Origin of the sequence: Streptomyces sp. DT224 (assembly GCF_049844595.1) — a bacterium.
Taxonomy (GTDB): domain Bacteria; phylum Actinomycetota; class Actinomycetes; order Streptomycetales; family Streptomycetaceae; genus Streptomyces.
Window position 1 is genome coordinate 510929 of the sequence record NZ_JBNCLI010000003.1, and the last position, 47026, is coordinate 557954.

Annotated in this window: 43 protein-coding genes, 2 tRNA genes and 1 CRISPR repeat array (1 of these 46 only partly in view); of the genes, 18 read left to right on the forward strand and 27 right to left on the reverse strand. The window is 71.7% G+C overall.

Annotation, left to right across the window (positions count from 1 at the left end):
* Positions 1-23 carry the 5' end (the start) of a M6 family metalloprotease domain-containing protein gene (locus ACLQ2N_RS09560; protein WP_425811011.1) on the reverse strand. The gene continues 1192 nt to the left of window position 1, outside the view, so only the first 23 of its 1215 coding nucleotides appear in the window; the start codon lies at positions 21-23; the stop codon falls past the left edge of the window.
* 477 nt (positions 24-500) lie between these two features.
* Between ACLQ2N_RS09560 and ACLQ2N_RS09565 the strand changes: the two genes are divergently transcribed.
* Complete coding sequence (locus ACLQ2N_RS09565; RefSeq protein ID WP_425811013.1) at positions 501-2348, forward strand: putative bifunctional diguanylate cyclase/phosphodiesterase; 1848 nt, start codon at positions 501-503, stop codon at positions 2346-2348.
* A 3-nt stretch (positions 2349-2351) separates the two neighbouring features.
* Here ACLQ2N_RS09565 and ACLQ2N_RS09570 read toward each other — a convergent pair whose 3' ends face one another.
* Together ACLQ2N_RS09570 and ACLQ2N_RS09575 are read right to left on the reverse strand one after the other, a co-directional pair.
* Positions 2352-3464: an LLM class flavin-dependent oxidoreductase gene (locus ACLQ2N_RS09570; RefSeq protein ID WP_425811015.1), complete on the reverse strand. Its 1113-nt coding sequence runs from the start codon at positions 3462-3464 to the stop codon at positions 2352-2354.
* A 101-nt stretch (positions 3465-3565) separates the two neighbouring features.
* Positions 3566-4348, reverse strand: a complete 783-nt coding sequence (locus ACLQ2N_RS09575; RefSeq protein WP_425811017.1) for a maleate cis-trans isomerase family protein — start codon at positions 4346-4348, stop codon at positions 3566-3568.
* 338 nt (positions 4349-4686) lie between these two features.
* Here ACLQ2N_RS09575 and ehuB point away from each other — a divergent pair, with 338 nt between their 5' ends.
* The 7 genes from ehuB (at position 4687) to ACLQ2N_RS09610 (ending at position 10613) form a co-directional block, all read left to right on the forward strand.
* On the forward strand, positions 4687-5589 hold the full coding sequence (ehuB, locus tag ACLQ2N_RS09580) for an ectoine/hydroxyectoine ABC transporter substrate-binding protein EhuB (RefSeq protein ID WP_425811019.1): 903 nt from the start codon (positions 4687-4689) through the stop codon (positions 5587-5589).
* A gap of 19 nt (positions 5590-5608) precedes the next feature.
* Positions 5609-6343, forward strand: a complete 735-nt coding sequence (gene ehuC, locus ACLQ2N_RS09585) for an ectoine/hydroxyectoine ABC transporter permease subunit EhuC (protein WP_425811021.1) — start codon at positions 5609-5611, stop codon at positions 6341-6343.
* Positions 6340-6984, forward strand: a complete 645-nt coding sequence (gene ehuD, locus ACLQ2N_RS09590) for an ectoine/hydroxyectoine ABC transporter permease subunit EhuD (RefSeq protein ID WP_425811023.1) — start codon at positions 6340-6342, stop codon at positions 6982-6984. Before ehuC ends, ehuD begins: the two co-directional genes overlap by 4 nt.
* Positions 6974-7825 (forward strand): ectoine/hydroxyectoine ABC transporter ATP-binding protein EhuA, encoded by an 852-nt coding sequence (gene ehuA, locus ACLQ2N_RS09595; RefSeq protein ID WP_425811025.1) that lies wholly within the window; start codon positions 6974-6976, stop codon positions 7823-7825. Before ehuD ends, ehuA begins: the two co-directional genes overlap by 11 nt.
* A 184-nt stretch (positions 7826-8009) precedes the next feature.
* Complete coding sequence (locus ACLQ2N_RS09600; protein ID WP_425811027.1) at positions 8010-8768, forward strand: IclR family transcriptional regulator; 759 nt, start codon at positions 8010-8012, stop codon at positions 8766-8768.
* A gap of 73 nt (positions 8769-8841) precedes the next feature.
* Positions 8842-8915: transfer RNA gene (locus ACLQ2N_RS09605), tRNA-Lys, on the forward strand.
* Positions 8916-9059: 144 nt separating this feature from the next.
* The gene (locus ACLQ2N_RS09610; protein WP_425811029.1) at positions 9060-10613 is read left to right on the forward strand and encodes an MFS transporter; all 1554 of its coding nucleotides are present in this window, start codon (positions 9060-9062) and stop codon (positions 10611-10613) included.
* Between the two features lie 142 nt (positions 10614-10755).
* Here ACLQ2N_RS09610 and ACLQ2N_RS09615 read toward each other — a convergent pair whose 3' ends face one another.
* The 3 genes from ACLQ2N_RS09615 to ACLQ2N_RS09625 all read right to left on the reverse strand — a co-directional run bounded on the left by ACLQ2N_RS09615 (position 10756) and on the right by ACLQ2N_RS09625 (position 14624).
* Positions 10756-11346 (reverse strand): lytic polysaccharide monooxygenase auxiliary activity family 9 protein, encoded by a 591-nt coding sequence (locus tag ACLQ2N_RS09615; RefSeq protein ID WP_425811030.1) that lies wholly within the window; start codon positions 11344-11346, stop codon positions 10756-10758.
* Between the two features lie 162 nt (positions 11347-11508).
* The gene (locus ACLQ2N_RS09620; RefSeq protein WP_425811032.1) at positions 11509-13287 is read right to left on the reverse strand and encodes an SPFH domain-containing protein; all 1779 of its coding nucleotides are present in this window, start codon (positions 13285-13287) and stop codon (positions 11509-11511) included.
* 26 nt (positions 13288-13313) lie between these two features.
* Positions 13314-14624: a peptidoglycan-binding protein gene (locus ACLQ2N_RS09625; RefSeq protein WP_425811034.1), complete on the reverse strand. Its 1311-nt coding sequence runs from the start codon at positions 14622-14624 to the stop codon at positions 13314-13316.
* A gap of 197 nt (positions 14625-14821) precedes the next feature.
* Here ACLQ2N_RS09625 and ACLQ2N_RS09630 point away from each other — a divergent pair.
* Positions 14822-14895, forward strand: a tRNA-Lys gene (locus ACLQ2N_RS09630).
* Positions 14896-15193: 298 nt separating this feature from the next.
* Here ACLQ2N_RS09630 and ACLQ2N_RS09635 read toward each other — a convergent pair.
* From ACLQ2N_RS09635 to ACLQ2N_RS09655, 5 genes are all read right to left on the reverse strand, one after another.
* On the reverse strand, positions 15194-15886 hold the full coding sequence (locus ACLQ2N_RS09635; RefSeq protein WP_425811036.1) for a class F sortase: 693 nt from the start codon (positions 15884-15886) through the stop codon (positions 15194-15196).
* A 1-nt stretch (position 15887) separates the two neighbouring features.
* The gene (locus tag ACLQ2N_RS09640; protein WP_425811038.1) at positions 15888-16442 is read right to left on the reverse strand and encodes a hypothetical protein; all 555 of its coding nucleotides are present in this window, start codon (positions 16440-16442) and stop codon (positions 15888-15890) included.
* A gap of 113 nt (positions 16443-16555) precedes the next feature.
* On the reverse strand, positions 16556-17344 hold the full coding sequence (locus ACLQ2N_RS09645) for an HAD-IIA family hydrolase (RefSeq protein WP_425811040.1): 789 nt from the start codon (positions 17342-17344) through the stop codon (positions 16556-16558).
* A 321-nt stretch (positions 17345-17665) separates the two neighbouring features.
* A complete protein-coding gene (locus ACLQ2N_RS09650; RefSeq protein ID WP_425811042.1) occupies positions 17666-18721 on the reverse strand; it encodes a hypothetical protein in 1056 nt (351 codons plus the stop codon).
* Positions 18722-19090: 369 nt separating this feature from the next.
* Positions 19091-20215, reverse strand: coding sequence for an ROK family transcriptional regulator (locus ACLQ2N_RS09655; protein ID WP_425811044.1), 1125 nt, complete (start codon positions 20213-20215; stop codon positions 19091-19093).
* Between the two features lie 56 nt (positions 20216-20271).
* Here ACLQ2N_RS09655 and ACLQ2N_RS09660 point away from each other — a divergent pair, with 56 nt between their 5' ends.
* Positions 20272-21420: a Gfo/Idh/MocA family oxidoreductase gene (locus tag ACLQ2N_RS09660; protein WP_425811046.1), complete on the forward strand. Its 1149-nt coding sequence runs from the start codon at positions 20272-20274 to the stop codon at positions 21418-21420.
* Positions 21417-21896, forward strand: a complete 480-nt coding sequence (locus ACLQ2N_RS09665; RefSeq protein WP_073965042.1) for a heme-degrading domain-containing protein — start codon at positions 21417-21419, stop codon at positions 21894-21896. Before ACLQ2N_RS09660 ends, ACLQ2N_RS09665 begins: the two co-directional genes overlap by 4 nt.
* Positions 21897-21959: 63 nt before the next feature.
* On the opposite strand, the gene ACLQ2N_RS09670 is transcribed toward ACLQ2N_RS09665, so the two are convergent.
* The 5 genes from ACLQ2N_RS09670 to ACLQ2N_RS09690 form a co-directional block, all read right to left on the reverse strand.
* On the reverse strand, positions 21960-22820 hold the full coding sequence (locus tag ACLQ2N_RS09670; RefSeq protein WP_425811048.1) for a fumarylacetoacetate hydrolase family protein: 861 nt from the start codon (positions 22818-22820) through the stop codon (positions 21960-21962).
* A gap of 135 nt (positions 22821-22955) precedes the next feature.
* Entirely contained in the window at positions 22956-23726 is a 771-nt protein-coding gene (locus ACLQ2N_RS09675) for a YidC/Oxa1 family membrane protein insertase (protein WP_425811050.1), read from the reverse strand.
* An 86-nt stretch (positions 23727-23812) separates the two neighbouring features.
* Entirely contained in the window at positions 23813-24148 is a 336-nt protein-coding gene (locus tag ACLQ2N_RS09680) for a DUF6412 domain-containing protein (RefSeq protein ID WP_425811052.1), read from the reverse strand.
* A 66-nt stretch (positions 24149-24214) separates the two neighbouring features.
* The gene (locus ACLQ2N_RS09685) at positions 24215-25717 is read right to left on the reverse strand and encodes a sodium:solute symporter family protein (RefSeq protein ID WP_425811054.1); all 1503 of its coding nucleotides are present in this window, start codon (positions 25715-25717) and stop codon (positions 24215-24217) included.
* Positions 25714-25872, reverse strand: a complete 159-nt coding sequence (locus ACLQ2N_RS09690) for a DUF3311 domain-containing protein (RefSeq protein WP_018105675.1) — start codon at positions 25870-25872, stop codon at positions 25714-25716. The genes ACLQ2N_RS09685 and ACLQ2N_RS09690 overlap by 4 nt, the downstream gene beginning before the upstream one ends.
* A 117-nt stretch (positions 25873-25989) precedes the next feature.
* Between ACLQ2N_RS09690 and ACLQ2N_RS09695 the strand changes: the two genes are divergently transcribed.
* From ACLQ2N_RS09695 to ACLQ2N_RS09715, 5 genes are all read left to right on the forward strand, one after another.
* Positions 25990-26994 (forward strand): hypothetical protein, encoded by a 1005-nt coding sequence (locus ACLQ2N_RS09695; RefSeq protein ID WP_425811056.1) that lies wholly within the window; start codon positions 25990-25992, stop codon positions 26992-26994.
* A 189-nt stretch (positions 26995-27183) separates the two neighbouring features.
* Positions 27184-27684, forward strand: a complete 501-nt coding sequence (locus ACLQ2N_RS09700) for a GNAT family N-acetyltransferase (RefSeq protein WP_425811058.1) — start codon at positions 27184-27186, stop codon at positions 27682-27684.
* 125 nt (positions 27685-27809) lie between these two features.
* Positions 27810-29339 (forward strand): ATP-binding protein, encoded by a 1530-nt coding sequence (locus ACLQ2N_RS09705; RefSeq protein ID WP_425811060.1) that lies wholly within the window; start codon positions 27810-27812, stop codon positions 29337-29339.
* A 53-nt stretch (positions 29340-29392) separates the two neighbouring features.
* A complete protein-coding gene (locus ACLQ2N_RS09710; RefSeq protein ID WP_425811062.1) occupies positions 29393-32326 on the forward strand; it encodes a Z1 domain-containing protein in 2934 nt (977 codons plus the stop codon).
* A 22-nt stretch (positions 32327-32348) separates the two neighbouring features.
* Positions 32349-32807 carry a very short patch repair endonuclease gene (locus ACLQ2N_RS09715; protein ID WP_425811064.1) on the forward strand — a complete coding sequence of 153 codons (459 nt, stop codon included), beginning with the start codon at positions 32349-32351 and terminating at the stop codon, positions 32805-32807.
* Here ACLQ2N_RS09715 and ACLQ2N_RS09720 read toward each other — a convergent pair.
* The 5 genes from ACLQ2N_RS09720 to ACLQ2N_RS09740 form a co-directional block, all read right to left on the reverse strand.
* A complete protein-coding gene (locus ACLQ2N_RS09720; protein WP_425811066.1) occupies positions 32742-34037 on the reverse strand; it encodes a DNA cytosine methyltransferase in 1296 nt (431 codons plus the stop codon). The two genes, ACLQ2N_RS09715 and ACLQ2N_RS09720, sit on opposite strands and share 66 nt — an antisense overlap.
* 196 nt (positions 34038-34233) lie before the next feature.
* On the reverse strand, positions 34234-34812 hold the full coding sequence (locus tag ACLQ2N_RS09725; RefSeq protein ID WP_425811068.1) for a protein NO VEIN domain-containing protein: 579 nt from the start codon (positions 34810-34812) through the stop codon (positions 34234-34236).
* A gap of 178 nt (positions 34813-34990) precedes the next feature.
* A complete protein-coding gene (locus ACLQ2N_RS09730) occupies positions 34991-36817 on the reverse strand; it encodes a DEAD/DEAH box helicase (protein ID WP_425811070.1) in 1827 nt (608 codons plus the stop codon).
* A 2-nt stretch (positions 36818-36819) separates the two neighbouring features.
* Positions 36820-38244: a transcriptional regulator gene (locus tag ACLQ2N_RS09735; protein ID WP_425811072.1), complete on the reverse strand. Its 1425-nt coding sequence runs from the start codon at positions 38242-38244 to the stop codon at positions 36820-36822.
* A gap of 92 nt (positions 38245-38336) precedes the next feature.
* The gene (locus ACLQ2N_RS09740) at positions 38337-39020 is read right to left on the reverse strand and encodes a hypothetical protein (protein ID WP_425811074.1); all 684 of its coding nucleotides are present in this window, start codon (positions 39018-39020) and stop codon (positions 38337-38339) included.
* Between the two features lie 218 nt (positions 39021-39238).
* Between ACLQ2N_RS09740 and ACLQ2N_RS09745 the strand changes: the two genes are divergently transcribed.
* Positions 39239-40051, forward strand: a complete 813-nt coding sequence (locus ACLQ2N_RS09745) for a hypothetical protein (RefSeq protein WP_425811076.1) — start codon at positions 39239-39241, stop codon at positions 40049-40051.
* An 11-nt stretch (positions 40052-40062) separates the two neighbouring features.
* Here the strand turns inward: ACLQ2N_RS09745 and ACLQ2N_RS09750 are convergent, their stop codons facing one another.
* The 4 genes from ACLQ2N_RS09750 to ACLQ2N_RS09765 all read right to left on the reverse strand — a co-directional run bounded on the left by ACLQ2N_RS09750 (position 40063) and on the right by ACLQ2N_RS09765 (position 43132).
* Complete coding sequence (locus ACLQ2N_RS09750; protein WP_425811078.1) at positions 40063-40569, reverse strand: nuclear transport factor 2 family protein; 507 nt, start codon at positions 40567-40569, stop codon at positions 40063-40065.
* A gap of 252 nt (positions 40570-40821) precedes the next feature.
* Entirely contained in the window at positions 40822-41529 is a 708-nt protein-coding gene (locus ACLQ2N_RS09755; RefSeq protein WP_425811080.1) for a B3/B4 domain-containing protein, read from the reverse strand.
* Positions 41530-41571: 42 nt separating this feature from the next.
* Positions 41572-42219 carry an FMN-binding negative transcriptional regulator gene (locus tag ACLQ2N_RS09760; protein ID WP_425811082.1) on the reverse strand — a complete coding sequence of 216 codons (648 nt, stop codon included), beginning with the start codon at positions 42217-42219 and terminating at the stop codon, positions 41572-41574.
* Positions 42220-42295: 76 nt separating this feature from the next.
* Positions 42296-43132 carry an EamA family transporter gene (locus ACLQ2N_RS09765; RefSeq protein WP_425811084.1) on the reverse strand — a complete coding sequence of 279 codons (837 nt, stop codon included), beginning with the start codon at positions 43130-43132 and terminating at the stop codon, positions 42296-42298.
* A 119-nt stretch (positions 43133-43251) separates the two neighbouring features.
* On the opposite strand from ACLQ2N_RS09765, the gene ACLQ2N_RS09770 reads away from it, so the two are divergent.
* Positions 43252-43827 (forward strand): helix-turn-helix domain-containing protein, encoded by a 576-nt coding sequence (locus ACLQ2N_RS09770; RefSeq protein ID WP_425811086.1) that lies wholly within the window; start codon positions 43252-43254, stop codon positions 43825-43827.
* Between the two features lie 379 nt (positions 43828-44206).
* On the opposite strand, the gene ACLQ2N_RS09775 is transcribed toward ACLQ2N_RS09770, so the two are convergent.
* Both ACLQ2N_RS09775 and ACLQ2N_RS09780 read right to left on the reverse strand, forming a co-directional pair.
* Complete coding sequence (locus ACLQ2N_RS09775) at positions 44207-45124, reverse strand: phosphotransferase (RefSeq protein WP_425811088.1); 918 nt, start codon at positions 45122-45124, stop codon at positions 44207-44209.
* Positions 45125-45152: 28 nt separating this feature from the next.
* Entirely contained in the window at positions 45153-45650 is a 498-nt protein-coding gene (locus ACLQ2N_RS09780) for a hypothetical protein (protein WP_425811090.1), read from the reverse strand.
* 242 nt (positions 45651-45892) lie between these two features.
* A CRISPR array of direct repeats spans positions 45893-47019; the repeat unit is 29 nt; unit sequence GGGACCATCCCCGCGCGTGCGGGGAGCAG.
* Positions 47020-47026: the final 7 nt, after the last annotated feature.

Genomic DNA, 47026 nt, shown 5'->3' on the forward strand with positions numbered 1-47026 from the left:
CCGCGCGGACTCGGCCTTTCCACCCCTGAGGGCCCGGGCTGACGCGGCACATCTACCTCCGGTACGGGGGAGCGGACACCTGGGGCCTGTCCGGCGGACCATGACCGGGGCCGCGACGCCTAGCAGGGGCGCGGACCCAGGAACCCTTCCGTCCACCTTGTGCGGTTATGGCCGTTTCGTCACGTTGGACTCCCCCAGTCGTGTCGGCCGCTCCCCCACCCGCACCCTTCACGGAAAGTCACAATCGATCACCGGTGCAGGGCAAGTGAGCAGAGGTGCGCAGAAACAATCAGTCAGGGACAAACCGGATCGATGTCCGTGTGGGCCGTGCGAGTCGCGAACGGGGTGCCCGAGGGCCGGGGCGCTGGATCGGGCCCGGGCCCGCCCTCTATGCTTCACCTCGCTTTCCTGCGCGGTTTCCGCCTCTGACGACGGCACTCCACGCGGCGGGCCAGTCCGGTCAGAGGTGTCCGGGACAGAACTGCAGGGCGGAGCGAACGGTGAGCGCAACCCCCGGAGGGCCGGACCCCGAGGCGCCCTCCGCACAGCGACCCGGCATCACGCTGAGTCACGGAGCGTGCCCGCCCGCCGCGCCCGGCACCGAGGCGCACGACTACCGGGCCGCGTTCCGCGCCGCGACCCTGCCGATGGCCGTGGTCGACCACGAGGGCCTGATCGTCACCGCCAACGAGGCGCTCGGCGCGCTCGCGGGCACCGGGGCGGCGGCGCTCACCGCGCAGTCGGCGGCCGACCTGGTCGACCTCCCGGCGGACGCCCGCGCCTGGCACGCGTACCGCGAGGTGCTGCACGGCCGGCGCTCCCGCTTCCGCTGCACCCGCCGCCTCAAGCACCCCGACGGGCGCTCGCTGTGGGCCGAGATCACCGTCGTTCCGCTGCCCGACGCCCGGCCGGCACGCCGCGACGGCGCGCCCGGTCAGGTGCTGCTCTCCGTCGCGGACGTCAGCGACCGGCGCGAGCTCCAGAAACGGCTGCGCCACCTCCAGATGCACGACCCGGTGACCCGGCTGCCCAACCGGGCGCTGTTCTTCGAGCGGCTGTCGGCGGCCCTGCGCACCCCGCCGCACGAGGACGGCGCCGGTTCCCGCGTCGGGCTCTGCTACCTGGACCTGGACGGGTTCAAGGCGGTCAACGACACCCTGGGGCACCGCATCGGCGACCGGCTGCTCGCGGCCGTCGCCGCCCGGCTCACCGACTGCGCCGAGCAGGAAGGGGCCTATCCGGCCGGCGCCCCGCTGGTGGCCCGGCTCGGCGGCGACGAGTTCGCGGTCCTGGTCGAGGAGTCCACCGGCACCGAGCAGCTCACCGGCCTCGCGCGCACGGTGCTGGGCGCCCTCCAGCAGCCGTTCGACCTGGGCGGGCAGCGGCTCTCCGTGTCGGCGTCGATCGGCGTGGTGGAGCGGCCCGTCGCGGGCACGTCCGCCACCGGGCTCATGCAGGCCGCCGACACCACGCTGTACTGGGCGAAGGCGGACGGCAAGGCCCGCTGGACCCTGTTCGACCCGGAGCGCAACGCCCACCGGATGACCCGGCAGGCGCTCTCGTCCACGCTCCGCCCGGCCGTGGAGCGCGGCGAGTTCACCATCGAGTACCAGCCGCTGGTCGGCCTGGCCGACGGGGTGGTGCGCGGGGTCGAGGCGCTGGTGCGCTGGAACCACCCGCAGTTCGGCATGCTCTCGCCGAATCGGTTCGTCGCGATCGCCGAGGAGGACGGCTCGATCGTGCAGCTCGGCCGCTGGGTGCTGCGCTCGGCCTGCCGGCAGGCCCGGCGCTGGCAGCTGGACCATCCGGCGCGGCCGCCGCTGTTCATCAGCGTCAACGTCGCGGTCCGCCAGGTCTGGGACTCCGACCTGGTCACCGATGTCGCCGAGATCCTGGCGGAGACCGGACTCGACCCGGCGCTGCTCCAGCTGGAGCTGACCGAGTCCGCGGTGATGGGCTCGGCGGGCCGCCCGCTGCGGGCCCTCCAGGCGCTCAGCGACATGGGCGTGCGCATCGCCATCGACGACTTCGGCACCGGCTACTCGAACCTCGCCTACCTGAGCCGCCTCCCGGTGTCCGTGCTCAAGCTGGACGGCGCGTTCGTGCGCGGTTTCCGCTACGAGGACGGCACGCATCCCAGCCCCGCCGACGAGACGATCGTCGAGGCGATGGTGGAGCTGGCGCACCGGCTGGGCCTGTCCGTCACCGCGGAGTGCGTGGAGACCGCCGGCCAGGCCGAGCGGCTGCGCCGGATCGGCTGCGACACCGGACAGGGCTGGCTCTACTCGCGCGCGGTGGCCCCGGAGCGCATCGCCGAACTGATCGGAACCCGCGCCCCGGGGGTGTAGCGCTTACGCCTCGGGCATGCCGTACGCGTCGGCGATCAGGCCGTAGCTGCGCAGCCGGGCCTCGCCGCTGTGGGCGTTGGCGGTGATCATCAGCTCGTCGGCGCCGGTGCGCTTGGCCAGGTCGTCCAGGCCGGAGCGGACCTCGTCGGCGGTGCCGTGCACGATGTTGACCAGCCAGTTGTCCACGAACTCGCGCTCCATCGGGGAGAAGGCGTACGCCTCCGCCTCCTCGGGCGTGGGGACGAGACCGGGCCGCCCGGACCGCAGCCGGAGCATCGACAGCGCGCCGGTCAGCACCTGGCGCCGCGCCTCGCGCTCGTCGTCGGCGGCCAGTGCGGCCACACCGATCAGGGCGTACGGGGCATCGAGCACCGTGGACGGCTTGAAGGAGTCCCGGTACAGCTCAAGGGCCGGCACGGTGTTCTGGGCCGAGAAGTGGTGCGCGAAGGCGAACGGCAGCCCGAGCACCCCGGCGAGCCGGGCGCTGAAGCCGGAGGAGCCGAGCAGCCAGACGGGCGGGCGCGCCGGGGACTGGACGCCGCCCTCGGCGGTGGCCTGGACGGGTCCGGGGACCGCGTGGATGCGGGCGTAGGGGTGGCCGTCGGGGAAGTCGTCGTCCAGGAACCGGGTCAGCTCCATGAGCTGCTGCGGGAAGTCGTCCGCGCCCTCGTTGAGCCGGTCCGTGCGCCGGAGCGCCGCCGCCGTGGCGCCGTCCGTGCCGGGGGCGCGGCCGAGGCCCAGGTCGACGCGGCCGGGGGCCATCGCCTCCAGGGTGCCGAACTGCTCGGCGATGACGAGCGGGGCGTGGTTGGGCAGCATGACGCCGCCCGAGCCGAGCCGGATGCGCTCGGTGCGGGCGGCGGTGTGGGCCAGGATCACGGCCGGGGACGAGGAGGCGACGCCGGGCATCGAGTGGTGCTCGGCGACCCAGTAGCGGTGGAAGCCCCGGCGCTCGGCCAGCTGGGCGATCTCCACGCCGGTGCGCAGGGCCTGGCCCGCCGTGCGGCCCTTGCCGACGGTCACCAGGTCCAGCACGGACAGCGGCACGGGGGCGGTGCCCCGGGCCGTGCCCCGGATCTCGTCGCCCTGGATCTCGTCGCCTCGAATCTCGTCCACGTCTGGCCTCTCCGGTGGTGCGCTTCACTGCCTCGTCTGTCCGGAGAGCACGAACAGGAGGATGGCTCCGCTTATTCCCGGGCGCACCCCTGCCGCCTCTTCTACACGCTCTTCTTCCCGTGCGCGTACGCCCTCCCGCTCCCCCGGCTCACCGGGGCCGGCGGCTGCTCGCGGTGGGCGAAGAGCGTGCCGAGCCTCGGCGCCCAGGCGGGGCGGTCGGCCAGCCGCAGGGCCTCCCGGGCCGCCACCTGGTTCGCGGTGAGGACGGGCTTTCCGAGCGCCTCCTCCAGCTCGGGGAGGTGGGAGACGGTGTGCAGGGCCGTGTCGGGGATCAGGACGGCCTCGGCCTCGGGGCGGTCGGCGGCCCTGGCCAGTCCGAGCACCTGCTCCGCGCTCCAGGCGGCGGCCTCGGCGGCCTCGGTCACGCCCGCCGCGTGGACGCCGGTCACCTCCGTGCCGGTCTCCCGGAGGAACGCGGCGAACCGCTCGGCGACCGCCTCCGGGTAGGTCGCGGCGACCGCGACGCGCTCGGCGCCCAGCTTCCGTACCGCGTGCACGAAGCCGATCGAGGTACTGGAGGCGGGCACCCCCGCCGCCCGGGCGAGGGCCGCGGCCTGGTCGTGGGCGCCCTGCCACCCGTACAGGAAGCTGCCGCCGTCGCAGGCCCAGACGATGGACTGGACCCCGGAGCGCTGCAGCTCCTCGATGCCCGCGGCGAGCCGGCCGGGGGTGCCCAGCGCGCTCAGGGCCTCCTCGCGGTAGGCGGCGTCCGGGCTCTCGGTGTGGTGGACGACGAGTCTGATGGTGCTGTCGAGAAGGATCTCCATGCGCGGGTAGTCGTCCTCGGCGAAGTGGCCCGGGTAGAGGAATCCGACGGTCGTCATGTCCACCCTTTCTCTGCGCCTGCGTCTGTGCCGCACACGATCGCGGCGGCACTGACCGGTTTCCCCGCTCCTGTTCCAGTATTCCGCCATCCGGCCCGGTTATCGCCCCGGGCGGCCCGCGCGTGCATGAACGGCGGCCGGACGGGCACCCGTCGCGGTACGGAGCCGGGGCACGGGACATCCCGCGCAAACCCCGCCATCCGGCCTGCGCGTGGACACGGGAAGGTCACCCTCCGGCCACCGTTCGATTACATGCGTCTTCTTCCTGAATAGAAGCCCCGGATCGGGCAGGCGCCAAGCCTGTCCGGACCGTTCGACTGCTTCAGGAGATTGCGACCATGGCTGACTTCCCGAACCTGTCCCGCCGGGGATTTCTCAACCGATCGGCAGCGGTGGGCGGTCTGCTCGTCGTCCCCGGCCTGCTCGCCGCGTGCAGCAAGACCGGCGAGGGCTCCGCCGACGGCGAAGGCGCGCTGGAGAAGCTCCGCAAGCAGGGTTTCGTACGGGTCGCCTACGCGGACGAGGCGCCGTACGGCTACATGGAGGGCAAGGAACTCAAGGGCGAGGCGCCCACGTTGCACCGCGAGATCTTCAAGGCGCTCGGTGTCGACGAGCTGAAGCCCACCCTCTCCGAGTGGGACAGCCTGATCCCCGGCCTGCAGGCCGGCAAGTACGACGTGGTCAGCGCCGGTATGGCGATCACCCCGGAGCGCTGCGCCAACGCCCTCTTCTCCGAGCCGGAGTTCATCTCGCCGACCGCGATGATGGTGAAGAAGGGCAACCCGAAGAAGGTCACCGACCTCGCCTCCGCGAAGGCCGCCGGGATCACCATCGGCGTGATGGCGGGCGCGGTGGAGGGTTCGTACGCCAAGGGCGCCGGCATCCCCGAGGGCAGGATCAAGACGCTCCAGAAGCCGCAGGACGGCGCGGACGCGGTCAAGGGCGGCCGGGTCGACGCGTTCCTGCTGACCGGGATCTCGCTGCGCTGGCTCGCCAAGACCAACGAGGGCACCGAGGTCACCGAGGCGTTCCTGCCCGAGCTGGAGGGCGCGAAGCAGTACAGCCCCGGCGGCGCGGTGTTCCGCAAGGGCAACGAGGAGCTGCGTGACGCGTTCAACCGCGAGCTGAAGAAGATCGTCGCCGACAAGTCGCGCTATGTGGAGCTGCTGCGCGACTACGGCTTCGGCGCGACCGAACTGCCGCCGGCCACCTTGAAGACGGCCGATCTGTGCAAGGGCTGACGGGGACGGTGCCCACCGCATGAATGATTTCTTCTCGGCCTTCGCCGACGATCTGCCGCAGCTGCGGTCCGGCCTGTGGGTGACCCTGGAGGCCACGGTGTTCGGCGCCCTGGCGGCGCTGCTCCTGTCGTTCGTCCTGGGCCTGATGTCGCTCAGCCGGCTCATGCTGTCGCGCGGGGTCTCCCGCGTGGTGGTGGAGTTCTTCCGCGGCACCTCGCTGTACGTGCAGCTGTTCTGGCTGTACTACGCGATGCCGCAGCTGACCGGGTACGAACTGACGCCGGTCGTCTGCGGGGTGCTCGCGTTCGGCCTCAACTACGGGGCGTACGGCGCCGAAGTGGTGCGCGGCGCGGTCAACTCCGTACCGCGCGGGCAGTACGAGGCGGCGCTCGCGCTGAACATGTCGCCGCTGCACCGGATGCGCAAGGTGATCCTGCCGCAGGCGTGGGTGCAGATGATCCCGTCGTTCACCAACCTGCTGATCCAGCTGCTGAAGGCGACCCCGCTGCTGTGGCTGATCTCGGCGGCGGACCTGATGACCGCCATCGAGAAGCTGCGCAGCCGTACGGGCGAGACGCTCACCGCCTACGCGACGCTGCTGGTCTGCTACTTCGTCCTGGCCTACGCGCTGACCCTGCTGATGAACCTGCTGGAGCGGTCCGCCAAGCGGCGGCTCGGTCTCGCGGCGGGCGGGAAGAGCCTGCTGAAGTCCCGTAGCGCCGTGTCCGCCGCCCAGGCCGGAGGTGCCAGGTGAACCACGACTTCGACTGGGGCGCCGTCGGCGACGCGTTCCCCCTGCTGCTGGACGGGTTCTGGACCACCCTGCTGGCCACGGTGTTCGGCACCCTGGTCGCCGCCGTCCTCGGGCTGGCCATCGCGGTCGCCGGCCGGGCCCCGAGCCGGCTGGTGACCGTTCCGGTGAAGGCGGTGATGGAGTTCGTCCGCTCCACCCCGCTGATCGTCCAGCTGGTGGGAGCGGCCGCGCTGTTCACCTCCGTGGAGCCGTTGACCGTCGGCATCGTCGTCCTGGGCGTCCACTACGCCACGTACACCTCCGAGGTGTACCGCGCCGGGATCGACGCCGTGCCGAAGGGGCAGTGGGAGGCGTGCCGGGCGCTGTCGCTGTCGCCCCGGCGGACCTGGCAGGCGGTGATCCTGCCGCAGGCCGTGCGCAACGTGGTGCCCGCGCTGGGCAACTACGCGATCTCGATGTTCAAGGAAACCCCCTTCCTCGCCGTGATCACCGTGCACGAGATGGTCTTCCAGGCACGCGACTACGGAACCAAGCACTTCGTCTACACCGAGGTGTTCACGCTCGCCGGCCTGATCTTCCTGGTCGCGAGCTACCCCACGTCCCTCCTGATGAGGAAGCTGGAGAAGCGCCTTGGCCACTGAACCCCTCCCCCTGCAGAAGAACGCGGCCACGGCCCCCGAGGACGTCGTGCCCGTCGCCGTGTCCAAGGACGACGGGCACCCGCTCGTCCGCTTCGACAAGGTCGTCAAGCGCTACGGGGACCACACGGTCCTGGACGAGCTGGACTTCACGGTCGAGCGCGGCGAGCACGTCACCCTGATCGGGCCCAGCGGCTCGGGCAAGACGACGATCCTGCGCCTCCTGATGACGCTGGAGCGGGTCAGCGACGGCGTGATCTGGATCAACGGCGAGCCGCTGACGCACCTCCGGGCGCCGGACGGCTCGCTGAAGCCGGCGTCCGAGAAGCACCTGCGCGCGGCCCGCCGGAAGATCGGCATGGTCTTCCAGCAGTTCAACCTGTTCCCCAACATGAAGGTGCTCCAGAACATCACCGAGGCGCCCGTCAACGTCCTCGGGATGGACCGGGACAAGGCGGAGGCCCGGGCCCGGGAGCTGCTGGACCTCGTCGGGCTGTCCGGCAAGGTCGACGCGCACCCCTCGCAGCTGTCCGGCGGGCAGCAGCAGCGGGTCGCGATCGCCCGGGCGCTGGCGATGGAGCCGGAGATCCTGCTCCTGGACGAGGTGACCTCCGCGCTCGACCCGGAGCTGGTGGCGGGGGTGCTGGAGCTGCTGACGGACATCGCCAGGAACACCGACATCACGATGGTCTGCGTGACCCACGAGATGAGTTTCGCCCGGGACGTCTCGGAGAAGGTGCTGATGTTCGACGCCGGACGGGTCGTGGAGTCCGGTTCGCCGGAGAAAATCTTCTCCGATCCCTCGCACGAACGCACGCGCGAATTCCTCAACGCAGTGCTGTGACCTCGGCATCCGTCGCGCGCGCATGACAGCGGCATATGCCATACGGGTGCGCCCCTGCTGACAGCTCCGGGGCGCACCCACGAGTCCGCCGCACACCGCCCCGATCGGGCCCCCGGCCGCTATCGTGGGGGCGAGGCCGACGGCCCACCGACCGGCCTCCGGTCCCGACTGGCAGGGGGAATCCGTGGTGCTGAAGCCCGAACCGACCGCGCCGTTCCACTCGGTGCAGTACGCCCTTCGCGTGCTCGAAACGGTCTCGAAGCACGGCAGCGGGGTCACGGAAGCCCAGCTCTCCCGCGAGACGGGGCTGCCCACCGGCCACCTCACCCCCCTGCTGCTGACGCTGCGCCGCGAGGGTTACGTGGAGCAGATCACCGACGGGGCGTACGTCATCGGCGCCTCGCTGCTGCTCCTGGGCTCGGGCGCCGCCCGCCGCCAGGCCCTGGAGTCCAGGCTCCAGCAGACCCTGACCCAGCTCCGCGACTCGGTGGGCGCGGCGGTCTACATCAGCCGGTACATCGACGGCGAGATCCGCGTCACCCAGTACGCCGACAGCCCGCTCACCCCGGCGGTCAACGAGTGGGTGGACTTCAGGTCGGCGGCGCACGCCTCGGCGATCGGCAAGTGCCTGCTGACCCAGCTCGACCAGAACGGCCGGCGCGACCACATCGCCCGGCACAAGACGCCCCGGCTGACCTCGCGGACGATCACCAGCGAGAAGGTCCTCCTCTCCAAGCTGGACAGCCAGCCGGCCGCGGTCCCGGTGCTCGACCTCCAGGAGTACGCGGTGGGCACGGTGTGCGCGGCGGTGCCGCTGACCGCCGGGTCGTCGGCGGGCTGCCTGGCGCTGTCGATGCCGGTGAAGGACGCGCACCGGCTGCGCGCGGCGGCGGACACGCTGAACCGGCGCGCGGCCCCGATGCTGCTGTCGCTGGCCCTGTAGACCGGCCGGCGGGGCCGCGGGGCGGGCTGTCACCAGCACCCCTGTGGACCAGGTATTATTTTCACGTCAGCAGGCGCCGCTAGCTCAGTTGGTTAGAGCAGCTGACTCTTAATCAGCGGGTCCGGGGTTCGAGTCCCTGGCGGCGCACAGACAACGCACGAGGCGGTTTCCGTATCCACGGAGACCGCCTCGTGCGTTTCGTGCTGCCGTTTTGCGCTGCCCGCAGCCATGTACGAACGTTTTACACAGACGTACTAGACAGCTGTTTTAAACAGCCGTATATTCCTTGGCATGACGAACCCCACGAGCACCACCGCCGCCTCCGGCGCACTCGCCGGACGTCGGGAGTGGACCGCCTTCCTGGTCCTGCTCCTCCCCCTCCTCCTCGTCTCGATGGACGTCTCCGTCCTCTTCTTCGCGATCCCGTCCATCGACCGGGACCTCGCCCCCAGCGCCACCCAGCAGCTGTGGATCTTCGACGTGTACGCCTTCGCCCTGGCCGGCCTCCTCATCACGATGGGCTCCCTCGGCGACCGCATCGGGCGCCGGAAGCTGCTGATGATCGGGGCGCTCGCCTTCGGCGCCGCCTCGGTCTGCGCGGCCTACGCGAACAGCCCGGAGATGCTGATCGCGGCCCGGGCGGTCCTCGGGATCGGCGGGGCGACGCTGATGCCCTCCACGATCGGGCTCGTGCGCAACATGTTCCGGAACGAGCAGCAGCGGGCGAAGGCGATCGGCATCTGGTCGGGCGCCATGGCCGGCGGCGTCGCGCTCGGCTCGGTGCTCAGCGGGGTGATGCTGCAGCACTTCTGGTGGGGCTCGGTCTTCCTGATCAACGTGCCCGCGATGGTGCTGCTGCTGGTGCTCGTGCCGCTGCTGGTCCCGGAGTTCAAGGACCCGAACCCGGGCCGCTTCGACTTCCTGAGCGTTCCGCTGTCCATGGGTACGGTCCTGCCGGTGGTCTACGGCATCAAGGAGAGCGCCGCCCACGGGTTCGACGCCGAGCGGGCCCTCGTCATCGCCGCCGGGCTGGCCGTCGGCTGGTTCTTCGTCCACCGGCAGCGCACCCGCTCCGACGCGATGATCAGCCGGGAGCTGTTCCGGGGCCGGGGCTTCGGCACCGGGATCGGGCTCAACGCGCTGGCCGCCTTCGCGATGATGGGCTCGGCCTTCTTCACCACCCAGTACCTTCAGTCGGTGCTCGGCATGAGCACGATGGAGGCGGCGCTGTGGAGCCTGGCCCCGTCCCTGGCGGTGGGTGCGGCGGCCCCCGGGGCGACCGCGCTCGCCCAGCGGGTCCAGCGGGCCTACGTGGTCTGCGGCGGGTTCACCGTCGGCGCGGCGGGCTTCGGCCTCTTCACGCTGGCCGGGACCGACTCGCTGGCCCTGCTGCTGATCGGGTCGGCCGTGATGAGCAGCGGCATCGTCGCGGTGATGGCGCTCGTCTCGGACATGGCGATGGCCGTCAGCCCGCCGGAGAAGGCCGGCTCGGCCGCCTCGCTCCTGGAGACCGGGCAGGAGTTCGGCGGGGCGCTCGGCATGGCCCTCCTGGGCGCCGTCGCCACCGCGGTCTACCGGGCGGACATGCCCGCCTCCGCCCCCGAGGCCGCCCGCAAGACCCTGCCGGGTGCGCTGTCCACCGGTGACCACTCGCTGATCGCGATCGGCCAGGACGCCTTCGTGCACAGCATGCGGTACGCCTCGGTGACCGGGTCCCTGGTCCTGCTGACCGGCGCGGTGCTCGCGGCGACCCTGCTGCTCCGGGCGACCCGGACGGCGCCGGCCGCCGGGGAGACCGCCGACGCCGAGGCGCCGGCCGCGGCTCCGGTCCCGGCCCAGGTCTGACCGTGGCCCGGCCCGTACCGGCACGGCGAAACCCCGGGGAGTCTTGGACTCCCCGGGGTTCGCCGTGCTGCCCGCCGGCAGCACGGCGGTCACGCCGCACGGTCACCGCCGGGCGGCGGAACCGGACATCGGAAACCGGACGTCAGAACTGGACGTCCGAGCACGCGTAGAACGCGTTGGCCGTGTCCGCCACGTTCCAGACGCTCAGGATGATGTGCTTCCCCGACTTCTGGGTGGGGATGGTGCCCTGCTGGGTCAGGGTCGCCGGGGGCTGCTTGCCGCCGTACGGCACGGTCATGAAGGGCTGCGGCTCCAGGTCGGCCCGGGTGAGCGGCTTGGTCGGGTCCCAGCCGTCCTTGGTGATGTAGTACCGGAAGTCCGAGGTGGCGTGGCGGGCGGTGAACTGCCAGCGGAAGCTGAAGCCCTGGCCAGCCGTCACCTTGGTGGCGGGCCAGTTGCCACCGCGCGGGTCGTCCAGCTGGGCGAACTCGCCGTGCCCCCCGGAACAGATCTTCCCGTCCGCCGGCCCGGCCGCCGGGAAGCCCTTCGGACCCTCGACACTCTGCGGCTCCCACTGGATGTTGCCGCAGCCGGTCACCGTGCCGTTGGCGCACAGCTTCTGACGGCTGATCGGGTTGTCCGTGTAGCCGTGGCTGCTGGCGCTGCTCGTCGCGAACATCGAGACGCCCGCTACCGCAAGACCGATCAGGGCCGCGCTTGCCTTCATACGCATGTGTTGTCGCTCCTCGGATCGTGGGGGGAGGGGATTCCATGAGCACTGCCGCGTACGCGCGTTCTGCGGTCTAGACCAAGGCTCAGATTATGGCCGCGGCTTGACCATGTCCAGACCAATGAGCGTGGGATTCCGGTTTCCGGAACCTCCCCCCGGGCAGCCTCAGGAGCCGTCGCCTCCGGTCCGCCCGGTGTAGAACGCCACCGTCAAGTCCTTGACCAGCGCCTTCCGTTCGTAGTCGTCCAGCTCCACGAGGCCCCGTTCCGTGAGCCGGCTGACGGTGTCGTCCACCGCGTCCACGACCGAGGTCAGCACGCTGTCGCGGTGCTGCGCGTCGATCGCCGCGATCCGGCGCCGCTGCATCGCCGCCGCCACCTCCGGCGCGTACTCGATCCCGGTCGGCTGGGCCGAGTACACCTCGACGCCGACCGGCTCGCAGTCCGCCTTCAGCATCCGGGTCAGCGCGTCGCCGACCGCCTCCGCGTCGCGCAGGGTGTGCGCGTCCTCGTGGAAGGCGTCGGCGGGCAGCTGGGACAGCACCCGGGCCATCGCGGCCTCGACCTGTTCGCGCAGGTACGCCTCGTGGTCCTCGATGCCGAGGGCCGCCCGCACGGTGTCCTTGACCCGCCACACCACCTGGACGACGACCCGCAGCGCCGTGCCGTTCGCGTCCACGGCGGGCAGCGGCTCGCTGCGCCAGTGCCGCAGCCGCACGTCGATCCGCCGGCGCAGCAGCAGCGGGCTGATCCACACCAGTCCGGTGCGCCGCACGCTGCCCCGGTACTGCCCGAAGAGCGTGAGCACCCAGGCGTGCCCGACCCGCCCCCGGCCCAGGCCGCCGAGCGCGAAGAGCACGACGGCCGTCAGGAACACGAGCGCGGCCCAGGCGCCGGTGGGCAGCCCTTCGTACGGCCGTGGGCCGAGCCCGACCCGGGCGAGCACGGCGGCCGGGACCACCCCGGTCCACCACAGCACCGCGCCGGCCGCCGCGGTCCCGGCGAAGCCGGTGAGCAGCGCGGCCCAGCCGGGCAGCGCGGGCCCGGGCCGCTCGCGAAGCCGGGGGTCGGCGTCGGGGGCGGGCCGGGTCGAGGGCCGCACCTGCGGCGTCCTCGGCACGGGCGGCCGCCGCACCCCGGCCTCGCCGCCCGCCGGACGTACGACGGTGGGCGGCACGGCGGCGGCACCGGCGCGCCGGTCCTCGCGGAAGAGGAGGTGCACGGGGATGGACGCGGTGCGCTCGTTGGCGATGACCGCCTGGTGGCGGCCGCTGTCCCGGACCGGGTCGGGGCGGGGCGCGGCGTCCGGACCGGGCACACGGGCCCCGGCGAGGGCGAGGACCGGCTCGGGCCGGGGAGCCTTCGCTACGGGCACGGCATCCTCGGGCACGGCATCCTCGGGACGGGTGTCCTCGGGCACGGCGTCCTGCGGACCGGCGTCCTTCACGAGGTCCGGCGCGGGCGCGTCCGCGGGGCGCGCGTCTTCCGGCACCGCGTCCTGTGGCACCGCGTCCGCGGGCTCCTCTCCGCGAGCCCCCGCCGGAACCGACACCGAAGCCGAGGTGGCACCGAGCGCGGGCCCGCGGTCCTCCTCGCCCGGCCGGAGATCGAGCACCAGATCGACGACGGAATCGGTGTCACCGCCGCGATCCGGAGCGACCGGCTCCGCGACCTGGACCACCACCTCGTCGTCCGAGGGCACCGACACCGGCACCGGCCCGAAGAGGGGAGGTGGCTCGGGAGCGCGGGGCGCGGCCGGGGTCGCGCCCCGCACCGGCAGCCCCTCGGCGACCGGCAGCGCCTCCGCCGCGGCCCCCGCCGCCCACGCGTCCGTGACGCTGCCCGCTCCGCCCGGGCCGACCCATTCCCGTACCGGGACCGTTCCGTACTCCGTCTCCTGGCCGTTCTCCGGGTTTCCGGAGCTGTCCGACACCGTGGATCGCATTTCCGCCTCCGTCATGTCCGTCGTGTTCACGCGAAGAGTCGCCGCCAGGTCTCCGGGCCCGGATAGCCGTCGGCCTCCGTCCCCCGCCAGCCCTGGGCCTTCTGGAAGGTCTCGACATTGCGCCGGTCCGCCTCGGTCCACCGGGGGCTGGGGCCCAGCCGGTAGTGCGCGCCGTACCCCTTCTTCACCAACTGCTTTCCGAGCCTGTCGACATGGCTGTTCGACCGACCCGGCCGGAAATAGCCCCGTCCGGGGAAGGCCGGAGCCGCCTCGGCGCCGCCCCGGCCGCTCGCGGCGGGGATGTCGCGGCCGGTTCCGGTCACCAGCAGCTTCCACGTGTGGGGGCCGGGAATGCCGTCGGCCTCGGCACCCTTCCACCCCTGGGCCTGCTGGAACGCCCGGGTGGCCCGGAGGTCGGCGCCGGTCCAGACCGGATCGGGGCCGATCCTGTAGAAGCGCTTGCCGCCCCGGGCGACGAGCATCGCGCCGAGCCGGGTCACGTACGCGTTGTTCGTGCGGGGCCCGAACTTCGCCACGCCGGGGAAGGGCGCTTTCTCGGCCTCGCTGCCGGACTTCCCCGTGCTCAGGCCCTTGTAGCGGTAGGCGACATAGCTCGCGGAGTTGGTCCAGTACGCCAGGGGCGTCGTCTGCCTGCGGGTGTGCGGCTTGGTCTGCTCGTACGCCGTGTAGTGGGTGTGCGCGGAGTCGGTCCAGCCGCCGAAGATCGTGACGTGGGAGCCGTCCCCGGGGTCGGCGAGGTTGTGGAAGAGCAGGATGTCGCCGGGCTGGAGGTCCGCGCGGGCGATGCGGGTCCCGTAGGCGGCGAGACTGCCGGTCCACTCGTTGCCCGGCAGGTTCCAGGCCATCGACACATAGCCGGAGCAGTCCTGCCGGTACCCGTCCGACCAGTACCTCGACATGCTGTACGGGACCTGCGCGTCCAGCCACTTCTTCGCGCGGTCGATGATCTCGGTCCGGGTCGTCGCCCGCGGCTCGGACACCGCCGCCTGGGCGGCCGCCGGGCCCGGCGCGCCGGGCCCGCGCAGCGGACCCGGGAGCCCCTGAGGGCTGTCCGGCAGCGGGCCGATTCCGGTCGGCACCCCCGTGCCCGGCACCGGGGCGGGGTCGGCCGGTGCTCCGGCGGACTCCGCGGCCCCGCTGCCGAGCACCACCCCGGCGGCGGTGACCAGCACCATCGCGCGCCGCGCCCCGTGGGCGGCCGGGTGTCCCCCGTTCCGCACGGGCAGTCCGCCGGCGGCGGTCCGCCGCTGGGCGGCGCAGCCGGGACAGGGACAGTCGATGGCGGGTACGTACTCCTCGAAGGCCGGCACAGTCATGCGATTCCCCTCCGCAGTCGTCAAGTTCCTCGGGCGCATCTGCTCGGGCGTCAGCGTGTCAATGGTCGTGCCCTACGTCACGACATACCGCAGTTTGACGGATAGAAGGGAAAAAACGACCATCCGACAGGCCGGTGCGGCGAGGGGGATGGTCGGGAGCACCGCTCGGGATCGGGTAGAGTTTTCCAGGTCAGCAGGCGCCGCTAGCTCAGTTGGTTAGAGCAGCTGACTCTTAATCAGCGGGTCCGGGGTTCGAGTCCCTGGCGGCGCACGCACAGCCAAGGCCCCCTCGCTTCGCGCGAGGGGGCCTTGGTCGTTCTTCGACGCGCTTCCGCAACCGCTTCACCGCGTGCGCAGGGTGACCGGTTATCGACGTAACGTCAGAAGGCGGCTGGGCGGACGGGGAGCCTCCCCCTACAGTGGGGTGTGCGGCGGACCCGGACGCCACCGACCTCCCGTGTCCGCGCCGGGCCACTCCCGCGGCCCGCGCACCGCGGTCGAGGACCAGCCCGGCCGCCACCCGGGGAACGGGCGGCGGCCGGGCCGGGTACCGGTGTCATCGGTCCGGATCAGGCCGCCTCGGCCGCAGCCTCCTCCGTGCTCTTCTCCGCGGTCAGGTACGCCGAGACCACCACGTTCGCGGTGTACGAGTGGGACTTCCGGTCGTACGTGCCGCCGCAGGTGATCAGCCGCAGCTCCGCCCGCCCGTCCTTGCGGGGCCCGTACGCCTTCTGGGCGTCGAACCTGGCCCGGGTGAGGACCTGCACGTCGTCGATGGTGAACTCGGCGACCGTGCCGTCCGTGCGCGTCACGTCGACCTTGGCGCCGGGGCGGGCCGCACTGAGCCCGTAGAAGACCGCGGGCTTGGTCTCGGTGTCGACGTGGCCGACGAACAGGGCGGGCCCCTCGGCGCCGGGCCGGGTGCCGGCGCCGTACCAGCCGACCGTCTGGGGCGCGTCGAAGGACGGCGGCTCGATGGCACCCTCGGCGTCCAGGCCCCGGGAGACGACGGGGGCCTCGACGCCGATCGACGGGATCTCGACGCTCTTCGGCGCGACGCCCGGGATCGGCGCGTGCGCCGGGGGCAGCGGCACGCCGAGCGGGCGCCCGACCGCGGCGACGTCGCCGGTGGTCGGGGCCGAGCCGATGCCCGAGCCGTCCGTGATCCCGCGGCCCCAGAGCCACAGGCCCAGCAGGATGACGGCCCAGGTCACTCCGGTGAGCAGCCTGCCGCGCCCCGCCGACTCCTCCGGTGCGGACATGTCAGTCGGCCGCCGGACGGCGACGGCGCACGCTGCGGAAGGCGACGGCGACGGCCGCGACGGCGGCCAGTCCGAGGCCGATCACCTCGTGGGTGGTGCCGGGGCCGTCCTGCTCGGCGGTCTCGCTCGCGAGCACGGCGGTGCCTCCGCCGCCCGCGTGGACCGGGGCGATGGGCATGGGCCGGTCGCGGTGCACGACGGTGAGGGTGGCGGTCACCCGGGTGTGCTTGTCGCAGACCGCCTGGACGTCGTAGTCGCCGGGCTCGGCGTCCGCCCGGACGCGGGCCTCGGCGTAGAGCGTGCGGTCGCCACCGGACGAGAACCGCGCCTCGGAGACGAAGGCGTCGGAGTTCCCCTTGGCCTCCTTGGCCTTGCAGCCGGTGAGCTCCAGCTCGACCTCGCCGCCCGGAGCGACGGACGGGGGCGAGACCGACAGGGCGGCGCGGGACCGGGAGTCCTCGTGGCCGGAGCCGGATTCGGCCAGTGCCGAGGGGATCGGCACCAGGGTCGCCGCGGCCAGTGCGGCGGCACAGAACGTGAGGGGTATGGAACGCATCGTGAACCTCCTGATGGAAGGTTCACTCCTGCGGGCGTGTTCCGCATCCGCAGCGCGGGGGCACTGGGCCGGTGGAGTGGGGCGGGCGCGAAAGGGCCCCGCCCCACCCGGTGTCAGCCCAGGTCGATCAGGTCGACCAGGTCCGCGATGGAGTCCACGACCGTGGACGGCCGGAACGGGTACTTGTCGATGTCCGCGACCGTGGTCAGCCCGGTGAGCACCAGGAACGTCTGCATGCCCGCCTCCAGGCCGGCCAGCACATCGGTGTCCATCCGGTCGCCGATCATGGCGCTGGACTCGGAGTGCGCGCCGATCGCGTTGAGTCCGGTGCGCATCATCAGCGGGTTCGGCTTGCCCGCGAAGTACGGGGCCTTGCCGGTCGCCTTGGTGATCAGCGCGGCGACGGAGCCGGTCGCGGGCAGCGGGCCCTCGGCGGACGGGCCGGTCTCGTCCGGGTTGGTGCAGATGAACCGGGCCCCGGCGTTGATCAGCCGGATCGCCTTGGTGAGGGCCTCGAAGGAGTACGTACGCGTCTCGCCGAGCACCACGTAGTCGGGGTCGTGGTCGGTGAGCACGTACCCGATGTCGTGCAGCGCCGTGGTGAGTCCGGCCTCGCCGATGACGTACGCCGTGCCGCCGGGCCGCTGGTCGTCCAGGAACTGGGCGGTGGCGAGGGCGGAGGTCCAGATGTTCTCCACGGGCACGTCCAGGCCCATGCGCTTCAGCCGGGCGTGCAGGTCGCGGGCGGTGTAGATCGAGTTGTTGGTCAGGACCAGGAAGGGCAGCCCCGAGTCACGCAGCCGCTTGATGAAGGCGTCGGCGCCGGGGATCGGGGTGCCCTCGTGGATGAGGACCCCGTCCATGTCGGTCAGCCAGGACGAGATCGGCTTGCGCTCTGCCATGTGGGACTCCAGTTGCCGTACGCCAGGTGCGGGGACGCCGGCGGCACCGCGTTGTGCAGCGCCGACGCCCCAGAGTTTAGGTGGTCCGGCAATTGGGGGGTGGAGGAAGGAGCGGGGGTGGGTGCGCGCAGCTGCACGGCGGAGAATTGAGCCATGGCGAAGCCATGGTGATGGACGACAACGCCGGAGGGGGCCCCTCCCTGCTCGAGCGAAGCCGAGAGCTTGGGGGAGCGCGTGCCCACCCCCGCGACGCCGCCCCCCATGGCCGGACCGCCTGAGGCCGACTGTTCGACGTGGAGGTACTGGCCGACCACCTGGTGATCAGTGGTTCGCGCGGCGGGTCCGGCGGGTCGCCAGCACCATCGCGCCGCCGCCGATCAGGAACCCGGACACGGTGAGCGCGGGCAGGGGCACCGGGACGGAGATGCCCGTGTCGGCGAGCTGCGGGACCCCCGCCGGGTCGGTGCCGGGTGGGACGGGCCGCCGGGTGGTGCCGGTCCTGCCGGGGTCCGCGTACCCCTCGTCGCCCTTGCCCTTCACCGTGCCGCTCCCCTCTTCCTCGTCCTCGCCGGTGCCACCCACGTGCTCCCGGCCCGTTGCGTCCGCGCTCTCGCGGTCGCCGTCCGTCTCACCGGTGCCGGTGCCGTCCTCGCCGGGTTCGACCACGGAGAACGGGTAGTCCTCGGACTCACCGACCCACTCCCCGTCGCCGCCCGCGCCGCTCCCGCCGCCCCGCCGCTGGACGACCGCGGCGTTCGCGGTGATCCGGCCGGGGCTCGTGTCGGAGGTGAAGGCCAGCCGGACCTGGACGGTGACGGTGCGTCCGGCGGGCACGGTGAACCCGGGGAAGGCGTCGTCGCCCTCGCCGCCGAAGACCCCGATGTGCTCGTCCCGGTCGGTCGTCTCCCAGGTCACGCGGTGCTCGACCCCGGGGTGGGCGCGCTCCGAGAACTGGAGCTGGATCTGGTCCGAGGTCAGCGCCCGCTCCTCGTCGGTGAGGACGAGGACGGGGTGGATCGCCCGGCAGGACTCGGTCGTCGTGTTCGTCAGGTCCAGGAACCAGGTGCCGTAGCCGCCGCCGGAGGCGTAGGTGTCGGGCCCGCCGTGGATGCGGGTGTCGATGGGGAAGCCGGCCGACGCGGGGTCGCCGCAGGCCGGCTGCTGGTCGGCGGTGGCCGAGCCGGGCGCGGCGGCCGGGGTCAGCCGGCCGGCCGGACCCGCGACCGGGCTGCGCTGCGGGGCGGCGGACGCGGTCGCCCCGCCGAGGACCACGGGCATCACGCTCGCGGCGGCGAGCCCGAGCGCGAGGCCGTGCCGGGTGCGGCCGGCCCCGGGGGGATCGGTGGTCTCGGTGGGCTCGGCAGGTTCGGGGGGCATGGCGGGGCAGCCTCCACTTCGTACGGCAACGGCCGGTCGGGGCGGCGGGGCGCCGCGGGCGGCGCGGCTCCGGACATCCCTCGGGGTGGCCGACCCTGCCACGCGCGCGCGAGCGCCCGGCGCAGGCGTGCCGCGGGGCCGCCCGGACGGCGGAGGGCCGGACATCCCTCGGGGTGGCCGACCCCGCCACGCGCGCGAGCGCCCGGCGCAGGCGTGCCGCAGGGCCGGCCCGGGGCAGCGGGGGCACCGTGCGGCGTGCGGCCCGGAGCGGCCGCCGGGGCCGCCGGGGCCGCCCGGGCCGCCGGGGGCGTGCGCCGGGGCGGGGACGCCTCAGCACCGGACCGGCCGCATCGGCAGGCGCCTCCCCGGTCAGCCCGCCGCAGGCGCCCCGTCCGCCTCGCCGGACCCCACCCGCCCGAACAGCGGGGCCAGCACCAGCTGCGCCGCGCCCTCCGCGACCGGGCGGTCGCCCGCGCGGTGGGCGGTGACCGGGACCGGGGTGTCGCGGGCCCCGTCGCGGCGGGAGCGCTCGTCCAGGACCGCGCGCACTCCGCGTACGTACGTGTCGGGGTCGGCGGCGACCGTGCGGCCGCCCAGGACCACGCGGTCGATGTCGAGCAGCCCGACGAGATTGGCGGCGCCGGTCCCCAGCACCCGCGCCGCCTCGGCCGCGTCGCCCCGGCGGACGGCGGCCAGGCACAGCGCCTCCAGGCAGCCGCGTCCGCCGCAGCCGCACCGGAGGCCGTCCAGCTGCACGGTCTGGTGCCCGAACTCGCCCGCCCCCGTCCGCTCCCCCCGGTGCACCGCCCCGCCGAGGACGAGCCCCGCGCCGAGGCCGGTGCCGAGGTGGAGGTAGGCGAAGTCGGCGGGGCCCTCCGCGCCGAGGGCGAGGCCAAGTGCGGCGGCGTTGGTGTCCTTGTCGAGGACCACGGGCAGCCCGGTCCGGGCGGCGAGCGCCTCGCGCAGCGGGTAGCCGTCCCACTGCGGGAACCCGGTGACGCGGTGCAGCACCCCGCCCCGGTGGTCCAGCGGCCCCGGGGCCGCGACGCCCACCCCGAGCACCGGCGGCGCCCCGTCCCCCCGCACGGCGGCGACCGCCCCGGCGGCGGCCGTCAGCACCTCGTCCGCCGGGGCCCCGAAGTCCAGCGGAGCCGTGAGGCTTTCGGCGACCGTGCCCGCGAGGTCGACCAGGACCGCGGCCAGACCGTCGCGGTCCAGGTGCAGCCCCACCGCGTGCCCGGCCCCGGGGACGAGCCGCAACACGGTCCGGGGCTTGCCGCCCGTGGAGGCGCGGCGGCCCGCCTCGGCGGCCAGGCCCCCGGCGCGCAGCCGGGCGGTGATCTTGCTGACGGCCTGCGGGGTGAGCCCGGTGCGCTCGGCGAGTTCGAGCCGGCTGATGCCGCGCTCGCCGGCCACCCGCAGCAGGTCGAGGACGAGGGCCGCGTTGTGGCTGCGCAGGGCGGGGAGGTTCGCGCCGGTGTTGCTCCTGTTCACGGACCCATTGTGGCCCGCGCTTGCACTTTGGCAACAGCGTTGCCAAAGTGGACGGCATGACCTCCCACACCTCCGGCTCCCCCTTGCGCGTCGGACTCGTCGGCTACGGCCTGGCGGGGTCCGTCTTCCACGCCCCGCTGATCACGGCCACCGAAGGACTGGTCCTCGACACGGTCGTCACCCGTGACGAGGAGCGCCGGGCCGAGGCCCGCGCCGCCTTCCCCGACGTACGGTTCGCCGCCTCGCCCGACGAGCTGTGGCAGCGGGCGGACGAGCTGGACCTGATCGTGATCGCGTCGCCGAACAGGACGCACGTACCGCTCGCGCGGGCGGCGCTGGAGGCCGGGCTGCCGGTGGTCGTGGACAAGCCGGTCGCGGGCACGGCGGCCGAGGCGCGCGAGCTGGCGGCGCTGGCGGATGAGCGCGGGCTGCTGCTCTCGGTCTTCCAGAACCGCCGCTGGGACAACGACTTCCTCACCCTGCGCGCGCTGCTCGCGGACGGCGTCCTGGGCGAGGTCCAGCGCTTCGAGTCCCGCTTCGAGCGGTGGCGCCCGCGACTGAAGGGCGGCTGGCGCGAGTCGGGCGACCCGCGCGAGATCGGCGGGCTGCTGTACGACCTGGGCAGCCATGTGGTCGACCAGGCGCTGACCCTGTTCGGCCCGGCGGCCCAGGTGTACGCCGAGTCGGACCTGCGGCGCCCGGGCGCGGCGGCCGACGACGACACGTTCGTGGCGATCACGCACACCTCGGGCGTGCGCTCTCACCTGTACGTGAGCGCGACGACGGCCCAGCTCGGCCCGCGTTTCCGGGTGCTCGGGTCCGCCGCCGGCTTCGTGAAGTACGGCCTCGACCCCCAGGAGGCCGCCCTGCGCGAGGGCGCCCGGCCGGCACCGGGCGAGCCGTGGGGCGAGGAGGGCGAGGAGCTGTGGGGCCGGCTCGGCGCGGGCGAGTCCCCGCTCACGGGCGGCGGCACCCCGGTCCGTACCCTCCCGGGCGACTACCCGGCGTACTACGCGGCGGTCACGGACGCGCTGCGCGGGACGGGCGACAATCCGGTGACCGCCCTTCAGGCCGCCGAGGCCCTGGACGTCCTGGAGGCCGCCCGCCGCTCGGCCCGCGAGGGGGTCACCGTGACCCTGCGGCCCGCCGGTGCCGGCACCCCCGTCCCCTCGCCCGCCCACGCCCCCGAGGAGCAGCCCGTATGAACCCCACCGCTCCGACCATCTCCGAGCTGATCGCCCAGGAGCGCCGGCTGACGCTGCCGCACTTCGGCTACGACGACGCCTACGCGCTCGGCGGGCTGCTGGTCGCGCTGGCCCGGGAACGGCACGCCCCGGTCGCGATCGACATCCGGCGCGGGGCGCAGCAACTGTTCCACGCGGCGCTCCCCGGTTCGAGCGCGGACAACGACGCGTGGATCGACCGCAAGCGCCGGGTGGTCGAGCGGTACGGGGAGAGCTCGTACCTGGTGGGGACGCGGTTCCGGGCGAAGGGGACGACCTTCGACGAGGCGTCCCGGCTGGACCCGGACGTCTACGCGGCGCACGGCGGCTCGTTCCCGATCGCGGTCGAGGGCGCGGGCGTCATCGGCTCGGTGACGGTCTCGGGGCTGCCGCAGGCCGAGGACCACGCGCTGGTGGTGGAGGCGCTGGAGCAGTTCGTGTCGCGGATCGACGGCTGACACGCGGGGAGGGGTGGGGTCCGCGTACGAACGGACCCCACCCCTCCGATGTATCGAGGCGCTCTACGCGTCCTTCAGCTCCTGGCGCTGGCGGCCGAGTCCTTCGATCTCCAGCTCCACGACATCGCCCGCCCGCAGGTACGGCTTGGGCTCGGGCTGTCCCATGGCGACGCCGGCCGGGGTGCCGGTGTTGATGACGTCGCCCGGGTAGAGCGTCATGAAGTGGCTCAGATAGCGGACGACCTCGCCGACCGGGAAGATCTGGTCGGCGGTGGTGCCGTCCTGCTTCAGCTCGCCGTTGACCCAGAGCTTCAGCGGGAGGGCCTGCGGGTCGGGGACCTCGTCGGCGGTGACGAGCCAGGGCCCCAGCGGGTTGAACGTCTCGCAGTTCTTGCCCTTGTCCCAGGTGCCGCCGCGCTCGATCTGGAACTCGCGCTCGGAGACGTCGTGCGCGACCGCGTACCCGGCGACGTGGGCGAGCCCTTCCTCGACCGTCTCCAGGTAGCGCGCGGTGCGGCCGATGACGACGGCGAGCTCGACCTCCCAGTCGGTCTTCACGCTGCCGCGCGGCACGAGCACGGTGTCCTCGGCCCCGACGACGGTGTCCGGGGCCTTGAAGAACAGGATCGGCTCGTCCGGGATCGACGCCCCGGTCTCCGTGGCGTGGTCGTGGTAGTTCAGCCCGATGCACACGATCTTGCCGATCCGGGCGAGCGGCGGGCCCACCCGCAGCCCTTCGGCGTCGAGCGCCGGCAGCCCGCCGGGCGCGGCCGCGGCGGCGCGCACCCGGGCGAGCGCGGCCCCGTCGGCCAGCAGGGCGCCGTCGATGTCGGGGACGACGCCCGACAGGTCGCGCAGGGTTCCGTCCTCGTCCAGCAGCGCCGGTCGTTCCGCGCCCGCCGTACCCACACGAAGCAGCTTCAAGAGTCGTTCTCCTCGGTCGGGATCAGGCCCGTCGGATGGGTGGCGGCCATCGCAGGCTTGTCCGATCCTCCAAGACGTCCGATCACTCCGCAAGACCCTGTTCACCACCTGGACCGGGGAGCCGTGCCGCCGCCGTTACGCGGCTGTGGCGACCGCGGCGCCCGGTGCGGTCATGTCGCGGTACAGGAAGGCCCGCTCGATGGCGGTCCAGGTGGTGCTGGTGACCACGTACAGCGCGGCGGCCAGCGGCACGTAGGCGATGGTGAAGAGGGTGAAGAAGGACATCAGCGGCATGAGCTGGTTCATCACGCCCATGCCGGGCACCGGCTGCCCGTCGGGGCCGGCGGGCGGGGTGACCGGGTTGGCGGCCATCTGACGCTTGGTACGCCCGTAGTTGAAGGTGGCGACGGCGGCCACGATCGCGAAGAGTCCCAGGTAGACGAGGCCCTGCGCGCCGAACATCCCGCCGTGCCCGAGCGCGTCGTGCCAGCGCTCGCCGAGCGGCGCGTCGAAGAGCTGGTGGCCGAGGAGCGAGTTCGCCTCGCCGCCGATCCTCTGGCTGGAGAAGAGGTGGTAGAGCAGGAAGAACGCCGGGATCTGGAGCAGGCTCGGCAGGCAGCCGGAGAAGGGCGAGACCTTCTCCTCGCGGTGCAGCTCCATGAGCGCCTTCTGCATCCGCTCGCGGTCCTTGCCATGCTTCCTGCGCAGCTCGGCGATCTGCGGCTGGAGCCGGCGCTGGGCCTTCTGCCCGCGTGCGGCGGCCCGCGAGAGCGGGTGCACGGCGAGCCGCACGAGCGCGGTGAACAGGACGATCGCGGCGGCGGTGGACGCGCCCTGGAAGAGCGGGTGGAGCAGGTCGGCGAAGGCGCCGACCAGGCTGGCGAAAGCGGACATGAAGGCGGACATGGGTGAGCCCTCCGGGGTCTCGTCATGCGGGAAGCGAGGAGTACGTGCTTCGGCGTGACGGGTCCGCGTGAGTGGCTGAGGTGTCCTTACGCGGCCGTCAGGAGGGCACGGCCCGGCGCTCGGGGGCGCCGGCGCCCCTGGGCGTCCGGGTCCCGTTGCGGCAGGAACGCGGTGCGCTTCTCCCGGTCGCGGATGGCGGTGCGCACCCGGGTGCGGGGCACCGGGGCTGCGCAGCGGGCGCTCAGGACCGAGCAGGCGACGAGCGCGGTGCCGGCGGCCGCGGTGGCGGCGAGCGCGACGGCGGCGGAGAGGCTGCCGCCCTCGGCGAGGAGCACCTCGGTGAGGAGGAAGAGGAGCAGCCCCGCGGGGCGCAGGACGCGGGAGAGGCCGTCGCGTACGCGGCTCATGGTGACGGTGTCCATGGGCGGTGCCTCCCTTCCGTATCCGCTCCTGTCGGTCCATCCGTTATACACGACCGGCCGAACGGGTCAACGTACGTTGACGACCACGCGGTCCGCCTCCAGCTCGTCCCGGGCCAGCACCTCCTCGTCCGGCCGTTCGTCGCGCTCGCGCGGACCCGCGTACGTCACCACGAGCGCGACCGCCAGGTTGGCGGCGAGCGCGACGATGCCCGCGTTCACGCCCCACACCGGATCGTGCTCCGTGAAAACGAACCCGCACACCACGCCGACCCCCACGACGAGCCCGGACAGCGCCCCGAGCAGCGTCAACCGCCGCCACATCAGCCCCAGCAGCACCATGGGGAGCAGCTGCGCCATCCCCTCGTACGAGATGAGCGAGAGGCGTACGAGGGTGTTGGGTGCGGTGTACGTGAGCAGCAGCGCCAGCGAGCCCGCGACCACGACGACCAGCTGCGCGGCGCCCTTCTGCCGGTGCTCCCAGCGGGGCACGAGCGAGAGCACGCTGCGGCCCCACATCGTGCCGATGACCAGCATGAACACGGCCATGGGCACGATCGATGAGAGCGCGGCGGCGACCCCGATGACCCCGACGGACCAGGCGGGCAGCGAGTCCGTGACCAGCTTGAAGAGCGCGAGGTTGGACTCGGCACCGACCAGCCCGGGCACCACGAACAGCGCCGCCATGCCGAGCAGCATCGGGACGAAGAGGAGGACGTTGTAGGCGGGGAGCCACATGGCGTTGCGCCGCAGCACGTCCGCGCTCGATGCGCCGAGGTAGCCGGCGACGGTGGTCGGGAAGATCACGACGGTGAGCGAGTTCAGGAACGACGTGGTGATGAACCACGCCTGTCCGAGGCCGCTGTCCCCGTGGCCGGGGAAGGTCAGCCACTCGCTCTTCTCGGTGACGAGCCGGTCGAGGAAGGGCCCGTAGCCGTCGAAGTAGTGCGCGGGCACGTAGACCGCCAGGAAGCCGAGCGTGACGATCACCAGCAGGTCCTTCAGCACGGAGACCCAGGCGCTGCCGCGCAGACCGCTGACGACGACGAAGCCGGTGGTGACGGCGAAGGCGATGAAGTACGCCCAGTTCAGGCTGATGGCCCCGTAGGAGATCGTCGAGACGACGACGCCCATGCCGGTGATCTGGAGCTGGATGTACGGAAGCAGGAACACGGTCGCCAGGACGGCGACGAGCGCGCCGAGCCAGGGCCGCCCGAAGCGGTGCGCCACCATGTCGGTGATCCCGACGAGTCCGTGCTTGCGCGCGTACGCCCACAGCATCGGCCCGACGACGTAGCCGACGGCGTATCCGCAGGACATGTACGCGACGACGTAGAGGACGGGCGCCCCGTAGTTGTAGCCCCAGCCGGCGGCGCCGAGGTAGCTGAAGCTGGTGTAGCCCTCGCCGGCCATCAGCACCCAGATGAAGACGGTCCCGAGGCTGCGCCCGCCCACCGACCACTCGGCGAGCCCGCCCCCGCCGCCCCGTCCGCCGCGTACGGCGAGCAGCCCCAGGGCGACGGTGGCGACCATGAAGACCCCGAAGACGGAGGTCGCGACGGTGGCGTTCACCGGCGGTCACCCCGCCGGGTCAGCCACACGGCGACGGGGGTCAGCAGGGTCGCCCCGAGCAGCCAGAAGAAGAGGAACGGCAGCCCGAGAACGACGGGCCGGACCCGGTTCACGAACGGCAGCGCCCCGAGGTAGAGCACGTAGGGGACCAGCAACCACAACAACTGCGGACGTCGTCTGAGCACGTGGAGACACGTTAGAGGGTCGGCGGCATGCCCGGGGCCTCGGGAGCGGCCCCCGCCGCGCCCCCGCACAGCAGTACGGTGTGGTGCATGCGCCCCGACACCCCTGCCGACCACATCTCCGAAGCCGAGCGTCTGCTCCGCACCGCGGCGCAGTACCCCGAGGACCACGAGCCGCTGCTCCTCCAGGCGGCGGCCCACCTGGAACTCGGCGGCGACCGCGCCCGCGCCACGACGCTCTACGACGACCTGCTCGGCGATCCCCGCACCGAGCACCCGCACCTGGTGAAGGCGCTCAGCGCCGCGAACCTGTGGGAGTACGGCCACGAGGCGGAGGCCCGCGCGCTGATCGACGGCGTCCGGGTGGCGGCCCCGCAGGAGGCCGCCCCGTGGGAGATCGCGGCCGAGACGCTGGAGGCCCACGACGAGCTGGAAGCGGCGCACGACCTCTTCTCCACGGCCCTGCGCCTGCTGATCGCCCCGGGCGAGGAAGTCCCGTACGCGACCCAGTCGCTGCTGACCGGCCGCCACCGGGTGCGCCGCCTGATGGGCGTCGGGCACGACGCCTGGGACGAGCTGGCGGACACGCTGCACACGGCGGCGGTCCCGCTGGACGAGCTGCACGACCCCAAGCGCCTGTGGTCCCTGGGATCGTCGGACCCGGGCGAGCTGCGCGCCGAGATCACCCGTCTCCGTGCCGAACTGGGCACGTACCGCACGGCGTTGTCCCGCCCCTTCCCGGTGGCGGTGCTGCACTGGCCGGCGGCGGAGTTCCGCGAACTCCTCACGGCGTACCCGAGGCTGGGCAGCGAGTACGCCTCCCACCCGGACCACCTGGCCCGCCTGGAGGCGGCCCTGCGCGACCTCCAGGCGGCGGGCACCCCGAACCTCGGCATCGTCCGGGGCACGGTCCCCTCCTACGAAGCCTTCGCCGCCTCCGAATCCGCCTCCCCGGCCGACCCGGACCTCCTCCCCCAGTACGCGACGACCCTGGCCGCGCGGGGGCGCGCGGTCCCCTGGCCACCGGCGAAGAGCGGCGACTGCTGGTGCGGGTCGGGGGAGTCGTACCGGGGGTGCCACGGGGGGCGGGTGTAGGAGTCGTCGTCCGGGGCCGGTGCTGGGGCTGACGCGGGGCCGCCCCGGGGGGGGCGGGGCTCCGGGGCCGGGGCCGGCGCTGCGCGGGGCTGCGCCGGGGGCCGGGCTCCGGGGGCGGGGCTCCGGGGCCGGTGTGAGGCGGCCGGAATGCGGATGCCGGGACGCGCCCCGGCTCCGTACCCTTCGTCCATGCCCGAACTCCAGCGCCTGCGCCCCGACCACGCCCCGGCCGTCCTCGCGTTCGAGAAGGCCAACCGCGCGTACTTCGCCGCGTCGGTCCCGGACCGCGGCGACGCCTACTTCACCGACTACCCGCCCCGCCACGAGGCGCTGCTCGCCGAACAGGCCGCGGGCGTCTGCCATTTCCACGTCCTGGTGGCGGAGGACACGGGCGAGGTCCTGGGCCGCTTCAACCTGATGGACGTCTCCGCCGGCACGGCCGAACTCGGCTTCCGCCTCGCGGAGAAGGCCACGGGCAGGGGCCTGGCGACGACCGCGGTGCACGACCTCTTCGCGCTGTGCCGCACGGCGTACGGCCTGACGGCGCTCAGGGCGAGGGCGGCGGTGCGGAACACGGCGTCGCGGGCGGTGCTGAGGAGGGCGGGCTTCGTGGAGACGGGCGAGGCGGTGGAGCTGAACGGGGAGGCGGGGGTGGCGTTGGTGCGGGTGCTGGGGGCGGCGACGACGTAGCGCGAGCGTATTTGTCACTGGGATTCCCGGCTGTCCCACCTTTGCAATACCATCACATCGCATCTACTCATCAGGGCCGCACCTCCCCACGCAGGTCTCAGCTCTGTGTGCGCGAGGAAGGCTTCATGGCGCCGTACCAGCCCTCTGCCGACTGGCAGTTCGAGGTCCCCACCACCGGCACCAAGCGACTCCCGCCCGCCGCCCGGTACGTCGAGTCACTGACACACCAGGGGTACGGCTTCGAGGCGGCCATCGCCGACCTCGTGGACAACTCCATCGACGCCGGTGCCCGTAACGTCGTCGTCAGCCTGCTGCGCGACGACGACCGGCTGGTCAGCCTCCTCGTCATCGACGACGGCCGCGGCATGGACGACGCCGCACTGGACACCGCGATGACGGTGGGCGGCAGGCAGGGGTACGACGACACGGCGCTCGGGCACTTCGGCGCGGGCCTCAAGGCGGCGTCCCTGTCGCACGCCGACTCGCTCACCGTGATCAGCCGCACCAAGCGCAGCCCGTCCACCGGCCGCCGCTGGCTGACGGCCCGCGCCCGGGCCGACTTCAGCTGCGACATCGTCGACCCGGGGTACTGCCAGGACCTGGTGGACCGCTACGACGGCGTCATCCAGTGGCAGGGCACGATCGTGCGCTGGGACCGGGTCCGCGCCTTCGAGACCATCACCACCGGCCAGGCCGACCGCTACCTCAACGACGCGATTGAGAAGCTGGAGACCCACCTCGGGCTCTACCTCCACCGCTTCCTGGCCCGCGACGGCTTCAACATCGACATCGTCGTGGAGGACGTACGGACCAAGGAGGAGCTGGACCACCGGGGCGTCGAACCGATCGACCCGTTCGGCTACCGGGTGCCCGGCCGGGCCGGCTATCCCCGTACCTACACCGCCCCGGTCGAGGGCGTGGGCGAGGTCGCGCTGACCGCGCACATCTGGCCGCCCAAGTCACCGCTGGTCAGCTTCCGGGGCATCGGCCCGCTCGCCGAGCGCCAGGGCTTCTACATCTACCGCAACGACCGGCTCGTCCAGGCGGGCGGCTGGAACAGCACCCGCAGCCCGGAGGGCCACCTCGCGCTCGCCCGGATCGCCGTCGACCTGCCGTCCGCGCCGAACGACGTCTTCAACCTCACGGTGAAGAAGGACGGTGTGACGGTCACCCCCGCGTTCGCCCGCGGCCTGGAGCAGGCCGTGGACGCCGCGGGTCACCCCTTCGCCGCCTACGTGCAGGAGGCGGCGCTCACGTACCGGGAGGCGGCCCGGCGCGCCACCGAGCCGCAGCGCAAGGCAGTGCTCCCGGCGGGCAAGGGGATCGACCCGAAGCTGCGGCGGACGCTGCGCGACGAGCTGCCGGAGCTGGAGGGCGAGGACCCGATCGCGTTCCGCTGGGACAGCCTGCCGTCCGACGTGTTCTTCGAACTCGACCGGGAGCAGCGGGAGGTCCGGCTCAACAAGGAGTACCGGCAGGTGCTCAACGGGGGCCGGCGCGGAGGTCTGAACGACGCCCCGGTGATCAAGAGCATGCTCTATCTGATGGTCAACGAGATCTTCCAGAAGGAACGGGTCCGGGCCGTCCACACCGACAACGTGGCGCTGTGGAACAGCGTCCTGGTCACGGCGGCACGCTGCGAGATGGAGCGCTGAGCCCCCTCCCCCGCCCGCCCGTCCCCGTAACCGATCCGAGAGAGCCGCCCGCCATGACCGACCCCCTGTTCACCCTGCACGGCGACGTGCTGGCCGCGATGCGCCGGGGGCCCAAGCCCTTCGCCAAGCTCGCCTTCGTGCTCTCGGACGACGAGGAGCCCGCCGACACGGCGCTCTCCCACTTCCAGGACCGGGTCCTGGGCGCGGAACCGGGTGACGGGCTGATCGCACTGTGGCACCGCACCCTGACCGCCTGGGACCTGGCGGAGCAGGCCGACTGGTCGGCGGCGCCGCCCCGCACGGACGAGCGCCGCGCGGACACGTACACCCGGCTGGGTTTCGGCGCCGGGCTGCGGAAGGCGCTCGACAGTGCCGTCCCGGTGTTCAAGGAGCCCGGACCGACGGTCATCAGCAAGGAGTTCGTCTCCTGGTACTCCCGGGACGCGGCCGCGGCGCGCTCGTTCTATTGGACGTCGTACGAGCGGTTGCTGCGCCGCAAGGGCTGGTCGGACGCAGCGGTCTCCGGACTGGACGAGGCGAGCCATGCCGTGGTCGAGCGCCTCTCCGACCCCACGCGCCCCGAGGCGTACGGGGCTCGCGGCCTGGTGGTGGGCTACGTCCAGTCGGGCAAGACCGCCAACTTCACCGGCGTCACCGCGAAGGCCATCGACGCGGGATACCGCCTGGTCATCGTCCTCGGCGGCACGCTCAACCTCCTCCGGGGCCAAACCCAGCGCCGGCTGGACATGGAGCTCATCGGCCAGGAGAACATCCTGCGCGGCGCGGACCCGGCGGACCCGGACGCCCTGGTCGGCATCGACTACCAGGAGGACGCGGACTGGCCGGAGAAGTTCGTCAGCCACGGCGGCCGGCCCTCCGCCCTCGGCGCCTTCGACATCGAGCGTCTCACCACCCGCGACGACGACTACAAGAGCCTGCTCAACGGCATCCGCGCCCTGGAGTTCGAGAAGCAGTCGCGCACCGAGCCGCTGTACGCACCGGCCAACCTGCACCACGCGGCGGCCCGGATCATGGTCGTGAAGAAGAACAAGTCCGTGCTGGACAAGCTGATCAAGGACCTCAAGAAGATCGGCCCGATCCTCTCCGAGATCCCCGCGCTGATCATCGACGACGAGTCGGACCAGGCGTCGGTCAACACCACGGACCCGAAGAAGTGGGAGGAGGGCAAGGTCACCCGCACGGCCATCAACCGCCAGATCTCGCAGCTGCTCGGCCTGCTGCCGCGCGCCCAGTACGTCGGCTACACCGCGACCCCGTTCGCCAACGTCTTCGTGGACCCCGGCGACGGCGAGGACATCTTCCCGCGCGACTTCCTCGTCTCGCTGCCCCGCCCGACCGGCTACATGGGCGTCCAGGACTTCCACGACCTCGACACGGACGAGGGCACCGCCGAGGAGACGCACATCCGGGGCATCTACGAGGACACGGGCGACCGCCTCCAGGAGGCACTGGACGCGTTCGTCCTCACGGGCGCGCTCAAGCTGTACCGCGCCGACCGGGGCGTCCCCGAAGGGCCGTTCCGGCACCACACGATGCTCGTCCACGAGTCGGTACGCATGGCCGAGCACACGGCCCTCGCCCTGCGGATCAACTCCATGTGGCACCGGGCCGCCTACACGAGCCGCCAGGGCCACGACCGCCTGGCCGCCCTCTTCGCCTCGGACTTCCACCGCTTCGCCGACGCGGAGCTGCCCACGCCTGAGTCGTACGAGGAACTGAGGGCCTACGTCTCGCGCGCCCGCCAGCTCATCAACGCGGGCGGCACCCCCGTCCTGGTGGTGAACGGCGACACGGAGCGCGACTACGACCAGCCCGACCTGGACTTCGAGCGGACCCCGCACGTGTGGAAGATCCTGGTCGGCGGCACGAAGCTCTCCCGGGGCTTCACGGTCGAGGGCCTCACCGTCACGTACTACGTCCGCCCCATCCAACAGACCGACACCCTGATGCAGGTGGGCCGCTGGTTCGGCTTCCGCCCCGGCTACCGGGACCTGGTCCGTCTCTACATCGGCCGCGAGGTACCGCTCGGCAGGACGAGGACGATCGACCTCTACGAAGCCTTCGAGGCCATCTGCCGCGACGAGGAGACGTTCCGCGCCCAGCTGACCCGCTACGCCACCCTGGTGGACGGCAAACCCCAGGTCACCCCTGCCCAGATCCCCCCGCTGGTCTCCCAGCACCTCTCCTGGATCCGCCCCTCGGCCCGCAACAAGATGTTCAACGCGGAACTGGTGGAGATCCGCTCCCCGGGCCAGTGGGTGGAACCGACCGCGTACCCGGTGGGGGCGGAGGAGCTGCGGGGGAACGTGGAGGCTTGGGGGGTGGCGTTGGGGGCGCTGCGTGAGGACCTCTCCGTTTTCGTGACCGTCTCCGAAAACGACCGGGGCGGTTACGCCCGCTACCCCGCTCGGACGGCGGTTCTCAGCCATATCCAGCTGCTGGACATCGTGAGCCGCCTGACCTGGGGCAGGCCAGACCTCTTCGCCCCTCACCTGGCCTATCTGCGGGAGGCGAGCGACGCCGGGTGCGCTACGGACGACTGGGCGCTCATCCTTCCTCAGACGTCCGGACCGACGAGCGTGTCCGCCAGCATTGTCGGCAGTCAGCCCCTCAGCCTGGTCCAGCGCAAGCGAAACGCCCGCGGCGTGTTCAACCGCATCTCCGGTGTCGCCCATCGCCAGTCCGCCGAGCGCATCGCCGGACTCCGCGCGTTGAGTGACGATGACCCGTTCGCCACTCAGCTCCACCGCCCGCGCCGTGGAGCCGTACTCCTCTACCCGGTCATCGACCCAAGCCTTGGCAGCCCGGAAGATCTCGTGAAGGACGGCAGTATCGACCCCGGCAAGGTCGTGCTGGCCGCGGCGTTCATCCCAGCCGCCAGCACGACGGACAAGCCGGTACCCTACGTTCGCTTCCGGGCGGTCGACTCGTCCCGGCCTGGTGAAGCCACTATTGAAGTGCGATGAACGTGACCCGGGAGTGACCGTAGTGCCTGAGCCCGCAGACTGGACCCCGCCGGACGGCTCGTGGGCCTCGTCTGCGGCGCGCCGCCGGAACATGCAGGCGATCCGCAGCCGCGACACCCAGCCGGAACGCCTCATCCGCCGGCTGGTGCATGCGAACGGCCTTCGATACCGCGTGGCCGCGCGGCCTCTGCCAGACCTTCGCCGGACGGCTGACCTGGTCTTCCGTCCAGCGAAGGTGGCCGTATTCATCGACGGCTGTTACTGGCACGGCTGCCCTGAGCACTATGTCCCGCCCAAGACGAACCCGGGCTACTGGTCAGACAAGGTGGCCCGGAACATGGCCCGGGACCGCGACACTGACAAGCGGCTGGCCGAGGCCGGGTGGGCCGTCCTGCGGTTCTGGGAACACCAGGACTCAGACGTGTGCGCCCTGGAGATCGTCAGCACTGTCCGCGAACGCCGACGCGATTTGCGCGGGTAGCGTCTCGGGGGCCTGCGCCTTGCGGCGGTCGCGTTCATGGGCGGCACGCAGCACGTCCGCGATGGCCTTGCCCACTGCTGCGGCGACCGGCGGCGGAAAGGCGTTCCCGACCTGCCGGTACTGCGCGGTCTTTCCGCCCGTGAACTTCCAATTGGGCGGGAACCCCTGGATGATCGCCGCCTGCTCAACCGTGAGCATGGGACCTTCCTTCCTGAAGAGGTCCCGCTCCCAGCTCTTCTTCCTCATACCTTCGTCGTGGGAGTTGGCGACTCCCACACCGGAGACCCCCAGAAGACCCCAGGCGGTCTTAGCACGGCTCGGGCCGAGATCGGCGCCGCCGTGCTTCTTGGACCCGCCAACCAGGGTGGGGGCCACACCGGAGTCCTTCTTGCTCTCGGCCTGCTGCGCCTTTACCTTCCACCTGTCATGGCATTCTTTCGCCAGATCCGCGATTTCCCCTCCCATTTTCAGGTAAGGGGCATAGCGGGCCTTCATGGACTTCTTGAGAGCCTCGAAGACGCTCACAGGGCTTCCCGCGGCAGTCGGCCAGACGAACTTCAGGTCTCCGAGCACATCCTTGCGGATGGCCACCAGAACGGCCCTGGGGCGCAACTGCGGAACGCCGAAGTCACTGGCTTCCAGGACCTCCCACTCGCAGACCTGGTAGCCGAGACCCTCGAAGTCTTCGACGATGCCCGTGACAGGGTGGGTGGCCCATCCGCCCTGAAGGCGCGCTTCGATGTAGGTACGGTATTCCTCGAATTTCGCGTCCTTGATACCGCGTACGTTCTCGATCATCACCGCTTCAGGGCGAAGCTCGTCAGCAAGTTCAAGGATCCGCGGGAAGAGGTCACGCTCATCATCCTTCCCGAGCTGCTTGCCGGCGTGCGAAAAGGGCGGACACGGCACGCCGCCAGCGAGAAGATGCAGCTCGCCCTTGGCGAGAGGCTTTCCCAGATATTTCTGCGCCTTCTTCAGGTCAGGCTCACGATCACCCCCCGAAGCGATGGGGACGAACTGGTTCACATCACCGGAAATCACATCGCAGAAGTCTCGCTCCCAGCTCCACTCCGCCAGGGACGCGATGTTCTCCTGAAGCGTCTCGGAGGCGTGCGGGTCGATCTCTACCAGCGCCAGGTGCTTGAAACCGGCCTGATGCAGGCCGATAGCCTGCCCTCCAGCCCCCGCGCAGATCTCGATCGAGGTCAGCACGTCGTCACTGGGACCCATCGGCTCCGGTCTCCTCATTCGTACGTTCAGCGTTCAAGCCTCACCGGGCCAGAACAGGCCAATGCTGACAGGCGAGACTGGGAGAGCCTACCTGGGCGCCGGCCCGGAGGCGTGCCCCGCAGCAACCTGGGCGGACCAAGCGCAGGGCTTCGAGCTCTCGCCCTGGCACGGAGCCCAGCATATTCGAACAAGCGAGCTAGTGTTGGCCTGATCCCTTTTGTCCGTCGCGGTCTTGGTGCCAGACAGGGCACTGAGGCAGTGCTCCCTCCGGCAGCAACCACCCCGCCCCGATGAACAGACCTGGTGCCAGAGCATGGCCCGGCACCTCCAGCCGAGCTGACTCCCAGCGGCCGCTCCCCGCCTGGTCGGCGGGTACGGATGAATGGACCCAGCCCCGGTCGACCGTTGCCACGTTCACCGCGCACCCGTCGCGGCCGACAAGGACGGCGGCGAGGCACCAGTGCTCGTCCGTCGCCATCACCTCGTACTCGTGACGTGTCAGGTGGATGACCAGACGGGTCGGGTCAGTGGTCGACTTGACCTCGATGTGTGCCCGCTCAGAGGCGGACCGTGCTGCCTGTATGTCGTATCCGTACGCGTCGGATTCCGCGGCCACATGTCTCACATGCGGCACTCCGCCGTCGCGCAGCAGCCGGAGCAGCGCCTGTTCACCTGCGGCACCCACAGCCCTCCGCGCTTGCTCTCCAGCCCTGCTCCACACCACCGGGGGCAGCGCCCTGTCGCCGTCCGCCGCCTCGCTCTCGCTGATGTCCACGACGGGCCGTCCCGCCGTGGACACCATGCCCGTACGTCTGAGCCAGGCAAGGCCCTCCGCATACTGTGCAGGGGTGAGATCCGCGTAACCCGGATGATGGGTGAGGATCGCCCGCACCCGTGGCACCCCGGCCACGCGCAACTCAGTCAGCCAGCGGCGCGCCGCGCGGCGCGTCGCTTCAGTGGGCGGCGACAGCACTGACGTGGTTCAGCAGAGCGCGGACGTCGGCCATGTCCATCCCGGCCGCACCGGAGGGCTCATCTTCCAGGTCAGCCAGCTGCTGGACGGCGGGGTCGTCCAGGATGCGCCCCATGAATTCGAGTTTCTCCTCAAGCCGCATGGCGACCACCTCATCGATCGTGCCTTCAACCGCGAGCACGGTGACGCGCGTCTGGGTTCCGGGGGCCAGCCCGAGACGGTGTATGCGGTCCAGGCTCTGCAGAAAACGTCCGGCCATGAAGTCACGGTCTACATACACGGCGTCATGGCAAACGTGGTGAAGGCTGATGCCCTCACCGAGAGTGGCCGGATTGGACAGGAGAACGTGGCAGTCCGGATCCTCGCGGAACCGTCTGATCTGCTCCTCCCGGTCCGGGGTGCCACCGTGGACGACTGCCGGCTGGTACCTGCTGAACAGGCTCTCCATGGTGGTGATGCTGCGGACGAAGGTCGTCCACACAAGGGTTTTCCGCCCCAACGCAGCATTCGTCGCAACGATATTGAGCGCCTCCTTGTACTTCGGAGACAGCTCGTGCGCGGGCAGATTACGCATGAGCGCGTACAAGGATTCACCCTCTGGCACTTCAAGCGGCGGAACCTGATAAACCAGAGGCTCGTAGCGACTCTCACCCTCGATAAGCAGCGCAGGACTGGTGGCCGCCATCAGAAGCCGGAGCATCGCCTTGCCCAGGGCATCGAATTCATCACGCGATGCTTCTGCCCTCGCCGTGAACCGGCCCACCAGCGCGTCGTACACCTCTCGGTGCAGCGCCGGCATCTTCAGGCGACGAATCCGCGTCTCGAAGGGGGGGAGCCCCAGCTCCTTCTTCGTCGTCCGGGTGAACAGCGGCCGCAGCACGGCACTCGCGTACGCGAGATCGCCACCCTCGACCGCCTGGGTCACCACTCTGCGCCCATGACCAGGCCAGACGAAGGACAGCAGGTTCTCCAGGTCCCGGGCTCCGTTCGGGGCCGGAGTACCGGTAAGGATGAGGCGTCGGCGGGTGAGCGGGCCGAGCGCCATGCAGGCGCTGCCGTACGTTCCCCGCGACCCCAGCTTCATCCGGTGCGCTTCATCCAAAATGATCATGGACGGCGTGCCCCGTAGCCAGCCCGCCAGTGCCGCGAGCGAACGGTCGAGCCGCTCGTAGTTGACGATCAGAATGTCTGCCCTGTGGTCAGGCTCCTTGCCCATGACGGCCGTCCGCGGTGGCTCCCTGAAGCAGAGGGCGCTCTCCGAAAGCCACGACTCGTAAGCTGACTTGGGACTGACCACCAGCAGTCTGCGCACGTCGCCACGCTCGCGCATTGCCGCATACACCGCCAGGCCGACGCGGGTCTTCCCAGCACCAGGGACGCTGAAGTTGGCACCATGCCGAAGGGACAGCAGCTGTGCGACATCACGACGCTGGAACTCCGTGAGGCCGGCACGCCAGCCGTCCCCGAGCGCCGCCTCCACAGCGCTGTCGTCCCAGGTCCCGGCCGCCTGAGGCGACTGGAGCTGCTCCTCGGCGCGGTCGGCGTCATCGAGTACCTCCCCGACCAAGGCACTGAGCTCGTCCGACCACACCACCGTCTCGGGGTGGGACCACTCAGCCAGGGCGTCGATGCCTACCAGGAAGTCATCGAGATCCAGCTCCAGGGCGAGACGGCCGCGCGGGCTGCCACCGGGGAACCTGGCCGAGAGCCGCGTCAGATCACTGCGGTAAGGCTCGGCGGCACGCAGAAGGGCCTTGGTCCGCGTGACATCGAAGCCGATGTGCAGGGACGGTTCGTCAGTCGCCATGGTCACGAGGGCTCCTGCCGCACGGCTTCACGCAGCCACTCGACGCCCTCACCAGGCATCTCGATGGTCTGAGCCGTGGCCTGGGCCAGCTTCTTCAACGTGGCCTTGAGCTTGAGCACCGCCTCGTCCAGTGCTTCCTCGTCCAGACTGCGGGCCCCACTCGCCAGCACCATGTCGGTGATGCACTGTTCGATGTCCTGGCACGCGTCGTTGAGGCGGTCGGGGGCAGCCTGCTTCCGCTTGCGGACCCGGGCGTCCTTGCCGGCGGGCTCAAGTGCGGCCTCTACAGCCTTGTGCGCGGCGTCGAAGACAGACGACGCCGCCTCCACCTGAGCTGCGGGGACCTTCTCCTTGGCACGGACCACTGCCTTGGCGCGGAGCACGGAATCAGTGAACGCGCGGGCGGCGGCGACCTGCGGTGCTTCGGCCTTCACCGCCCGGTTGATGCCGGGAATCACGCGGCCGGAGGCCACCGCGGGAGCGGGCTTCAGTTCTTCCGGCAGCCGGTGCTCCAGATACCTGTTCCGGAAATCTGATTCGATCAGACGGAGGTCGGTCTTGGAGAAATTCATCACGATGGCCGCAAGGCGGTTCTCCTTCAGCAACTCCGCTTTCTGTACATCAGACTTGGACTCCTTGGCGAAAGCACGGTGCACCTCGCGAAGCCGCTCCTGGGCGTCCTCAAAGTCAAGCAGCCGGAGCTGTACGCCCTCAGCCGCCGACCTGTCGCTCAGGTCCCGGAGGCAGGAGAGCACCCACAGGTCCTGCTCAGCCGTCGACTCCCGGATGCGGAAGTCCCGGGCGACCTCCTTCAGCGGCCGGCCGGCCTCCACCTGCTCGTCGATGGTGAGCAGCCGGTTGATGTACGAGTAGGGCCGCCGTGTGTCGTGGCGCAACTGCAGGGACAGCTCGACCCGGTTAATGTCGGCCCACGTACAGGAGTCGGGCAGAACGGCCACCCGGATCTCAGGCACGCCGAGTTCGCGGAGCGCCGCCGCCCTGGTGTTGCCGTTGACCAGGATGCCCTCGCGGGTGATCAGACCCGGTTCGTTCTGCCGGAACTCTTCGAGGCTCTGCTTCAGCGCGTCGAAGTCCTTGTCACGCTTCGAGGGGTCTGAAGGCTCGGCCTTGAGAAGGAAATCCAGGTAATCCTGGCTCTCGTCGCTCCATGCGTCTTCGTCAAGCCGGCGGTCCAACCGGGTGTCGTAGCTTCGCTGCGCGCGGATGCGGTGCGTTCCCGGGTTGTAGTAGAGCGAGTCCACCGGCATATCGATGACCTGCACCACCTGCGGTTTCGTCCGCCACTCGATGGTCAGCGTTTCCTGCAGTCCGCCCCCGGCCGCCAAGTCCCGGAGACGCTGCTCGACGACGTCTCTGTTCTTGGCGGCATGCGGCGGCAGACCGAAGTCCCCGGCGTTGTTGCTCACGGTGGTCCGTTCTCCTCTTGCTTGAAAGGTTCATCTCAGCTCATGGCGGGGCCGCCGGCCCCGGCGGCCCCGCCATGAGCTGAGAGCCGGTCTCAGACGGGCGGGAGCCCGAGGGCCTTACGTACCTCGTCGCGGGAGTCCGCCGGCAGCGTACGGAAGTCGGACCAGACCCGCTCCACGGGGCTGAACTCGCGCTCGTCGGCGGCGACCCAGGCCACGAGCGTCTGCCGCTGCAGTCCGCCGAGCTTGGTGATGTCCTCCAGCACAGCCTTCAGGTCTGCCTCCTGGAAACGGCCGCCCACGCGGCAGCGGTGGCATTCTGCGATGGGCTGGACCACCGAGGCACCGGTAGGCAGCTTCACCTTCCGCCGGGCGATATCGAGCTGGGCGGTCTCGAAAGTGCCGGCATACGCCTGACCCGGCGTAATCCCGCATGACCGGCAGCGGTTGCCGTCGCGTGCGAGGATCTTCCGGCGCTGGGTATCCGTGAGGGACGAGCTGTCCTTGGTGGCCTTGCCGGGCTCCCAGACAGGCTGGCCCCGCACGACGAACCGCTGTTCGCTCTGGTCGAGGCCGGGGTCCTCCCTGTGGGTCACGATCTGCCACCCGTAACCACGAAGGTCACGCACGCGGCGATCCGCCTGGGTGATTCCGGGGAAGGCGTTCTTGACGTCCTCCTTGGTGAAGACATTGCCCTCCCCCACGACGGTCAGCAGCCAGAGCGCGGCACGCTTCATCGTTCCGAGCTTTTCGTCCTGCCACGACGGCAGAGTCATCCAGGGGCCCCCTCTTCGTCAGGTGCATAGCAGTGCGTGTGGACGCCTGGTAGCTGGCGCCCCTTCCGGGCATCACCACTGTGACCGCCCGAAGGCTGCTACGCCAGGTTCCGCAAGGTTTCGAGGGGTTACGGAAAACATCCACGCCTTCCCGAAAAGCCGCTGCTTCAGCCACAATTGACGCCCGTCTGCCATCCCCAAATGATCGGAAGGTGTGCGTGACCCGCAATCGCAAGACCTGGAAAGAGCTGCCGTCCCGGACCACCGCCGCCCACCGTGCCCTGGTGACAGCGCTGCGCGAGATCCGGGAATGCAGCCCGCGCACCCAGGCGGACATCGCGAGGGACGCCCACCAGGAACCGACAACTCTCTCAAACCACCTAAACGGTGGCCGCATCCCGGACATAACGCTTCTGCGGGACTTCTACGCGGTGGTGGAGAAGGATGCCTCGGCGGCGGGGCGGGGGCCACTGCCCCACACTCTGGACACACTCTTCGAACTCCGCTGTCACGCCAAGAAGAAGCACTGCGAGTGCTGCGCGGTCGGTTATCCGACGGTCTCTGAGGACTCCGGACCGGAACAGCCGGCTTCGCCCGCCGTCGAGAACCCCGGGGTGGCGCGGGCACGACGCCTGCGCCGCCGCGCCCTGCGGCGCGAGATTTCGCTGCCGCCGAAGCCGAGCGGGGTGCCGGTCCCCCTGCGGCATGGGGACCGGCACCCCGCAGATGCCGTGGAACTCAGCTGGCCGGAGACGAGACTGGTGGCTGGATACCTTGCTGCTGGCCGAAAACACGATGCTGGCTTTCTGCTCTGGCAGGCGGGCATGTCCTACGCCGCCGCCGACATCGTGAGGGCCGTCACTTCGTGCCGCACCGCTGGCCTGCACGACGCCGCCGAAGCGATTCTGATCAACGTCGCCGAACGCGCTGACCGACAGGCGGTGTTGAACGTCGCTGCAGCCTTGGGGGGTGCCGGCCGGCACGAGGATGTGACCTTCGTCCTGTCGGCTGCGATGCGCGCCTCGCGGTGACTCAGCCAGCCTTAGCCCGTGGCCTGCGCCACATGCGCCGCACCGCCCGCTCTCAGCACCGGCGGCTCCCCCGCCGTCCACACCGCCCGCACCCCCACCCGGGTCGCCCGCCACCCCTCGTCCATGCGCCGGAACCGGGCCTCGTACACCCCGCCCACCGTGAAGAGCGGGTCGGCGCCCTCGCCGCGGGACCGGAGGGTGGAATCGCGGTGCACGTGGGTCATGTGGGCGTTCCAGGTGACGTCGGCCGTGCGGGCGTCCGGGGCGGGGCGGACGAGGACGTCCGAGGAGATGTGGAGCGTGGCGGCGAAGCGGTTGACGGCCTCTTCCGCGAGGCGGATCGCGTCGGCGCCGGTGGCCGTGCCGACCGGGGTCGTCACCTGGAGGTCGTCGGTGAAGTAGGCGCCGGCCCAGCCCTCTTCGAAGCGGCGCTCGTCCAGCGCGCGGAAGAAGCCGCTGATGAGGGTGGCGATCTCGATGTGGTCCTGGGGGTCCGGGGCAGTGCTGGTCTCGTTCATGGTTCGATCCTGCGACCTCGACCAGACTTGAGGTCAAGAGCCCCGCGAGAGTCCCTTGGTGGCCCGGCCACGGCCCGGCCACGCCGGCCATGTTCCGCCCGCCGGCGCCCAGCGCCCACTGCGCGACCCGGACGCGCTGGGACGGGACGAGGTCGAGAACGGCGGTGGCCAGGAGTGAGCGCCAAGGCCCGGACGGGGTGCTGCTCGGCCTTCGCCGTCACTGGGATGCCGGGGAGGGGGTGGGGGAAGGCGTCAGAGGGTGACCTGCGGGTGGGCGGGGCTGAGGTAGTGGACGGCGCGCTCGGCGGAGTGTTCGGTGAGCAGGTCCCGCAGTTCGTCGGCGGCGGTGGTCAGGAGGTGTCCGTCGCGGGGGGCGGACAGGGTTTCGAGGACGAAGGCGACGCGGGTGGAGTCCTCGGTGACGCGGGTGCGGTGGGCGTCGCGGTGGTTCCAATGACGGGTGAGGACGTCGGTGGTGTCGGTGTAGACGATCTCGCCGGGCTTGGGGTGCTCGACGGTGTCGGGTTCGCCGAGCGGGGTGAAGGTCTCGCTGCCGTCCGCGTGGCGGATCTCGACGTCGCCGGTTACGTGGTCGAGGTCGAAGGCTCCGGCGGGCAGACCGTGGCGGACGGAGACGGCGTTGTAGGAGTCGACGGCCGGGTTGATGCGGGGCAGGCTGCCCTTCTTCGCCATGCGGCGGCCGAGGGCGTCGACGCTGGGCCTGATGCGGCGGGGGTTGGTGCCGAACGAGCGGTAGGCGGTGTGCCACGCCTCGATGCGCGGGTCGCCGTCGTCGGCGGGAGCCCAGGTGCCGGAGGCGAGATCCCGCTCCAGGGCCTCCACGGCGGCAGCCGTCTGGGGCCAGGGCTCGCGGCCGTTCAGGCCGGTGGCGGTGACGACGGCGATCAGGGTGTCGGGGAAGGCGTCGGCGACGGCGGGGCTGATGCGGAAGGCGGTCATCGTGAAGAGAGTTCCGTTCTGGGCGGACTGGGGTGGGGGCGGTCAGGGCTTCCAGACACCGACGCGGTCCAGGCGGCGCAGCTGCTGGGCCGCGGCGGGCACGTCGAGGGCGGCAGCGCGTCCGGTGAGCCTGCGGGCGGTGTCGGTGCGTTGCTCGACGGGTTTGTGGTCGTCGTACTTGAACTTCGCGCGGACCTCGGTGATGTCCAGGCGCAGTCCGCGGATGCCGGGCAGCATCCGGCCGTAAGGAGGCCGGCCGGGGTCGATCGGGGCGTGGTCGCCGTCGGGCTGGAAGTGGGCCATCTGGCGGCGCAGCAGCTCGGCCTTCTCCTCGGGTTCGTCGACGATGGCGGCCTGGCACGTGAACTGGACAGCGGCGTAGTAGCTGGTGGGGACGCCGTCGGTGGGTTCGGTGCCCGGCCTGGTACGCCAGGGGCCGGGGATGAAGGCGTAGTCGCCGGTGACGGTGAAGGTGACGTTCGGATCGGCCTCGATCGGCTTCCAGACCGGGTTGGGGCGGGCGAGGTGTACGAGCAGGGCCGCGCCGTCGACGGTGAAGTGGGTGGGCACGGTGATCGGCGCGTGTCCGGGCAGGCCGTTGACGCTGAGGATTCCGAAGTCGTGGCCGTCGGCGATCCACGTCCGCCATTCGGCGTCGTCCAGGGCGGCGTCCCAGGGCTGGATGAACATGCCGGGTTCCTTCCGTGGTGAGTGGCGGTTCAGGTCAGGGACGGTTCAGGTGAGTGGCGGTTCAGTGAGGGACGGTTCAGGTCAGGGCGAGGAGGCTGACGGCGACGGCGGCGGTGCCCAGGCCGATCAGCTGTCCTCGGTGGACGCGTTCGGCCAGGACGCTGCGGGCGAGCAGGACGGTGCCGGCCGGGTAGAGGGCGGTGATCACGGCGACGACGGCCAGGTCGCCGCTGCGGGCGGCGAGCAGGAACAGCAGATTGGCGATCGAGTCGAGCACACCGGCCGCCGCCGAGATCCCGTACGCGGGCTTCTCCGTGCCGAGGCGCCGGAACATCACCCCGGCGACGGTCAGGGTGACGGCGGAGGACACCGTACGGCCGACGATCAGCGGGCCCACCCCGCTGTCGGTGGGCGCCTGGTGCAGGAAGACCAGCTGGAGCGCGATGGCCGCTCCGGCTCCGAAGGCCAGCAGCAGCGCGCTCCGCGAGGGACGGGCCGACTTCGCGCCGTGCCCGGCACTGACCAGCACCACGGCCGCCAGGGCCAGCGGCAGGCCGAGCAGCCCGGCCGGCCCCAGGTGCTCGCCCTGCACCAGCCCCACGCCGACCGGCAGCATCGCCGACACCAGCGCGGTGACCGGGGAGAGCACGTTCATCGGGCCCATCGCCAGGGTCTTGTAGAGCAGGGCGAACGCGGCCGCCGACGCCACGCCGGAGGCGGCGCCCCAGGCCAGGGTCGCCGGGGCGAAGGAGGCGCCGAGCGCGGGCCACAGCAGCAGCTCGACGGAGAGCGAGGCCGGGGCCGCGATCATCACGGTGCGCAGGACATGGGCCTTGCGGGCACCCAGACCGCCGAGGAAGTCGGCGCATCCGTAGGCCAGAGAGCTGCCCAGGGCCAGCAGCAGAGCGATCACAGGTAGTACATCCCTTACTATCAATGGAACGACTACACCGTACAACGCACCGACCGCAGGTCGTCAACCGAACGACCGCACGGTTCAGCACACCGACCTGCCGCTGGAGGGCGAAACCGATGGCCGAGACCGAGGCGGCACTGCGGACGCTCGCGCACAACGTCCGCGCGGCCCGCAGCCGCGCCGGACTGTCCCTGGACGAACTCGGCCGCCGCGCCAAGGTCAGCAAGGGCGCCCTCGTCGCCCTGGAGAAGGCCCAGGGCAACCCGAACTTCGCCACCCTGGTCCGCCTCGCCGACACCCTCGGCGTCTCCGTCTCCGCCCTCATGGAAGGCAGCCCCGAACAGCGCGTGCGGGTGGTGAGCGCCGAGTCCGTCATGCCCCTGTGGAAGGGTGAGCGCGGCAGCGAGGCGCGGCTCATGCTGACCACCGGCGGCCCGGCGGCCACCGAGGTCTGGCGCTGGACACTGGAGCCCCGCGAGGAGTACCCCAGCCACCCCCACCAGGCCGGCGTGACCGAGACCGTCAGCGTCACCCGGGGCGAGATGCTGCTCGTCGTCGACGGCGCCGAATACCCCGTAGCCGCCGGGCAGACCGCCACCTTCGACGCCGACACCCCCCACACGTACCGCGGCTCGGGCGACGAGACCTGTCACCTGATCATGACCGTCCACCTGCCCCCGGGACCCGCGTAGCGCCCGATGGCCGGACGCGCCACGGGCCGCGCCCGACGCGGAGCCCGTGCGTCGCGGCGAGCGGCATCGACGCGCCCCGGCCCTGGTCGCGCCCGAGCCGGCTTGTCCCCGTAACAGCGCTCACCGGACGCCCGGGCACGCCGCGGCCCTCGGCGGCGGCCTCCACGCTGCCGCGCGCCGCCGCTCCCGCTCTCCGAACACGCCGGCAACGCCGGCAACGTCTGCCTCATCCGCCGCCACGCGCCCCGAGCGACGGCCGCGTGCAACACCACACGGCCGGGGACGACACGGCGGCGGTGCGGCGGTGGCTGCCCCCGGCGCGGGCCACGAGCCCCAACTCACGGATCTTTTACGGGCTCCGCGGCGCCAGCGGGTCGCCTCACTGCCCCAGGGAAGCGGCCAGCCGCTCCAGTGACCTCCGAGCGGGCGGCCCCCACGTCGACTTGCCGCCCGGCAGCCCTCGGTCGCCGTCGTCCGCGATGAGCAGTGCACTGAGCGCGCGCAGGACCGCCCACCCACGGGCCCGGCGAAGAGTTGCCACGTCCGGGGCGGGCCGGCAGGCGGCATGGAAGCGGTCGGCGGCGCCGTCCGGGAGCAGGATCCAGGCGGCAGCGAGGTCGCAGGCCGGGTCACCCGCGAAGAGGTCACCGAAGTCGACGACCCCGCAGAACGTGCCGTTGGCGGTCAGCACGTTGGCGGGATGCAGATCGCCGTGGAGCCACAGTGCGGGCCCCTGCCAGTCGGGGGCGGCGACCGCGTCCTCCCAGACGCGGCGGACCGGTTCGGGATCGGCGACCAACCCCTTCTCGGTGACCGCCGCGAGCGCCTGCCCGAAGTGCTCCCCGTACGGCCCCAACGGCCCCCCACGCCCCCGCCCGGCGGGCGCCCCGGCCGGGGCCGGCCGGTGCAGAGCGCTGAGGAACCGGGCCAGCGTGTCGGCCGCGTCCTCGGCCCGGGTCGCCGGAACCCGGTCGGCCGGCTCCCCCCGCACCCACGTCGTGACCAGCCAGGGCCGCGGGAACCGCTCGGACGGCACGCCGAGGCGCTGCGGCACGGGGACGGGCAGCGGGAGGCCCGGGGCGAGCACGGGCACCCAGGCGTGCTCCTTGAGCAGCAACTCATCTGCGGACTCGGTGGCCCACGGCAACCGCACGGCCAGCTCGTCCCCCAGCCGCCACACCTGGTTGTCCCACCCGCGCGCGCCCAGCTCCAGGGGGAGTCCGGCGAGATCGGGGTGCTGGTCGCGAAGGAGGGCGCGGATCAGGTCGGGGGTCAGGCGGGCCGGGGCGTGGGGCATGCAGGCCACCGTAGTCGGCCGAACTCGGTTACGGGACGGGCCTTTTCCTCGCGGTTCGCGTCAGCACGTAGGTGTTGCCGGTGTCGGGGTCCCCGCAGAAGAAGAACAGCCTCACCTCGTGCCTCTGCTCCGAACGGTCCACGTACAAAGTCCAGTTGTACGCGGACGGAGGCCGGGCGTCCGCAGACGGGGACGAGTTCCCTTCGGCTTCCGGGGCGCGCCTGTCCACCCGTGTCGGCGCCTTCAGCGCGAGCCGGACGACCTGCCCGCTGCCGGTGTCGGCCAGCTGCCAGGCCCCCGTACCGGAGAGGCGCCAGCCCTCGTCGTAGTCAAAGTCCTGCCCGTCGAGCTTTGCGAGCAACGCCGCCCCGTCCTGGTGCAGTTCGACCCGGGTCCCCCCGACGTTCTCCCAGTCTCCGGCGACCTCGGTGGCGGTGGCGTCGTGGATGCCGGTCCCGCCGTAGTACTGAGCGGGCCCGGCGCACGCCACCAGAAGCCAACTGAACGCCGCCACCCCGGCACGCACGTGCCACCTGTTTGCCACTGGGCCCCCAACCCGCCTGCGAACTGCGTTGCGTGTTGAACGCGTTCAACTATACGGCTGCGACCTTCCCCGGGGGCCTGCGGGGCTTGCTCTGGGACCGGTCCCTGCGCGCAGGGGCCAGGAGCAGATGCGGCCACTCGCGACGACCGACGTGCGTGGCGGGGCCATCCACTACCCCGCGCGCGGGGAGCAGGCGAGGCACACACCCCGGGACCTGCCGACCCGGAACTATCCCCGCGCGTGCGGGAAGCAGGACCGAGCAGGTGCCGAGTCTCGTCCTCGATCGGGACCATCCCCGCACGTGCGGGGAGCAGTACTCCGACGAGGCGCCGTTTTAGACGGATCGGGGACCATCCCCGCGCGTGCGGGGAGCAGGTATGCCTGCCGTACGCGGAGGCACTCCTCCCGGGACCATCCCCGCGCGTGCGGCAAGCAGGTGATGAGGCGGTCGACGGTGGTCGAGCCGGAGGGACCATCCCCGCGCGTGCGGGGAGCAAGTGTGGATGGGCAGTGGCCTCGCGGCGGTCGGGGGACCATCCCCGCGCGTGCGGGGAGCAGGCGCCGGCACCTCCTGCGGATTGCTCAGGATCGGGACCATCCCCGCGCGTGCGGGGAGCAGAGCTGGCGTATCTGCTGCCAGTCGTCAATGACGGGACCATCCCCGCCCGTGCGGGGAGCAGGCAGGCTCTACGGGTGCGAGGTGGGTCAGTTCGGGACCATCCCCGCGCGTGCGGGGAGCAGAGGATGCCGCCGTACCCGAGGAACAGTGCGGCGGGACCATCCCCGCACGTGCGGGGAGCAGTATGGTCGGCACTGTCCGTTTAGCCTATTTTCGGGACCATCCCCGCGCGTGCGGGGAGCAGAGCGCGTCCAGGACGTCATCGCGCCCGTGGCCGGGACCATCCCCGCGCGTGCGGGGAGCAGAACTTGGGGCCCGCCTGGTAGCCGTTCCCGTCGGGACCATCCCCGCGCGTGCGGGGAGCAGGTATCCAGTTGTTGTGAGCTGTCTGTCTGTCAGGGACCATCCCCGCGCGTGCGGGGAGCAGTCGCCTTCGGGTTCGTCCTCCGACAACTCGGAGGGACCATCCCCGCGCGTGCGGGGAGCAGGCCATCGAGGACGGGCCCCAGCGCTTGACCGCGGGACCATCCCCGCGCATGCGGGGAGCAGCACCCGGAGGCGTCCACCTCGACCGACGAAGTGGGACCATCCCCGCGCGTGCGGGGAGCAGCGCGTACTCACACGTTGGCCTTCCGTCGCTCTGGGACCATCCCCGCGCGTGCGGGGAGCAGCACCCGGAGGCGTCCACCTCGACCGACGAAGTGGGACCATCCCCGCGCGTGCGGGGAGCAGCGCGTAC

What these genes read in the sequence shown, in the direction of transcription:
- ACLQ2N_RS09755 (WP_425811080.1), bottom strand. Translation starts at nt 41,529, where the DNA reads ATGACCGCCTTCCGCATCAGCCCCGCCGTCGCCGACGCCTTCCCCGAC.
- ACLQ2N_RS09660 (WP_425811046.1), top strand. Translation starts at nt 20,272, where the DNA reads ATGACCTCCCACACCTCCGGCTCCCCCTTGCGCGTCGGACTCGTCGGC.
- ACLQ2N_RS09675 (WP_425811050.1), bottom strand. Translation starts at nt 23,726, where the DNA reads ATGTCCGCCTTCATGTCCGCTTTCGCCAGCCTGGTCGGCGCCTTCGCC.
- ACLQ2N_RS09610 (WP_425811029.1), top strand. Translation starts at nt 9,060, where the DNA reads ATGACGAACCCCACGAGCACCACCGCCGCCTCCGGCGCACTCGCCGGA.
- ACLQ2N_RS09770 (WP_425811086.1), top strand. Translation starts at nt 43,252, where the DNA reads ATGGCCGAGACCGAGGCGGCACTGCGGACGCTCGCGCACAACGTCCGC.
- ACLQ2N_RS09695 (WP_425811056.1), top strand. Translation starts at nt 25,990, where the DNA reads ATGCGCCCCGACACCCCTGCCGACCACATCTCCGAAGCCGAGCGTCTG.
- ehuC (WP_425811021.1), top strand. Translation starts at nt 5,609, where the DNA reads ATGAATGATTTCTTCTCGGCCTTCGCCGACGATCTGCCGCAGCTGCGG.
- ACLQ2N_RS09750 (WP_425811078.1), bottom strand. Translation starts at nt 40,569, where the DNA reads ATGAACGAGACCAGCACTGCCCCGGACCCCCAGGACCACATCGAGATC.
- ACLQ2N_RS09740 (WP_425811074.1), bottom strand. Translation starts at nt 39,020, where the DNA reads ATGACTCTGCCGTCGTGGCAGGACGAAAAGCTCGGAACGATGAAGCGT.
- ACLQ2N_RS09680 (WP_425811052.1), bottom strand. Translation starts at nt 24,148, where the DNA reads ATGGACACCGTCACCATGAGCCGCGTACGCGACGGCCTCTCCCGCGTC.
- ehuB (WP_425811019.1), top strand. Translation starts at nt 4,687, where the DNA reads ATGGCTGACTTCCCGAACCTGTCCCGCCGGGGATTTCTCAACCGATCG.
- ACLQ2N_RS09760 (WP_425811082.1), bottom strand. Translation starts at nt 42,219, where the DNA reads ATGTTCATCCAGCCCTGGGACGCCGCCCTGGACGACGCCGAATGGCGG.
- ACLQ2N_RS09615 (WP_425811030.1), bottom strand. Translation starts at nt 11,346, where the DNA reads ATGCGTATGAAGGCAAGCGCGGCCCTGATCGGTCTTGCGGTAGCGGGC.
- ACLQ2N_RS09635 (WP_425811036.1), bottom strand. Translation starts at nt 15,886, where the DNA reads ATGTCCGCACCGGAGGAGTCGGCGGGGCGCGGCAGGCTGCTCACCGGA.
- ACLQ2N_RS09625 (WP_425811034.1), bottom strand. Translation starts at nt 14,624, where the DNA reads ATGACTGTGCCGGCCTTCGAGGAGTACGTACCCGCCATCGACTGTCCC.
- ACLQ2N_RS09645 (WP_425811040.1), bottom strand. Translation starts at nt 17,344, where the DNA reads ATGGCAGAGCGCAAGCCGATCTCGTCCTGGCTGACCGACATGGACGGG.
- ACLQ2N_RS09710 (WP_425811062.1), top strand. Translation starts at nt 29,393, where the DNA reads ATGACCGACCCCCTGTTCACCCTGCACGGCGACGTGCTGGCCGCGATG.
- ACLQ2N_RS09575 (WP_425811017.1), bottom strand. Translation starts at nt 4,348, where the DNA reads ATGACGACCGTCGGATTCCTCTACCCGGGCCACTTCGCCGAGGACGAC.
- ACLQ2N_RS09775 (WP_425811088.1), bottom strand. Translation starts at nt 45,124, where the DNA reads ATGCCCCACGCCCCGGCCCGCCTGACCCCCGACCTGATCCGCGCCCTC.
- ACLQ2N_RS09720 (WP_425811066.1), bottom strand. Translation starts at nt 34,037, where the DNA reads ATGGGTCCCAGTGACGACGTGCTGACCTCGATCGAGATCTGCGCGGGG.
- ACLQ2N_RS09650 (WP_425811042.1), bottom strand. Translation starts at nt 18,721, where the DNA reads ATGCCCCCCGAACCTGCCGAGCCCACCGAGACCACCGATCCCCCCGGG.
- ACLQ2N_RS09700 (WP_425811058.1), top strand. Translation starts at nt 27,184, where the DNA reads ATGCCCGAACTCCAGCGCCTGCGCCCCGACCACGCCCCGGCCGTCCTC.
- ACLQ2N_RS09665 (WP_073965042.1), top strand. Translation starts at nt 21,417, where the DNA reads ATGAACCCCACCGCTCCGACCATCTCCGAGCTGATCGCCCAGGAGCGC.
- ACLQ2N_RS09640 (WP_425811038.1), bottom strand. Translation starts at nt 16,442, where the DNA reads ATGCGTTCCATACCCCTCACGTTCTGTGCCGCCGCACTGGCCGCGGCG.
- ACLQ2N_RS09730 (WP_425811070.1), bottom strand. Translation starts at nt 36,817, where the DNA reads ATGGCGACTGACGAACCGTCCCTGCACATCGGCTTCGATGTCACGCGG.
- ACLQ2N_RS09705 (WP_425811060.1), top strand. Translation starts at nt 27,810, where the DNA reads ATGGCGCCGTACCAGCCCTCTGCCGACTGGCAGTTCGAGGTCCCCACC.
- ACLQ2N_RS09620 (WP_425811032.1), bottom strand. Translation starts at nt 13,287, where the DNA reads ATGCGATCCACGGTGTCGGACAGCTCCGGAAACCCGGAGAACGGCCAG.